Source organism: Xanthomonas sp. 3058 (genome assembly GCF_014199765.1).
GTDB classification, from domain to species: domain Bacteria; phylum Pseudomonadota; class Gammaproteobacteria; order Xanthomonadales; family Xanthomonadaceae; genus Xanthomonas; species Xanthomonas campestris_B.
In genome coordinates this window covers 230,685-286,512 of sequence record NZ_JACHOF010000004.1, presented here as the reverse complement: position 1 = coordinate 286,512, position 55,828 = coordinate 230,685, and the positions used below count along the sequence as shown (strand labels likewise).

At 65.2% G+C, this 55,828-nt stretch carries 56 protein-coding genes and 1 other RNA gene (2 of these 57 only partly in view); 40 read left to right on the top strand and 17 right to left on the bottom strand.

The genetic code is table 11. The features are described 5' to 3' along the window. The 14 genes from sufB to GGR61_RS08300 form a co-directional block, all read left to right on the top strand. Window positions 1-1,029, top strand: partial view of a Fe-S cluster assembly protein SufB gene (gene sufB / locus GGR61_RS08365; RefSeq protein WP_184621105.1) — the 3' portion only. 429 nt of this gene lie to the left of the window's left edge; only the last 1,029 of its 1,458 coding nucleotides appear in the window; its start codon lies beyond the left edge, outside the window; the stop codon is at window positions 1,027-1,029. A 111-nt stretch (window positions 1,030-1,140) separates the two neighbouring features. Beyond that, on the top strand, window positions 1,141-1,905 hold the full coding sequence (gene sufC / locus GGR61_RS08360) for a Fe-S cluster assembly ATPase SufC (RefSeq protein WP_184621104.1): 765 nt from the start codon (window positions 1,141-1,143) through the stop codon (window positions 1,903-1,905). Beyond that, on the top strand, window positions 1,905-3,167 hold the full coding sequence (gene sufD / locus GGR61_RS08355) for a Fe-S cluster assembly protein SufD (RefSeq protein WP_184621103.1): 1,263 nt from the start codon (window positions 1,905-1,907) through the stop codon (window positions 3,165-3,167). The genes sufC and sufD overlap by 1 nt, the downstream gene beginning before the upstream one ends. Next, window positions 3,164-4,408 carry a cysteine desulfurase gene (locus tag GGR61_RS08350; RefSeq protein ID WP_184621102.1) on the top strand — a complete coding sequence of 415 codons (1,245 nt, stop codon included), beginning with the start codon at window positions 3,164-3,166 and terminating at the stop codon, window positions 4,406-4,408. The genes sufD and GGR61_RS08350 overlap by 4 nt, the downstream gene beginning before the upstream one ends. 201 nt (window positions 4,409-4,609) lie before the next feature. Next, entirely contained in the window at window positions 4,610-5,149 is a 540-nt protein-coding gene (locus GGR61_RS08345; protein WP_184621101.1) for a GNAT family N-acetyltransferase, read from the top strand. Beyond that, window positions 5,146-5,475: a non-heme iron oxygenase ferredoxin subunit gene (locus GGR61_RS08340; RefSeq protein WP_184408899.1), complete on the top strand. Its 330-nt coding sequence runs from the start codon at window positions 5,146-5,148 to the stop codon at window positions 5,473-5,475. Before GGR61_RS08345 ends, GGR61_RS08340 begins: the two co-directional genes overlap by 4 nt. 605 nt (window positions 5,476-6,080) lie before the next feature. Next, window positions 6,081-8,399, top strand: a complete 2,319-nt coding sequence (locus GGR61_RS08335) for a TonB-dependent siderophore receptor (protein WP_184621100.1) — start codon at window positions 6,081-6,083, stop codon at window positions 8,397-8,399. 48 nt (window positions 8,400-8,447) lie between these two features. Continuing rightward, a complete protein-coding gene (locus GGR61_RS08330) occupies window positions 8,448-9,134 on the top strand; it encodes a Fe2+-dependent dioxygenase (protein ID WP_184621099.1) in 687 nt (228 codons plus the stop codon). Beyond that, on the top strand, window positions 9,127-9,885 hold the full coding sequence (locus GGR61_RS08325) for a tetratricopeptide repeat protein (RefSeq protein ID WP_184621098.1): 759 nt from the start codon (window positions 9,127-9,129) through the stop codon (window positions 9,883-9,885). The genes GGR61_RS08330 and GGR61_RS08325 overlap by 8 nt, the downstream gene beginning before the upstream one ends. A gap of 7 nt (window positions 9,886-9,892) precedes the next feature. Next, the gene (locus GGR61_RS08320) at window positions 9,893-10,531 is read left to right on the top strand and encodes a PepSY-associated TM helix domain-containing protein (protein ID WP_184621097.1); all 639 of its coding nucleotides are present in this window, start codon (window positions 9,893-9,895) and stop codon (window positions 10,529-10,531) included. Window positions 10,532-10,552: 21 nt separating this feature from the next. Then, window positions 10,553-11,068 carry a DUF2271 domain-containing protein gene (locus tag GGR61_RS08315; RefSeq protein WP_184621096.1) on the top strand — a complete coding sequence of 172 codons (516 nt, stop codon included), beginning with the start codon at window positions 10,553-10,555 and terminating at the stop codon, window positions 11,066-11,068. A 172-nt stretch (window positions 11,069-11,240) separates the two neighbouring features. After that, complete coding sequence (locus GGR61_RS08310; protein ID WP_184621095.1) at window positions 11,241-12,044, top strand: DUF4198 domain-containing protein; 804 nt, start codon at window positions 11,241-11,243, stop codon at window positions 12,042-12,044. 67 nt (window positions 12,045-12,111) lie between these two features. After that, window positions 12,112-13,086, top strand: coding sequence for an FAD:protein FMN transferase (locus tag GGR61_RS08305; protein WP_184621094.1), 975 nt, complete (start codon window positions 12,112-12,114; stop codon window positions 13,084-13,086). Continuing rightward, a complete protein-coding gene (locus tag GGR61_RS08300) occupies window positions 13,083-14,807 on the top strand; it encodes a sulfite reductase subunit alpha (RefSeq protein ID WP_184621093.1) in 1,725 nt (574 codons plus the stop codon). Before GGR61_RS08305 ends, GGR61_RS08300 begins: the two co-directional genes overlap by 4 nt. Before the next feature lie 559 nt (window positions 14,808-15,366). On the opposite strand, the gene GGR61_RS08295 is transcribed toward GGR61_RS08300, so the two are convergent. The 3 genes from GGR61_RS08295 to GGR61_RS08285 all read right to left on the bottom strand — a co-directional run bounded on the left by GGR61_RS08295 (window position 15,367) and on the right by GGR61_RS08285 (window position 16,925). Further along, a non-coding RNA gene (locus GGR61_RS08295) (sX9 sRNA) lies at window positions 15,367-15,443 on the bottom strand. Between the two features lie 60 nt (window positions 15,444-15,503). Continuing rightward, window positions 15,504-16,250, bottom strand: a complete 747-nt coding sequence (locus GGR61_RS08290) for a HutD family protein (RefSeq protein ID WP_184621092.1) — start codon at window positions 16,248-16,250, stop codon at window positions 15,504-15,506. A gap of 300 nt (window positions 16,251-16,550) precedes the next feature. Beyond that, window positions 16,551-16,925, bottom strand: a complete 375-nt coding sequence (locus GGR61_RS08285) for a helix-hairpin-helix domain-containing protein (protein ID WP_006452365.1) — start codon at window positions 16,923-16,925, stop codon at window positions 16,551-16,553. A 157-nt stretch (window positions 16,926-17,082) separates the two neighbouring features. Here GGR61_RS08285 and GGR61_RS08280 point away from each other — a divergent pair, with 157 nt between their 5' ends. The 4 genes from GGR61_RS08280 to murU all read left to right on the top strand — a co-directional run bounded on the left by GGR61_RS08280 (window position 17,083) and on the right by murU (window position 20,811). Beyond that, the gene (locus GGR61_RS08280) at window positions 17,083-18,576 is read left to right on the top strand and encodes a M20 family metallopeptidase (protein ID WP_184408889.1); all 1,494 of its coding nucleotides are present in this window, start codon (window positions 17,083-17,085) and stop codon (window positions 18,574-18,576) included. A 178-nt stretch (window positions 18,577-18,754) separates the two neighbouring features. After that, on the top strand, window positions 18,755-19,027 hold the full coding sequence (locus GGR61_RS08275; protein WP_184621091.1) for a GlsB/YeaQ/YmgE family stress response membrane protein: 273 nt from the start codon (window positions 18,755-18,757) through the stop codon (window positions 19,025-19,027). A 54-nt stretch (window positions 19,028-19,081) separates the two neighbouring features. Next, on the top strand, window positions 19,082-20,104 hold the full coding sequence (locus GGR61_RS08270) for a phosphotransferase (RefSeq protein ID WP_184621090.1): 1,023 nt from the start codon (window positions 19,082-19,084) through the stop codon (window positions 20,102-20,104). Continuing rightward, a complete protein-coding gene (murU, locus tag GGR61_RS08265; protein ID WP_184621089.1) occupies window positions 20,101-20,811 on the top strand; it encodes an N-acetylmuramate alpha-1-phosphate uridylyltransferase MurU in 711 nt (236 codons plus the stop codon). The genes GGR61_RS08270 and murU overlap by 4 nt, the downstream gene beginning before the upstream one ends. 304 nt (window positions 20,812-21,115) lie before the next feature. On the opposite strand, the gene hda is transcribed toward murU, so the two are convergent. The 3 genes from hda to GGR61_RS08250 are packed head-to-tail and all read right to left on the bottom strand — an operon-like array spanning window position 21,116 to window position 24,101. Further along, complete coding sequence (gene hda / locus GGR61_RS08260) at window positions 21,116-21,826, bottom strand: DnaA regulatory inactivator Hda (protein ID WP_184408885.1); 711 nt, start codon at window positions 21,824-21,826, stop codon at window positions 21,116-21,118. Further along, entirely contained in the window at window positions 21,823-22,992 is a 1,170-nt protein-coding gene (locus GGR61_RS08255; RefSeq protein ID WP_184408884.1) for an AI-2E family transporter, read from the bottom strand. The genes hda and GGR61_RS08255 overlap by 4 nt, the downstream gene beginning before the upstream one ends. Further along, the gene (locus GGR61_RS08250; RefSeq protein ID WP_184621088.1) at window positions 22,989-24,101 is read right to left on the bottom strand and encodes a DUF2066 domain-containing protein; all 1,113 of its coding nucleotides are present in this window, start codon (window positions 24,099-24,101) and stop codon (window positions 22,989-22,991) included. The genes GGR61_RS08255 and GGR61_RS08250 overlap by 4 nt, the downstream gene beginning before the upstream one ends. A gap of 128 nt (window positions 24,102-24,229) precedes the next feature. Between GGR61_RS08250 and purM the strand changes: the two genes are divergently transcribed. From purM to GGR61_RS08225, 5 genes are all read left to right on the top strand, one after another. Then, on the top strand, window positions 24,230-25,255 hold the full coding sequence (purM, locus tag GGR61_RS08245) for a phosphoribosylformylglycinamidine cyclo-ligase (RefSeq protein ID WP_184621087.1): 1,026 nt from the start codon (window positions 24,230-24,232) through the stop codon (window positions 25,253-25,255). Window positions 25,256-25,277: 22 nt separating this feature from the next. After that, complete coding sequence (locus GGR61_RS08240) at window positions 25,278-25,736, top strand: hypothetical protein (RefSeq protein WP_184621086.1); 459 nt, start codon at window positions 25,278-25,280, stop codon at window positions 25,734-25,736. A gap of 36 nt (window positions 25,737-25,772) precedes the next feature. Next, the gene (gene purN / locus GGR61_RS08235; protein WP_184621085.1) at window positions 25,773-26,426 is read left to right on the top strand and encodes a phosphoribosylglycinamide formyltransferase; all 654 of its coding nucleotides are present in this window, start codon (window positions 25,773-25,775) and stop codon (window positions 26,424-26,426) included. A gap of 66 nt (window positions 26,427-26,492) precedes the next feature. Further along, a complete protein-coding gene (locus tag GGR61_RS08230; protein ID WP_184621084.1) occupies window positions 26,493-27,326 on the top strand; it encodes a DUF3108 domain-containing protein in 834 nt (277 codons plus the stop codon). Between the two features lie 3 nt (window positions 27,327-27,329). Next, a complete protein-coding gene (locus GGR61_RS08225; protein ID WP_184621083.1) occupies window positions 27,330-28,013 on the top strand; it encodes a DUF3108 domain-containing protein in 684 nt (227 codons plus the stop codon). A gap of 568 nt (window positions 28,014-28,581) precedes the next feature. Here the strand turns inward: GGR61_RS08225 and GGR61_RS08220 are convergent. From GGR61_RS08220 to GGR61_RS08210, 3 genes are all read right to left on the bottom strand, one after another. Then, a complete protein-coding gene (locus GGR61_RS08220) occupies window positions 28,582-28,905 on the bottom strand; it encodes an EF-hand domain-containing protein (RefSeq protein ID WP_184407042.1) in 324 nt (107 codons plus the stop codon). Beyond that, on the bottom strand, window positions 28,902-30,176 hold the full coding sequence (murA, locus tag GGR61_RS08215) for a UDP-N-acetylglucosamine 1-carboxyvinyltransferase (RefSeq protein WP_184407043.1): 1,275 nt from the start codon (window positions 30,174-30,176) through the stop codon (window positions 28,902-28,904). The genes GGR61_RS08220 and murA overlap by 4 nt, the downstream gene beginning before the upstream one ends. Before the next feature lie 119 nt (window positions 30,177-30,295). After that, a complete protein-coding gene (locus GGR61_RS08210; protein WP_104614516.1) occupies window positions 30,296-30,523 on the bottom strand; it encodes a BolA family protein in 228 nt (75 codons plus the stop codon). Window positions 30,524-30,576: 53 nt separating this feature from the next. On the opposite strand from GGR61_RS08210, the gene GGR61_RS08205 reads away from it, so the two are divergent. From GGR61_RS08205 to GGR61_RS08135, 15 genes are all read left to right on the top strand, one after another. Beyond that, window positions 30,577-31,578, top strand: coding sequence for a KpsF/GutQ family sugar-phosphate isomerase (locus tag GGR61_RS08205; protein ID WP_184621082.1), 1,002 nt, complete (start codon window positions 30,577-30,579; stop codon window positions 31,576-31,578). A gap of 49 nt (window positions 31,579-31,627) precedes the next feature. Further along, window positions 31,628-32,176 (top strand): HAD hydrolase family protein, encoded by a 549-nt coding sequence (locus GGR61_RS08200; protein WP_184621081.1) that lies wholly within the window; start codon window positions 31,628-31,630, stop codon window positions 32,174-32,176. Then, on the top strand, window positions 32,173-32,748 hold the full coding sequence (gene lptC / locus GGR61_RS08195) for an LPS export ABC transporter periplasmic protein LptC (RefSeq protein WP_184407046.1): 576 nt from the start codon (window positions 32,173-32,175) through the stop codon (window positions 32,746-32,748). Before GGR61_RS08200 ends, lptC begins: the two co-directional genes overlap by 4 nt. Next, window positions 32,726-33,307: a lipopolysaccharide transport periplasmic protein LptA gene (gene lptA, locus GGR61_RS08190; RefSeq protein WP_184621080.1), complete on the top strand. Its 582-nt coding sequence runs from the start codon at window positions 32,726-32,728 to the stop codon at window positions 33,305-33,307. The genes lptC and lptA overlap by 23 nt, the downstream gene beginning before the upstream one ends. Then, complete coding sequence (lptB, locus tag GGR61_RS08185) at window positions 33,307-34,026, top strand: LPS export ABC transporter ATP-binding protein (protein ID WP_184621079.1); 720 nt, start codon at window positions 33,307-33,309, stop codon at window positions 34,024-34,026. Before lptA ends, lptB begins: the two co-directional genes overlap by 1 nt. 40 nt (window positions 34,027-34,066) lie before the next feature. Next, a complete protein-coding gene (locus GGR61_RS08180) occupies window positions 34,067-35,506 on the top strand; it encodes an RNA polymerase factor sigma-54 (protein WP_184621078.1) in 1,440 nt (479 codons plus the stop codon). An 87-nt stretch (window positions 35,507-35,593) separates the two neighbouring features. Beyond that, window positions 35,594-35,911 (top strand): ribosome-associated translation inhibitor RaiA, encoded by a 318-nt coding sequence (gene raiA, locus GGR61_RS08175; RefSeq protein WP_006451270.1) that lies wholly within the window; start codon window positions 35,594-35,596, stop codon window positions 35,909-35,911. 21 nt (window positions 35,912-35,932) lie between these two features. Continuing rightward, on the top strand, window positions 35,933-36,391 hold the full coding sequence (locus GGR61_RS08170) for a PTS sugar transporter subunit IIA (protein ID WP_184621077.1): 459 nt from the start codon (window positions 35,933-35,935) through the stop codon (window positions 36,389-36,391). Further along, window positions 36,388-37,338 carry an HPr(Ser) kinase/phosphatase gene (hprK, locus tag GGR61_RS08165; RefSeq protein WP_016904610.1) on the top strand — a complete coding sequence of 317 codons (951 nt, stop codon included), beginning with the start codon at window positions 36,388-36,390 and terminating at the stop codon, window positions 37,336-37,338. Before GGR61_RS08170 ends, hprK begins: the two co-directional genes overlap by 4 nt. Next, entirely contained in the window at window positions 37,335-38,207 is an 873-nt protein-coding gene (rapZ, locus tag GGR61_RS08160) for an RNase adapter RapZ (protein WP_184407051.1), read from the top strand. The genes hprK and rapZ overlap by 4 nt, the downstream gene beginning before the upstream one ends. A gap of 500 nt (window positions 38,208-38,707) precedes the next feature. Continuing rightward, window positions 38,708-39,100, top strand: a complete 393-nt coding sequence (locus GGR61_RS08155) for a PTS fructose IIA subunit family protein (protein WP_184407052.1) — start codon at window positions 38,708-38,710, stop codon at window positions 39,098-39,100. Beyond that, on the top strand, window positions 39,093-39,362 hold the full coding sequence (locus GGR61_RS08150; RefSeq protein WP_184407053.1) for an HPr family phosphocarrier protein: 270 nt from the start codon (window positions 39,093-39,095) through the stop codon (window positions 39,360-39,362). The genes GGR61_RS08155 and GGR61_RS08150 overlap by 8 nt, the downstream gene beginning before the upstream one ends. 58 nt (window positions 39,363-39,420) lie before the next feature. Continuing rightward, window positions 39,421-41,142, top strand: a complete 1,722-nt coding sequence (gene ptsP, locus GGR61_RS08145) for a phosphoenolpyruvate--protein phosphotransferase (RefSeq protein ID WP_184407054.1) — start codon at window positions 39,421-39,423, stop codon at window positions 41,140-41,142. A gap of 142 nt (window positions 41,143-41,284) precedes the next feature. After that, complete coding sequence (mgtE, locus tag GGR61_RS08140; protein ID WP_184407055.1) at window positions 41,285-42,646, top strand: magnesium transporter; 1,362 nt, start codon at window positions 41,285-41,287, stop codon at window positions 42,644-42,646. 183 nt (window positions 42,647-42,829) lie between these two features. After that, window positions 42,830-43,567 carry a prolyl oligopeptidase family serine peptidase gene (locus tag GGR61_RS08135; RefSeq protein WP_221237324.1) on the top strand — a complete coding sequence of 246 codons (738 nt, stop codon included), beginning with the start codon at window positions 42,830-42,832 and terminating at the stop codon, window positions 43,565-43,567. Window positions 43,568-43,735: 168 nt separating this feature from the next. On the opposite strand, the gene cydB is transcribed toward GGR61_RS08135, so the two are convergent. The 8 genes from cydB to GGR61_RS08095 all read right to left on the bottom strand — a co-directional run bounded on the left by cydB (window position 43,736) and on the right by GGR61_RS08095 (window position 53,443). Next, window positions 43,736-44,752, bottom strand: a complete 1,017-nt coding sequence (gene cydB / locus GGR61_RS08130; RefSeq protein WP_184621075.1) for a cytochrome d ubiquinol oxidase subunit II — start codon at window positions 44,750-44,752, stop codon at window positions 43,736-43,738. Next, window positions 44,752-46,149 carry a cytochrome ubiquinol oxidase subunit I gene (locus GGR61_RS08125; RefSeq protein WP_184407058.1) on the bottom strand — a complete coding sequence of 466 codons (1,398 nt, stop codon included), beginning with the start codon at window positions 46,147-46,149 and terminating at the stop codon, window positions 44,752-44,754. Before GGR61_RS08125 ends, cydB begins: the two co-directional genes overlap by 1 nt. Before the next feature lie 245 nt (window positions 46,150-46,394). Beyond that, window positions 46,395-47,624 carry a dipeptidase gene (locus tag GGR61_RS08120; RefSeq protein ID WP_184407059.1) on the bottom strand — a complete coding sequence of 410 codons (1,230 nt, stop codon included), beginning with the start codon at window positions 47,622-47,624 and terminating at the stop codon, window positions 46,395-46,397. Window positions 47,625-48,013: 389 nt separating this feature from the next. Next, window positions 48,014-49,405, bottom strand: coding sequence for an amino acid permease (locus GGR61_RS08115; RefSeq protein WP_184407060.1), 1,392 nt, complete (start codon window positions 49,403-49,405; stop codon window positions 48,014-48,016). 267 nt (window positions 49,406-49,672) lie between these two features. Further along, complete coding sequence (locus GGR61_RS08110; RefSeq protein WP_184621074.1) at window positions 49,673-50,734, bottom strand: pectate lyase; 1,062 nt, start codon at window positions 50,732-50,734, stop codon at window positions 49,673-49,675. A 393-nt stretch (window positions 50,735-51,127) separates the two neighbouring features. Further along, window positions 51,128-51,292, bottom strand: coding sequence for a hypothetical protein (locus GGR61_RS08105; protein ID WP_184621073.1), 165 nt, complete (start codon window positions 51,290-51,292; stop codon window positions 51,128-51,130). Between the two features lie 199 nt (window positions 51,293-51,491). Further along, window positions 51,492-52,433, bottom strand: a complete 942-nt coding sequence (locus GGR61_RS08100) for a proline iminopeptidase-family hydrolase (protein WP_184407063.1) — start codon at window positions 52,431-52,433, stop codon at window positions 51,492-51,494. A gap of 245 nt (window positions 52,434-52,678) precedes the next feature. Then, the gene (locus GGR61_RS08095; RefSeq protein WP_184621072.1) at window positions 52,679-53,443 is read right to left on the bottom strand and encodes a LuxR family transcriptional regulator; all 765 of its coding nucleotides are present in this window, start codon (window positions 53,441-53,443) and stop codon (window positions 52,679-52,681) included. 191 nt (window positions 53,444-53,634) lie between these two features. Between GGR61_RS08095 and GGR61_RS08090 the strand changes: the two genes are divergently transcribed. Continuing rightward, window positions 53,635-55,017 carry an APC family permease gene (locus tag GGR61_RS08090; protein ID WP_184407065.1) on the top strand — a complete coding sequence of 461 codons (1,383 nt, stop codon included), beginning with the start codon at window positions 53,635-53,637 and terminating at the stop codon, window positions 55,015-55,017. A 380-nt stretch (window positions 55,018-55,397) separates the two neighbouring features. Beyond that, window positions 55,398-55,828: the start of a trypsin-like peptidase domain-containing protein gene (locus GGR61_RS08085; protein WP_184407066.1), read on the top strand. 967 nt of this gene lie beyond the right edge of the window; 431 of the gene's 1,398 nt are visible here — the first part of the coding sequence; the start codon lies at window positions 55,398-55,400; its stop codon lies off the right edge, out of view.

Sequence of the window (55,828 nt, the reverse complement as noted above, 5' to 3'; positions counted from 1 at the left end):
TTCCGCAAGGAACTGGCCGAAAAGGGCGTGATCTTCTGCTCGATGTCCGAGGCGATCAAGGAACATCCGGAGATCGTCAAGCAGTACCTGGGCAGCGTAGTGCCGGTCGGCGACAACTATTTTGCCGCGCTCAACTCGGCGGTGTTCTCCGATGGCAGCTTCGTGTTCATCCCGGCGGGCGTGCGTTGCCCGATGGAGCTGAGCACCTATTTCCGCATCAATGCCGGCCACACCGGCCAGTTCGAGCGCACCCTGATCGTGTGCGAGGACAAGGCCTATGTGTCGTATCTGGAAGGCTGCACCGCGCCGATGCGCGACGAAAACCAGCTGCACGCGGCGGTGGTCGAGCTGGTGACGCTGGACGATGCCGAGATCAAGTATTCGACCGTGCAGAACTGGTACCCCGGCGACGAAGAAGGCCGTGGCGGCATCTACAACTTCGTCACCAAGCGTGCCGAATGCCGTGGCGACCGCAGCAAGGTGACCTGGACCCAGGTCGAAACCGGCTCGGCGATCACCTGGAAGTATCCGTCCTGCGTGCTGCTCGGCGACGATTCGGTGGGCGAGTTCCACTCGGTGGCACTGACCCACCATCGTCAGCAGGCCGATACCGGCACCAAGATGATCCACATCGGCAAGCGCACCAAGAGCAAGATCGTCAGCAAGGGCATCAGCGCCGGGCGTGGGCAGAACACCTATCGCGGCCTGGTCAAGGTCGATCGCACCGCCGATGGCGCGCGCAACTACACCCAGTGCGACTCCTTGTTGATCGGCAAGCAGTGCGGCGCCCACACCTTCCCCTATATCGAGGTGAAGAATCCCGGCGCCACCGTCGAGCACGAGGCCACCACCTCCAAGATCAGCGACGACCAGCTGTTCTACTGCCGCGCACGCGGCATCAGCCAGGAAGACGCGGTTTCGCTGATCGTCGACGGCTTCTGCAAGCAGGTGTTCCGCGAACTGCCGATGGAATTTGCAGTGGAAGCCAAGAAGCTGCTGGAAGTCTCGCTGGAAGGCTCGGTCGGCTGACGCCGCCGAATCGGGAGTGGGGAATGGAGAATCGGTCTCGGTTCTCTTCCCTGCTCCTTGCCGCGCCAACATCTCGCATTACCCATTCCCTATTCTCGATTCCCTATTCCCATGCTCAAGATCGAAAATCTCCACGCCAGCATCGCCGGCAAAGACATCCTCAAAGGCCTGTCGCTGGATATCAGGCCGGGCCAGGTGCACGCCATCATGGGCCCCAATGGCGCCGGCAAATCCACGCTGGGCAATGTGCTGGCCGGGCGCGACGGCTATGACGTCAGCGCCGGCACGGTGCAGTTCGAAGGCGCAGACCTGCTCGATCTGGAGCCGGAAGCGCGCGCCGCTGCCGGCCTGTTCCTGGCCTTCCAGTACCCGGTAGAAATCCCCGGCGTCAACAACACCTATTTCCTGCGCGCCGCACTCAATGCGCAGCGCAAGGCGCGTGGTGAAGACGAATTGGATTCGATGCAGTTCCTCAAGCTGGTGCGGCAGAAGTTGGCCGTGCTGCATCTGAAGGACGAGCTATTGCATCGTGGCGTCAACGAAGGCTTCTCCGGTGGCGAAAAGAAGCGTAACGAGATCTTCCAGCTGGCGGTGCTCGAACCCAAGCTCGCCATCCTGGATGAAACCGATTCGGGCCTGGATATCGATGCGCTCAAGAGCGTGGCCGACGGCGTCAACGCACTGCGCTCGCCGGAGCGTTCGTTCCTGGTGATCACCCACTATCAGCGTCTGCTCGACTACATCACTCCCGACGTGGTGCATGTGCTGTCCGAAGGCCGCATCGTGCAGAGCGGCGGCCCGGAGCTGGCGCTGGAGCTGGAAAAGCACGGCTACCACTTCCTCAAGGATCGCGTGGTGCCCGAGGCGGTTGCCTGATGAGCGCCTTGCTGGAATCTCTCGCCCGCAGTTTCTGCGGCAACGACGCGCGCCGGGCCGAACTCGATGCCGCCCTGCAGACCGGCCTGCCGGGCCCGCGCGCGGAAGCCTGGAAATACACCTCGTTGCGCCAGCTGGAACGACGCAGCTTCCAGCCCGCGCCGCTGGTGCCGACGCTGATCGACGCGGCCGTGCTGGACGCCATTCCGTCGCCGCGCCTGGTGTTCGTCAACGGGCGCCCGTCCGAAGCGCTGAGCGATGTCTCCACGCTGCCCGAGGGCGTACAGCTGGAAACCTTGTCCGCCTCGCTCGCGGCCAGCGACGACGCGCAGCACCTGCTCGGCCGCCGTTTCGAAGGCAGCGATGAAATCTTCGCGCGCCTCAATGCCGCGCTTGCCGACGAAGGCGTGCTGGTGCGTGTGCAGGACGGTGCGCAGATCGATACTCCGCTGCATCTGGTCTTCGTCAGCGTGGCCGGCGAGCACGACCTGTCCTGGCATCACCGGCATCTGATCGAGCTGCGCGCCGGCGCGGCGCTGAACGTGGTCGAGCATCACCTGCACGTTGGCGATGCCGCGCACCTGAACAATAGCCTGATGCACGTTCATCTGGCCCAGGACACGGTGTTGTCGCATGCGCGGGTGCAGGCCGACAGTGCGCACGCAACGGCGCTGCTGCGCACCGATGCGGTGCTGGCGCGCAATGCGCGCTATCAGCGCGTGGATCTGGAACTGGGCGCCGGCCTGTCGCGCCACGAACTCAACGTGCGCCTGGAAGGCAACAACGCCCAGCTGACCGCCAATGGCGTGCTGCTCGGCAACGGCCGCCGCCATGTCGATACGCGTCTGGGCATCCAGCACATCGCACGCGACACCACCTGCGAACTGGTCTGGCGCGGTGTCGGCGCCGATCGCAGCCGGGTGGTGTTCCATGGCGGCATCAACATCCGTCAGGGCGCCGATGGCACCGATGCACGGTTGTCGAACAAGAACCTGCTGCTTTCGGCCAATGCCGAGATCGACACCCAGCCGGTGCTGGTGATCGATGCCGAAGAAGTGCAGGCCGCGCATGGCGCCACCGTCGGTCAGCTCGACGACAATGCCCTGTTCTATCTGCGCTCGCGCGGTCTGCGGCAAGCCGATGCGCAGCGCTTGCTCAGTGCCGCCTTCTGTCACGAGCCGCTACGCGTGCTGCCCACCGCGCTGACTGCAGTGCTGGCATTGCAGCTGGACCGCGCACTGACCTCGGCAGGCGTGGCATGAACGCACCTGCCGTCCCGCTGACCCAGACACCGGATTGGGCGCGCGTGCGCTCGGATTTCCCCTTGCTGATGCGGCAGGTGCATGGCAAGCCGCTGATCTATTTCGACAATGCCAACACCGGGCAGAAGCCGCTGCAGGTGATTGCCGCCACTGACGAGTTCTACCGTCGTCAGAACGCCAATGTCAGCCGTGCGGTGCATGCGCTGGGCACCGAAGCCACCGATGCCTTCGAAGGCGCACGCAGCAAGCTCGCGCGCTTTCTCAACGTGCGCGCCGACGAATTGGTGTTGTGCAGCGGCACGACCTTTGCGATCAATCTGGTCGCTTATTCCTGGGCGCTGCCGCGCCTGGGCGCCGGCGATGTGATCCTGATCTCGCGCATGGAGCATCACGCCAACATCGTGCCGTGGCAGCTGGTGGCGCAACGCACCGGCGCCACCATTCGCGTTGCGGAGATCACGCCGGACGGCGCGCTGGATCTGGACGCGCTGCGCAAGGCGATGACGCCGGAGGTCAAGCTGCTGGCGGTCACGCACGTGTCCAATGTGCTGGGCACGGTCAACCCGGTACGCGAGATCTGCCGCGAGGCACGCAAGCGCGGCATCGTCACCGTGGTCGATGGCTCGCAGGCGGCGCCGCATCGGCGTATCGACGTGGCCGGCATCGGCTGCGATTTCTACGCCATCACCGGCCACAAGATGTGCGGGCCGACCGGCACCGGCGCACTGTGGGCGCGGCGCGAACATCTGCAGGCGATGCCGCCGTTTCTGGGCGGCGGCGAGATGATCAAGGAAGTCAGTTTCGACGGCACCGTGTTCAACGACGCCCCGCACAAGTTCGAAGCCGGCACGCCGAATATCGCCGGGTTCATCGGCCTGGGCGCGGCGGTGGATTACCTGGAATCGGTCGGCCTGGCAAACGTGGAAGCACGCGAAGCCGAGCTGCTGGCGCACTTCACCGAAGAGCTGCAGCGCATCGATGGCCTGCGCATCTTCGGCACCACGCCGGACAAGGCAGCGGTGGTGTCGTTCCTGATCGAAGGCGCGCATGCGCACGATCTGGCCACCCTGCTCGACCTGGAAGGCGTCGCCATCCGCTCGGGCCAGCATTGCGCGCACCCCCTGCTGCAGTACTACGGCGTGGCCGCGACCTGCCGCGCTTCGCTGGCGTTCTACAACACGCACGAGGAAATCGAGCGTTTCGTCGCCGCATTGAACAAGGTACGCGTGCTGCTTGGCTGATCGCGAGGCTGGATCGGCGATTCGAGATTCGGGACTCGCAAAGGCATGGTGCCGGCCAATCGTTCGCCTGGGGTGTGCGCGCCGGCGCTTTGCTCTACTCTAAAAAATCGCTGGCTAACGCCTGGATAACGCCCACGACCACGGGGCAAAATGGGCTTCTGCGCTTTTACGAATCCCCCCACTTCCGATCAACCGCCCCTCATGCAGACCACCACCTTCCGTACCGCCACCGTCGACGATATCGATGCGATCGTTTCGCTGGTGACTTCCGCGTATCGCGGCGATGTCAGCCGTACTGGCTGGACCACCGAAGCCGATCTGCTCGATGGCGTGCGGGTCGAACCGGCCGTACTGCGCGAGGATTTGTTGCGCAACCGCAGCCTGGTGCTGCTGGTCGAACAGGATGGGCGGATGCTCGCCTGCGCGCACGTGGCCGACGACCACGGCGCCGGCTATTTCGGCATGTTTGCGGTCGACCCATCGCTGCAGGGCAGCGGGCTCGGCAAGACACTGCTGGCCGAAGCCGAGCGCATCGCCTTTACCGAATGGCAGCTGCCGGTGATGCGCATGACCGTGATTGATGTCCGCGCGGAGCTGATCGCGTTCTACGAACGCCGCGGCTATCGCCGCACCGGCATCACCAAACCGTTTCCGTATGGCGACGAACGCTTCGGGGTCCCGCTGCGCCAGGACCTGCGCTTTGAAGTGCTGGAAAAACCGCTGGGCGGCGCAACACCATGAGCGAGAACTGGACGTTCGTCTGCGCCAGCGAGGCACTGTTGCCGGGTGAATTGCAGACTGTCTGGGACGAGGTCACCGACGCCCCGATCGTGGTCTTCAACCTCGACGGCGAGCTGTACGCGCTGGAAGACCGCTGTAGTCACGAGGACTACGAGTTATCGCCAGGCACCTTCGACCCGGCCACCGGCACCATCGAATGCCTGCTGCATAGCGCGCGCTTCGATATCCGCGACGGTCGTCCGTTGTGCGCGCCGGCCTATACCGCCGTACCCAAGTTCCCCGTCAAGCGCGAACACGGCGGTATCTGGACACGCGACGACCGCTGAACGCGGTGGGCTCAACGCACGCAATCGTCACGATGCGCTCTGGCTTCACCCAAAGCGCCAAGGCTTTGGACGCACGATCGCGCCCGGGATGCCAGCGCGCCATGCCCAACGATCGAAGCAATCGATACGACCTAACGCACATGATGGCCGACGCGAGTGAGCGGATTGCTCGCCGCGACCAGCATCGATAGCGACACAACGACCCGCAAACAGCCGCGAATATCCGCGTTCGCCTGAGCATCGCTCAATGGATCGTCACGGCCGCCTCTGCTTGGGGTCGCGCAGCCGTCTCAGCACGCGGCAGCCGCCGACGATGATTGCAAAGAAGAATGATTTGTATTTAATATTACAGTTCTTCAGGCCTTTTTAAAAAATTGGCCTGCTGTGCGATCCCGTGCGCCCAGCTCCGCCCAACACCTTCTCATGCCCCTACCCCGCAGGCGCCTTGCAGTGCAGCGCCTGCGCATGCCTGGAGCGTGGTCGAGGCCAAGGGCTGCCTTGCGCGAACGGGCGCGCATTGTCTGCTCCACATTTCGAGTCGCAACTTCCTCTCCGCCGAGCCACCGCCAGGCCAAAGCCTTGCTTCTTCATCTTTGAGACCTTCCATGACTCCCAGGATTTCCCCGCTCACCTCGGCCGTGTTGTTGACGCTGTCCGCTCCTGCCCTCGCTCAGCCTGGTGATGCGCCAGCGCCTCCGGGCGCAGTCGATCTGGACGCCATCCGGGTGCAGCAGGAGCGCGCGCAGAAGCCGTCCTCGTCCAAGTACACCGAGGTCTTGCGCGACACGCCACAGACGATCACCGTGGTCAGCAAGCAGACCATGGACCAGCAGAACCTGCTGTCGCTGCGCGATGTGCTCAGCACGCTGCCGGGCATCACCTTCGGCGCGGGCGAAGGCGGCGGCGGTTATGGCGACAGCATCAACCTGCGCGGCTTCACCGCCAGCAGCGACATCACCACCGATGGCGTGCGCGACAGCGCGCAGTACAGCCGCAGCGACACCTTCAACCTGGAAGCGGTGGAGCTGATCAACGGCGCCAACTCGGCCATGTCCGGCGCCGGTTCGGTCGGCGGCAACATCAATCTGGTCACCAAGACCGCCGGCCAGGGCGACTTCACCAACGTCGTGGTCGGTGGCGGCAGCGACCGCTATGGCCGGCTGACCGCCGACAGCAATTACGATTTCGAAAACGGCACCGCCGTGCGCCTGAACGCGATGGGCCACACCCAGGACGTGCCGGGCCGCGATGAGGAATTCCGTCATCGCTGGGGCTTCGCGCCGTCGGTGGCGTTCGGGCTGGGCTCGGAGACGCGCTTTACGCTGAGCTACCTGCATCAGCACGACAACAACCTGCCACAGTTCGGAGTGCCGTTCGCGCTCGGTCCGTTCAACGATGGCCCGCTGCCTGGCGTGGACCCGCAGACCTTCTTCGGCTACCGCAACACCTCGCGTCAGGAAATCGACGTGGACATGCTCACCGGCGTGCTGGAAATGGACTTCGCCGACACCGTCAAACTGCGCAGCCTGGCGCGCGTGCAGCGGGTGGACCAGACCACCGACACCACCGCGCTGCAGGGCAGCTGGTGCCTGCCCAACGGCACCGACCCGTATACCGGGCGCGCCTGCGCCGGCCAGCCGCCGGCTACCTGGAATCCCAACAGCGGCCCGCGCGGGCTGGTGCGCGAAACCGAAAACTTCATCGCGCATAGCCAGACCGACCTGACCGCCACCCTGCACACCGGCGCCGTCGAGCACCGCGTGGTGGCCGGCGTGGCCTTCAGCAAGGAAGACTTCGAACTCAATAGCGGCACCGCCTTCCGCAATGCCGATGGTTCCAGCACCGGCATCACCTACCCGCTGCAGTCCTTCGACAATCCGTACAACATCTGGGCCGGCCCGCAGAACTATTTCCGTACCGCCCGCAGCAAGGGCAGCCTGACCAATCAGGCGGTGTATCTGTTCGATACGCTGCAGTTCAACGAGCAGTGGATGCTCAACCTGGGCGGCCGCTACGAGCACAACGAAGGCGACAGCACCACCTATACCGTCAATGCCGCCGGCAATGTCACCGGCGTTGCCGCAGGCTTTCCGGCCGGCAACGAAGAAGACCTGTTTTCCTACCGCGCCGGCCTGGTGTTCAAACCGGTGGAAAATGCCAGCCTGTATCTGTCCTACGCCAACAGCAAGACGCCGTCCAAAGCATCGGTCAACGGCTCGTGCACACCGATCGCCACCGCGACCGCAGGCGCCAATTGCAATGTGGCACCGGAAACCGCAGTCAACATCGAGCTGGGCGGCAAGTGGGACGTGCTGGACCAGCGTCTGGCGCTGACCGCCGCGCTGTTCCGCAACGAACGCGAAAACTACAAGGTCAACAGCGGCGATCCGCTGATTCCCGAGCAGGTGCTGGACGGCAAGGCGCGCGTGGACGGCATCGCGCTCGGTGCAGCCGGTTACCTGACCGAACGCTGGTCGATCTTTGCCAACTACACCTTCCTGGACAGCGAGGTGCTGCAGAGCGTGGCCAACCGCACCGAACGTCTCAGCGGCGACCCGGTGGCCGGACGCGACCTGGTGCAGACCCCACGCAACGCCGGCAATCTCTGGACCACCTACACGCTCAACCAGTGGACCTTCGGCTACGGCGTCACCTACCAGGGTGGCTTCTATGCCAATAACGCCTCGGCAGCCGCGTATATCAAGACCGACGACTACTGGGTCCACCGCGCGATGGTCGGCCTGCGCGTCAACGACCGGCTCAGCCTGCAGTTGAACGTCAACAACCTGTTCGACGAGGAGTACTACACCAGTATCCGCAACAACCTCACCGTCAACGCGGCCGGCACTGTCACCGCCGGCAACGGTTGGGCGATTCCGGGCGAAGGGCGCTCGGCGGTGCTGAGCGCCACGTTGAGTTTCTGATCTGCTGACAGGCCGTCCGCACACTGCGGGCGGCGCGGAGACCTCGCCATGTTGCTGCCCATTCCCGATGTTCTTGACCCCACACAGCTCATCGAGCTGCGCGCGCGGCTGGACGCGGCCGACTGGGCGGACGGCCGCATCACCGCCGGCCATCAATCCGCGCAGGCCAAGGACAACGCACAACTGCCCGAAGACAGCACCACTGCACGCGAGGCCAGCGCCCTGGTGCTGGAAGCGCTGTCGCGCAGCAGCACGTTCTTTTCGGCGGTGTTGCCGCGGCGTATCTATCCGCCGCTATTCAATCGTTACAGCGGCGGGCAATCGTTCGGGTATCACGTCGACAATGCGATTCGCTACGACCGCAGTCGCGGCGGCGCAGATCCGGTGCGCACCGACGTCTCGGCCACGCTGTTTCTCAGCGACCCGGACAGCTACGACGGCGGCGAGCTGGTGATCGAGGACACCTACGGCACGCAGTCGGTGAAACTGCCGGCCGGGCATCTGGTGATCTACCCTGGCACCAGCCTGCATCGGGTACTGCCGGTGACGCGTGGCGCCCGCGTGGCGTGTTTTTTCTGGACCCAAAGCATGCTGCGCGACGCCGCGCAGCGTCGCCTGTTGTTCGAGCTGGATGTGTCCATCCAACGGCTTACCCAGGACACCCCCGGCCATCCGTCGCTGATCCAGCTCACCGGCGTGTATCACAACCTGTTGCGGCAATGGGCCGATGTCTGAGCCCGCACTGGACACTGCGCAACTGATCGATCTGCTGCGCACGCAACCCGAGCAAGCGGTCGTGCTGCTGCGCAAGGCCGCTGCCCGCCAGGAGGTGGCTGCGCAGCTGCTGCTCGCGCAGATATACGCCGAAGGTCGCGGCGTCGCCGCCGATCCGGCCCTGGCGATGCTGTGGTACGAAGTCGCCGCCAATGCCGGGCATCCGGGCGCGATGAATCAGCTGGGCCGTTGCCACGAACTGGGCTTCGGCACCGCATGCAACACCGTATTGGCGGCGCTGTGGTATCGCCGCGCCGTCGCACATGGCCTGGATTGGGGGATGTACAACCTTGCGCATCTCTACGGCTCCGGGCGCGGCGTGGCGCAGGACCACGCGCAGGCGTTGGCGCTGTATCGCATGGCTGCCGAGTGCGGGCACGCCAAATCGATGAACTTTCTGGCGCGCTATCTCGATCAGGGCCTGGCCTGCGAGGCCGATCCGATCGCTGCACGCCACTGGTATCGCCGCTCTGCCGAAGCAGGCGATTTTCGCGGCCAGGCCAGTTACGCCACCTTGCTGGCAGATACGGGCGAGCTCGATGACGCCGAGCGATGGATGCGGCGCGCGATCGCAGGCGGACATGCCGGCTTTCTGCAACAGCTCACGTCACTGCTGGCCAGTGCGACGCAGCCACGCCTGCGTGCATTGCTGCGCGAGGTCGCCGAACGACAATCGCAACTGCAGCGATCCACCGCAGCGCATGCGGCCTGAGCGCGCCATGTCGACCTCCAACGACGCCATCGCCACCTCCCGGCAACGTCGCGGTTTCTGGCTGCGCATGCTGCATCAATGGCATTGGATCAGTTCGGCACTGTGCCTGATCGGCATGCTGCTGTTTACGGTCACCGGGCTGACCTTGAATCACGCCGCACGCATCGAAGCCAGCCCCTCGACCGAACACCGCACGCTGACGCTGCCGCCGGCACTGCTCAAGTCCCTGGGCACCCGCCAAGACGGCGATGCTCCGCTGCCGCCACGCGTGGCGCAGTGGCTGGGACGCGAGCTGGATATCAGCATCGGCATGCGCGCGGGCGAATGGTCCCCCGATGAGGTCTACGTTGCGCTGCCGCGCCCTGGCGGCGATGCCTGGTTGAGCCTGGACCGCAGCACCGGCGCGATCGAGTACGAACGTACCGGGCGCGGCGCCATCGCCTATCTCAACGATCTGCACAAGGGACGCAACGCCGGGCCGGCCTGGGGCTGGTTCATCGACGTGTTCGCCGTCGCCTGCCTGGTGTTCTGCATCACCGGGCTGTTCCTGCTGCACCTGCATGCGCGCCAGCGCCGCATGACCTGGCCGCTGGTCGGCCTGGGTCTGTTGATTCCATTGCTGCTTGCCCTGCTGTTGATCCACTGACTTTCCCTACCGGAGACGATCATGCGCGCCACCCTGACCATCGCCCTGAGCGGCCTGCTCGCCGTGCCGGCGTATGCGGCCACGCTCGACATCAACGTCGAAATCCCCAAGCTCAACGTCGCCGAATATCACCGCCCGTATGTGGCGATCTGGCTGGAAGGTGCGGACCAGAAGGTGGCCGCCAATCTGGCGGTCTGGTACCAATCCAGGGACACCGCCGAAGGCCACGGCACCAAGTGGTTGCCCGACCTGCGTCAGTGGTGGCGCAAGAGCGGGCGCACGCTGGAGGTGCCGGTCGACGGCGTCACCGGCCCCACCCGCCCGGCGGGCGCGCATGCGCTGGCGTTCTCCGATACCAAGGGTGCGTTGAAGTCGCTGCCGGCCGGCCAGTACACGCTGGTGGTGGAGGCTGCCCGCGAAGTCGGGGGCCGCGAGTTGGTCAAGCTGCCTTTCACCTGGCCGACAACGGCTGCGCAAACCGCCAAGGCCAGCGGCAGCAGCGAACTCGGTGCTGTCAGCCTGGTTGCCAAACCCTGAGCGTTGCGCTGTTGTTGGAAACCGCACATCGCGTGCACTGCAAGTCACCGCGCACGCACGCATTTCATCGCGTTGGCAAAGACCTATCGCCTCCCACGCATCCACGCAGCGCTACACCCTGCGCTGATCAGACACGTGACCCACCGTCCTCATCGTCCTTCAAGGAGTTGCCATGAAACGTTCGCTCGTCCTGATCGCCATGCTCGCCGCCCTGCCGGTCAGCGCCCTCGCCCACAAGGCGTGGCTGCTGCCCTCGCAGACCGTCATCGCCGGTGAAGCGCCGTGGATCACCGTGGATGCGGCAGTGTCCAACGACCTGTTCTATTTCAATCATGTGCCGCTGCGCCTGGACAACCTGAGCATCACCGCGCCCGATGGCAGCGCGCTCAAGCCGGAAAATTCGGCCACCGGCAAGTACCGCAGCGTCTTCGACCTGCAACTCAGCCAGCCCGGCACCTACAAGCTCAGCATCGTCAACGCCGGCCTGTTCGCCAGCTGGAAGGAAGACGGCAAGCCCAAGCGCTGGCGCGGCGACGCAACCGGTTTTGCCACCGAAGTGCCGAAGAACGCGCAGGACTTGCAGGTCTCGCAGTCCTTCAATCGCGTGGAAACCTTCATCACCCGCGGTGCGCCGACCACCACCGTCTTCAAGCCCAACGGCAAGGGCATCGAGTTGATTCCGGTGACCCATCCCAACGATCTGGTCGCCGGCGAAGCGGCGCAGTTCACGCTGCAGCTGGATGGCAAGCCAGCAGCCGGCCTGGAGATCGAGATCGTACGCGGCAGCACCCGCTATCGCTATGCGCAGAACGAGATCAAGCTCACCACCGACGCCAAGGGTGGCTTCAGCGTGACCTGGCCGGAGCCGGGCATGTACTGGCTGGAAACCACCACCGAAGACAAGAAAACCTCGCTGCCGCAGGCCAAGCAGCGCCGTCTGGGCTATGTCGCCACGCTGGAAGTGCTGCCGCAATAATCTGCCTATATAGGGCAGGCATGCGCATATCGTGCATCCTGCTGCCCCGCTTTTATAAGATCCATCCATGCCTGCATCGTTCTCCGCCGACCACGCCATCGCCACTCTCGGCGGCCGCAGCATGGGCACCACCTGGAGCGTGAAGTTGGTGGCTCCACGCGCACGCGACCTGCATCCCTTGCATGCCTGCATCCAGACCGCATTGGATCGCGTGGTCGCGCAGATGAGCACCTGGGAAGCGGCATCTGACATCAGCCGCTACAACCGTGCGCCGGCCGGTAGCTGGCACACCCTGGCGGAAGACTTCCACGCGGTGCTGAGCGCCGCACTGGACATCGCACGGGCCAGCAATGGCGCCTTCGATCCCACCGTCGGCCCGATGGTCGAGCTGTGGGGTTTCGGCGCCGCAGGCGGTCCGCAGCGGGTACCGTCGCCCGAGCAGATCGCGCTGGCCAGCCTGCGCTGCGGGTGGCAGCGCCTGGTTCTGGAGGGCATGCGCGTGCTGCAGCCGGGCGCCGTGGCATTGGATCTATCCGGCATTGCAAAAGGGTTCGGTGTGGACTGCGTCCATCGCGCGCTCGTGCAGGCCGATATCCACAGCGCATTGATCGAGGTCGGCGGGGAACTGTTGGGGTATGGGCGCAAGCCCGATGGCAGCGCATGGCGCGTACTGGTCGAATCCGCGCCCGACGAAGACGCCGGTGCCGAGCTGCCGGCGCGCGTCCTTGCCTTGGACGGGTTGGCGGTCGCCACCTCCGGCGACCGCTGGCACCGCTTCGATGCCAACGCTACGCGGTATGCGCACACCGTCGATCCTCGCACTGGTGCGCCGGTACCGCACGCACCCGCAGCAGTCACCGTACTCGCACGCCAAGCCATGCATGCCGATGCCTGGGCCACCGCGATGACCGTGCTCGGCATCGACGCCGGGCTTGCCTATGCACGCGATGCAGCGCTAGCGGTGCGATTTCTGCTGCGCAAGGACGGCGCCTTGCACGAATCCATGAGCCCTGCATTCGAGCACCATCTGGCGACGCCGTGAGCACCGGCACGCCCCGCGTATGGCTTGGCAACGGCTTGATACTGCTTGCGCTGGCAGCGCTTGCCGGATGGCTGGGCGGCCTGCATGACGGCACTTGGTGGAGTGCGCCGACGCCGCATCGCTGGCAGTTTGCTGCGCTCGGCGTGACGCTCTACGCAGCGTTATGCGTGGCTGTCGTGTGGCGCACGCACGAGCGCTTCAGCGCGCAACGCGCAGACCGTCGCGGCGTACTGATTGCCTGGGCAAGCCAGACCGGGTTTGCGCGCGAACTGGCCGAACGCAGCGTGGTCGCGCTGCAATCGGCGGGTATCGGCGCGCACGCACTGCCACTGGAGGCCGTCGATACCGATCAACTCACACATGTGCCGCGGCTGCTGTGCATCGTCAGCACCACCGGCGAAGGCGATGCACCCGATCATGCGCAAGCGATCGAGCGTGACTGGCTTGCCGGCGACACCCAGGATCTTGCCGCTGTGCAGTACGCAGTGCTGGCGTTGGGAGACCGTCGCTACGCCCAATTTTGCGCCTTCGGGCGCCGCATCGACGCTCGTCTGCACGCATGTGGCGCCACCCGCCTGTTCGCGCGTATCGAGGTCGATAACGCAGACCCGGACGCCCTGCAGCAATGGCAACGCAGGCTGACAGAGCTGGCGCCTGCGCTTGCGATGCAATCCGACTGGAGCCTCCCGACCTACACCGCCTGGCAACTGCGCGAACGTATCCACGTCAACCCCGGCAGCGCAGGTGCGCCGATTTATCGACTGCGCCTGGCACCGTGCGATGCCCCATTGCCGCAGTGGAGTGCTGGCGATATCGCCGAGATCGCACCGCAAAATGCACCGCACGCGGTGGAGTCCTGGCTGCAGCGCACCCAACGCGATGGCGCACAGCGCATCGACGGCCGCACGCTGCGCGAATGGCTAAGCTGCGCGCAACTGCCCGCCGATGCCCAGGTCGATATCGCGGTGAGTCCCAATCCCAGTCACGACACCGTCAACGATGCCGAAGTGCACATCGGCCAAGCCACCGGGCCAGTCACAGGCATTGAAACAGCGACAGCTACAGGCAAAACATCGCCACTGGACGCAGACGCATGGGTCCGACGCCTGGTCACCCTCCCCCATCGCGACTACTCGCTTGCATCCACTCCCGACGAAGGCCACGCCGAACTGCTGGTGCGCGAGCACCGGCATGCCGACGGCAGTCTTGGCTTGGGCAGTGGCTGGCTCTGCGTCCATGCACCCATCGGTACGCCCATCGCGCTGCGACTGCGCAGCAACCCCGGCTTCCATCCCCCCAGCCCTCACCGGCCGATGCTGCTGATCGGCAACGGCACCGGCATCGCCGGCCTGCGCGCGCATCTACGCGCACGCGTCGCGGCCGGTGCGCGTCGCAACTGGCTACTATTCGGCGAACGCAATGCCGCCCACGACGCGCTCTACGCCGACGAGCTGCGGCAGTGGCAACGCGATGGATGGATCGAACGCCTGGATCTGGTGTACTCGCGCGATCAACAACAGTCGCCGCGCTACGTTCAACACGCACTGGCTGCAGCCGCCGACCACTTGCGACTGTGGGTCGATCAAGGCGCCTGCATCTACGTCTGCGGCAGCCTGCGCGGCATGGCACCCGAAGTCGACCAGACGCTGGATTCCATTCTCGGCGCCGATCTCAGACAAGCGCTGTTGCGCACAGGACGCTATCGCCGCGACGTGTATTGAAGGTGGCGAGCACTGCCCATCAACCGAGTATCCCTAGATGTCCTGATGTCCTGGATGAACGCTGCCCTGGACCACAAGTAGCGTTGGTTGACGCTTGGAGTGGCTAATAAAACGTCAAAAGCCTGGTTGATCGAATGCGCGGCGCCCTCACCGCTCGCGGGACACGCCGTGAACCCTTCCCTGGAGGCTCGGTGGCGGCATCCATGCCGCCACACGGTCCCGCAATCGGTGAGGACACCGCATCAGTCAGTTGATCGGTTGCTTTATTGAAGACCATGCACACCAACCATCTCAACTGGTCCTTGCCCGCCCACCATCGCGGGACCTTACGCGGCATGGATGCCGCGTAAGAGCTGACAAGGACGTACTTGCAGCGTGTCCTGCGATGGTGGGCGGGCAAGGGCCCTGCAGCCAAGCCACAGATCAACGACCTTGCTGCCAAACCGCAACTCAGACGCTCCGCAATAGACCGGCGTAAAGTAGTTTGGTAAGCCGCTCTTAAACCAGAATTCGATCAATACGCGGACGCTGCGTGATCGCGCGACCGGCAAATAATAGCGGCTAACAACACGTAACAAGCAGTCGTCAGATGGGTGTGGACGACGCGCTCAGAACCGCAGCGTACGAGTGGCACATGCAGATTCCGAGCACCGGCCGCGCCCGCCTGGCGGCTGCGTAGTAGTTTTGTTCGCCGCTCTAAACCGGACTCACCCGGATCGCCAACAACTCGCCACCGCCATCGAGCACATAGCGCGTGCGCGTGGAGGCGCTCAGCCAGGCCGTATCTCCGGCTGCCAACGGTGGCAAGCCGCTATCGCGCCCGAAACTGGCCTGACCGGCGAGCAGATGCAGCGCCCAGGCGCTGCCGGGATCTGCGAAGAACAGCATGGTGCCGACCAGCGGCCGATGCAGCAGCTCAGCCTGCAGGACATCGCGTCGCCACATCAGGTTGAAGTCCTGGGTGGGCCCATCCAGCAGTGTGGCGCTCACCGTTTCTTCGCCGGCAAATCGAACTCGCTGGTAGGGCGGCAGCAGATCGCAGCTGCGATCACTGATGCCGGGAGCAGCGATACCGCCATCGGCGCTGGCGTCATGGCCGCCGCGGTCGGCACCGCGGTCGTTACTACTGACGCCATCGTTTTTACTGCCACTGCCACTGCCACTGCCACCGCCACCGCCACCGCCACCGCCACCGCCACCGCCAGCATCGCCAAACTGCAGCCGCATGCCATTGCCATGCAACAGCACCAGCTCGCGATCGATGCCCGGGAATGCAGAAAATGCCGCGTCCTGTTCAATCTCGGCGATCGACAAGCGCAACGCCCATGCATCGGCATCGCCGAGACGCAGGATCTCGCGCGTCCAGCCCAATTGATTGCGCCATCGCTCGCGCCGGTAGTCGGTGGCCGGAATCACCCGGCTGCTCATGTCTGTCAGCTGCATTGGCGCATTGTGCCCCACGCCTTGCGCTCGGACCGTCATGTTGCGCCTCACCTTTGGAGCCGGAACTGACGCTTCAGGATGATCGACGCCTCATGCGAATGGCGCTTTCCCGCAGTCGCCTCCGCTGTCGTGCGCTCGCAACGCACGCGCGTCCAAACGAAAAACGCCCGGCTGCACATCCAAGTGCAACACCGGGCGATTCCACATCCTTGTCGGCTTCCAGCCATCCCCCAGACGTCCTGTCCAGTTAGGTTGCGGCCACGCATCCTCGCGTCGAACCGTATCTCGGATCCCTTCCCGTTAACGCCGCCCCACCGGTTTCACCGCCGCCCCCTTGGCAGCCTTCTTGGCAGGAGCCATCGTGGCTCCCACTTCGATCAGGTCACGATTCCGTTCGACCGTCTTGAGTCCGATGCCCTTGACCAGTGCCAGTTCCTCGGCACTTTTGAAGGGACCGTTCGCCTGACGGTGCTCGACGATTGCCTCGGCTTTTGATCGCCCGACATTCGTCAGCACCTTGTCCAATTCCTCAGCAGACGCGGTGTTGATATCGACCTTGTCGAGCGCATACGCGTTCGAGGACAACAGCAACGCCAGTAGCAGGGACTTCAGGACTACGGTAAATGACTTCATTGCAACGCTCCTTGTGGCTTGGGTGATGGTCCTAGCCAGCATTCCTGCCGGCGGAGCCAGTGTCCCGCGCCACATGCAGCAATCCTATCGCCAGCAAACTTTTCACACAGCAGGTGAACTGCGCGCCGCTCTGTAGGGAAATGCCTACCCCCTGGGGCGGGCGTAGAATGTTTCATTACGTCACGCATTCGGAGCCTTCATGGACAGCGTCAAGATCGACCAATTCATCAGCGATACCTGGGACCGCGAGATCGTCCCCCAGCTGGTCGATTACATCCGTATCCCCAACAAGTCGCCGATGTTCGACGCCGATTGGGTGGCCCATGGCTATATGGAGCAGGCCGTCACCCTGATGGAAACCTGGGCGCGCGCCCAGGCCATCGAGGGGATGCAGGTCGAGGTGGTGCGCCTGGACGGCCGCACGCCGCTGATCTTCATCGAGATCCCGGCCACCGGCGCGGAGTCGGGCGACGACACCGTGCTGCTGTACGGCCACCTGGACAAACAGCCGGAGATGACCGGCTGGGACGCCGATCTGGGCCCCTGGGAGCCGGTGCTGCGCGACGACAAGCTCTACGGTCGCGGCGGTGCGGACGACGGCTATGCGATTTTCGGCTCGCTGGCGGCGGTGATGGCGCTGCGCACCCAGAATCTGCCGCATGCGCGCTGCGTGGTGCTGATCGAAGCCTGCGAAGAATCCGGTAGCTACGACCTGCCCGCCTATGTGGACCATCTGGCCGAACGCATCGGCAAGCCATCGCTGGTGGTGTGCCTGGATTCGGGCTGCGGCAACTATGAGCAGTTGTGGTGCACCACCTCGCTGCGCGGGCTGACCGGTGGCAACCTGAGCGTGAAGGTGCTGGAGGAAGGCGTGCATTCTGGCGATGCCTCCGGTGTGGTGCCGTCCAGCTTCCGGCTGCTGCGGCAATTGTTGTCTCGGATCGAAGACGAGGCCACGGGCCGCATCCTGCTGGAAGGCCTGCATGTGAACGTGCCGGCCGAGCGGCTGATCCAGGCCAAGGCAGCAGCGGCGACGCTGGATACCGCCATCTTCGACAAATTCCCGATGGTCGATGGCCTGGTGCCGATGCATGACGACCTCACCGAGCTGGTGTTGAACCGCACTTGGCGCCCGGCGCTGTCGATCACCGGCGTGGACGGCATGCCGCCGCTGGCCTCGGCCGGCAATGTGCTGCGTCCGCAGACCGCAGTGAAGCTGTCGCTGCGGCTGCCGCCCACTGCCGACGGCAAGGCCTGCGGCGAGCTGCTGAAAGACGCCTTGCTGCGCGACCCGCCCAACGGCGCGCAGGTGACGCTGGAGCTGGAAAAGGCCTCCTCCGGCTGGAATGCGCCGGCGATGGCGCCGTGGCTGGAAAAAGCCATCGACGATGCCAGCCTGGCGTTCTTCGACAAACCGGCGATGTATATGGGCGAAGGCGGCTCGATTCCGTTCATGGGCATGCTGGGCGAGAAGTTCCCCGGCGCGCAGTTCATGATTACCGGCGTGCTAGGCCCGCATTCCAATGCGCACGGCCCCAACGAGTTCCTGCACATCCCGATGGGCAAGCGGGTGACCGCCTGCGTGTCCAAGGTGCTCGCCGAGCATCACGCTGCCTGTCTGCGTGGCGAGACCAGCGGCTCGCCGGTGGCCGCCGACAGCGGTACCCGACATGGCGGGCATGGTTGCTGCTGAGTCGCGCTGATGTCGATAGGCCGTTCGGTGCATGCCGGGCGGCCCACACCGGCACTGCGATCAGACTGCAGCGCAAGCTAGCTGTATCCCGAACGCCAGTGTGGCCAACACCGCTGCACATAGGGGTGCAGCAGCCGCGAGTGCTAGTCTGCCGATCCCATTTGCCTCAGTGCCTGCGATGAACAATCTCTTCGGTAGCGAAAGCTGGCTTTACATCATCCTGGTCGGTTTCGTGGTCGGGCTGTTGGCCCGCTTCATCACGCCCGGCACGCAACGCCTGGGCTGCCTGTTGACCATCGTGCTGGGCATCGCCGGTGCAGTGGTCGCCAGCTGGTTCGGCCGCTACATGGGCTGGTACCACGCCGGGCAACCGGCCGGTTTCCTGGGCGCGCTGCTTGGCGCAATTGCCATCCTCGCGCTGCTGCGGCTGTTCAGCGGCAGCAAGCGTTGATCGCCTGCTCGCCGTTCTGATACTGCACCCCATCTCCCTACGCACCGTCGACCGATGACCTCATCGTTGCCTTCCGATACCACGCGCGAAGCGCTGCGCCTGCAGTGGGCGCAGCACGCCCTCAACGATGCGCAGGCAACACTGCAACGCGCGTCTGTCGATGCAGGGTTTCGCAGTTATTGGCGCACCCATGGGTGCGGTGTGGATCGCATCCTGATGGATGCGCCACCGGACCTGGAGAACGTTGCGCCGTGGTTGCGTATGCACGCGCTGCTGAGCGAGCACGGCGTGCGGGTGCCGCAGGTGCTTGCACAGGACCTGGAAACGGGTTTTCTGCTGTTGGAAGACCTCGGCGTGCCGACGCTGGCGCAGGTCCTGACCGACGCCAATGCCGACGCGTTGCTGGACGGTGCGATCGGCCAGTTGCTGTTGCTGCAGCGCATTCCACCGCCTGCCGATAGCGGCATGTTCGGCGAGGCGCTGTTGCAGCGCGATGCCGGCCTGTTCGAAGAATGGTTTCTCGGTCGCCATCTTGGCCTGCAACTGGACTGCGCGCACGCCGAACAACTGCAACTGGTGCAGCGCCGTTTGATGGACAACGCACTGGCGCAGCCGCGCGTGTTCACCCATCGCGATTTCATGCCACGCAACCTGATGCCTGTGCGCGATGGGCCGGCGATTTTGGATTTCCAGGACTGCGTGATCGGCCCGATCGGCTACGACCCGGTCAGTCTGTTCAAGGACACCTCGGTGAGCTGGCCGCTGGCACGGGTGGATGCTTGGCTGGAGCGCTATCACGCCCGTGCCGCAGCAGCCGGATTGCCGGTACCGCCGCTGGCGCAGTTTCTACGCGATGCGGACTGGATGGGCGTGCAGCGGCACCTGAAGAATCTCGGCATTTTCTCGCGGCTGAGCCATCGCGATGGCAAGCATTGGTATCTGGATAACGTGCCACGCTTCATTGCCTATCTGGATGAGGTGTTGCCACGCTATGCCGAACTGGCACCGTTGACCCACTTGCTGGATGACCTGGTCAAACCTGCCTTGACGGCGCGCGCCATGCAGGCCGGTGCATGAAGGCGCTGATCTTCGCGGCCGGGTTTGGCGAGCGCATGCGTCCGTTGACCGAACGCACGCCCAAGCCATTGTTGTCGGTCGGCGGCACGCCGCTGATCGTCTGGCATCTGCGCAAGCTGGCCGCACTGGGTGTGGACGAGGTGGTCATCAACACCTCGTGGTTGGCCGAGCAGTTTCCGCAGGTGCTGGGCGATGGCAATGCGTTCGGGCTGCGGCTGACCTATTCCTTCGAGGGCGCCACGCCGCTGGAAACCGGCGGCGGCATGCTGCATGCGCTGCCGTTGCTGGGCGATGCGCCGTTCTTGCTGGTCAACGGCGATATCTGGACCGATTTTGACTTCGCGCGTCTTTGCGGCGCGCCATCAGGTCTGGCGCAGCTGGTGCTGGTCGATCCACCTGCGTATGCGGCGCGTGCGGATTTTGTATTGGAGGCAGATGGCAAGGTGCGCGCCGATCTGCCCGCAACCCACACTTACGCCGGCATCGGCATGTATCGGCCTGCGCTGCTGCGCGATTGGCAATCGGTGATAGGCCAGCTGCCAGAGCAGCACCGCACGCCGCCGCGATTTGCGCTGGCGCCGATCCTGCGCGCGCAGATGGCCGCCGGCCTGATCGATGGTGTCCACCACCCAGGGCGCTGGACCGATGTCGGCACGCCGCAGCGGTTGGCGGAGCTGGATGCACAATTGCTGCGCGACCGCGATTGATCGCAACCATGCTGCTGCAACGCCCGCAATCAAGAGTGGTCAACAAGACCTCTCGAAGTCTGTCTCGATGACAGCGAAGTGTTGGCCACTCGCCTTCGTTGACGAGTCGCGCGATGTCGGGAATGACAGTGAGATCGCTCGGATCGAAAAGAGCTGATCACCGTGGTTCATCGGACCACCGCGCGGAATGGAGGCCGCCAGCGGTCCCGCAAACTGCCAGGACATCGCACCTAGCAACCTGGTCGCGCTGATGCAAACCACAACCCCGGCCGCGCCCGCCTAGCGGGTGAGCACCGTCATGCTGTTAGCCGCTGCAAGCCCCGCGATCCTCCAGCACCCGCCGCAAGAACGGCACTGTGATGCGGCGCTTGGCGGCCAGCGATTCGCGATCCAGCCGATCCAGCAACGACACCAGTCCGGCCAGTTCGCGCTCGCTATGGATCAGCAGCCAATCGATTGCGGCTTCGTCCAACGCCAGTCCGCGCCGTTGCGCACGGTCACGCAGCACCGCAGCGCGCGCGGCGTCGTCGAGCACCGGCAGGCTGATGCGGATGCACTGCGACAGCCGCGAACGCAGGTCTGGCAGCACCAATGCCAGCCCATCGGGCATCTGGCGCGCGGTATACAGCAGCGTGGTACCGGCAGCGCGTGCGCGGTTATGGAAATCGAACAGCGCCACCTCGTCCTCGCGCTGTCCGGCGATGCTGTCCACACCGTCCAGGGCAACCAGGCTGCGCCCTTCCAATGCTTCGAGCGCATCGCGCAGCCGGCCGGCGGCGGCCTGCAGCGGCAGATACGCCGGGGCGCGTCCGGCCTGCTCGGCCATCGCGCACAACGACAAGGCCAGATGCGTCTTGCCGGTACCGGCCGGGCCGGACAGATACAACCAGTCGCTCACCTGCCCGGCGGCCAGCGCCTGCAGTTGTGCAATCAGGCCGTCGGGGGCGGCGATGTAGCTATCGAAACGCTGATCGGGAGGCGAACGCAACGCCAGCGGCAACTGCGGAACGCTCACGACCGCTCTGCGTCCTTGCCGGCATCGACGATCGCCGCGCTGCGCTCATCATTGGACTGCAACACGATGCCGGAACGTTCGCCCGCATACAGATCGCTGCGGGTGTACTGCTCATGCGCGTAGCGCAGCAGCACGTTGGCCACCGCCGCCACCGGCAACGCCAGCAACATGCCCAGAAAGCCGAACAACTGCCCACCGGCCATCACTGCGAAGATCACCGCCACCGGATGCAGACCGATCTTGTCGCCGACGATGCGCGGGGTCAGCACGTAGCTTTCCAGCAACTGGCCGACCGTGAACACCACCCCGACGCCGATCAGCAGCTTCAGATCCAGGCCCTGTGCCTGGACGACCGCCGCCAGCAAGGCGAGCACGATGCCGGTGGTCGCCCCCAGATACGGAATGAAGCTGATGAGGCCGGCAATGATCCCGATCAACAAGCCCAGATTGAGCCCGATGATGGACAGGCCGGTGGCATAGATCGCCCCCAACGCCAGCATCACCAGGAACTGACCGCGGATGAAGCCGCCGAGCACGTCGTTGGATTCCTGCGCCAGCCGGCTCACGGTGCCGATGTAGGCGCGCGGGATCACCGCCGCCACCCGCTCGACCAGGCGGTCCCAATCGCGCAGGAAATAGAACGCCAGGATCGGCAGCAGCGCCAGGTTGATGACCCAGGTGACCATCGCAAAGCCCGAGCGCTGCACGTACCCGAAGAAGGTCTTGGCGGCGCCGCCGGCCTGTTCCCAATGGCTGCGGATCCAGTCGATCAGCCGCTCCGGGTCCAGCCAGCCCATCAGCTCCACACCGGTCTTGGCTTCCAGCCACGGGATGGCGGTACTGATCGCCCAGGTCCGCATCTGCGGCAACGCCTCGATCAAGGTCATGATCTGGCGTTCGATCATCGGCACCAGGATCATCAGCGCCAGCACGAACAGCAGCAGCGCCAGCACGAAGACCAGCGTCACCGCCATGTTGCGCGAACGCCCGGCACGCTCGATGCGATCCACCAGCGGGTCGCCCAGCCAGGCCAGCAACAGTGCCAGCACGAACGGCGTCAGGATCGGGGACAGCAGCGATACCACCCACAACACGCCGATAATCACCGCCACCCATTTCAGGCGGCGCAGGAACTGGGCAATCTCGGCTTCGGGAGTCAAAGTCATTTCAGGCGGTACTCGGCGTGCTCGTTATCGAGAATGATCGGGCCCTCGGTCGGTACCGACACCGGCACCAACGGGCTGTTGTCGCCGAGCATACGGTTGAGCCCGGAAATGCCCGTGAGCAGTTCCAGATCCATTTCCATGCGGTCGCCATTGGCGCTGACCGGGCGGATGCTGCGCACCACCGACACGCCCTGCAGCGCAGCCGACACCCGCAGGTAATCGTCGGCGCTGGCGAGTCCGGTAATCACCACGCGATAGACACCGGGCACACCCGAGTCCACCCGCTTGGCGTAACGCTTGACCAGCGCATCGGCCGCACCGTCGGCGCCGGCAGCCATCGCGCGGCGCGCGTCGCCGTCGCTGCTGGTCCAGCTGGACAGCACATTGCCGTTGTCGACGAACACCCAATCGGCGGTCCAGCCGGCCTCGTTACGGTAGAGCTTGCCGATCAACTGCATCGGCGGGCTGTACTTGGCCGACGCGCGCGACACCGCAGCGGTGTCCTTGCGCCAGATCGCGCCAGCCAGCGCCTGCTCGGCGGCCGCACCGCCCGGCAGACCGAGCCGGTAGCCGCGCTCGATGGCCCGGTCCAGGACGCTGCGCGCGGCATTGGCCTGCGCCACCCCGACCAGGCGCGGGCCGCTGCCATCGTCGATGGCCAGCCACAACACCGGCTTGGGACGCGGCAGCGGCCACACCGGCAGGCCCAATGCGGCGATCAGGCCGTCCACATCCGATTGCCGGAAGCGCGCGACCAGCGTGGTGCGGAAGGTCGGCGCACCCGTACGCGAGGTGCCTTGATCCTGGCGGTAATCGTAGTTTTCGACGTAGCTGGGCGCATTGCGCAGCGCCTGCGACACCCCCGGACGGCTCATCACGCTGCGATCGCCGGAGACCTTGCCCAGCACCGCACCCAGCGCGCGCGCCAGGGCCCCGGGGCGATCGGACTCGCCCTGGCTGTTGACCGGCACCTCGGCATCGTAGGCACTTTGCGCCTTGGCGACATCGCCTTCGGTGCGCAGATCGGCCTGCGCGAAGGCCGGCAGGACAGGCACGGCGACCACCAGGGCGAGAAAGAAAGCGAGACTGCAGCGCATCGACGGTTCCATGACTTAAGCGTATCCGGGTGAATTGTTGCCCGAATGGGGCGCCAGCGCCAACGTGGCTGCTAAAATCGCCGCCTTTACTGCCGAGCCCCCCGCCCGTGACCAGCCCAACGCCTTCCACCCCCTCGCCCATGACCTACCGTGAGGCAGGTGTCGACATCGATGCCGGCAATGCATTGGTCGAACGCATCAAGCCGCTGGTCAAGCGCAGCTTCCGGCCGGAGGTAATGGGCGGCCTGGGCGGTTTTGGCGCCCTGTTCGATCTGTCGGGCAAGTACAAGGAGCCGGTGCTGGTGTCCGGCACCGACGGCGTAGGCACCAAGCTCAAGCTGGCGCAGCAGCTGGGCCGGCACGACACCATCGGCATCGACCTGGTCGGCATGTGTGTCAACGACGTCCTGGTGCAGGGCGCCGAGCCGCTGTTCTTTCTCGACTACTTCGCCACCGGCAAGCTGGATGTGGACACCGCTGCAGCGGTGGTCGGCGGCATCGCGCGCGGCTGCGAACTGTCCGGTTGCGCCCTGATCGGCGGCGAAACCGCCGAGATGCCCGACATGTATCCGCCGGGCGAATACGACCTGGCCGGCTTCACCGTCGGCGCAGTGGAAAAATCGCAGCTGCTGGATGGCGCGCAGGTGCGCGCAGGCGACGTGCTGATCGGCATCGCCTCGTCCGGACCGCATTCCAACGGCTACTCGCTGATCCGCAAGATCTACGAACGTGCCGGGGCCCCGGCGGAATTGGTGCTGGAGGACGGCGTCAAGCTGATCGACGCGCTGATGGCGCCGACCGCGCTGTACGTCAAGCCGATCCTGGCGCTGCTCAAATCGCATGGCGACACCATCCACGCCATGGCGCACATCACTGGCGGCGGCCTGACCGAAAACATCATCCGCGTGATTCCCGACGGCCTGGGTCTGGACATCGACGCCAAGGCCTGGACGTTGCCGCCGGTGTTTGCCTGGCTACAGCGCGAAGGCGCGGTGGCCGATGTGGAAATGTGGCGCACCTTCAACTGCGGCATCGGCTTCGTGCTGATCGCCGCACCCGAGCAGGCTGCCGCGCTGGAACAGGCACTGGATGCCCAGTCGCTGGCGCATTGGCGCATCGGCCAGGTGGTGCCGGCGCCGGGCGACGAGCGCGTGCGGATCGGTTGACCAGTCCGCCAAGGAGACCTGCATGGACGCTTCCCCACTCGCTACAACCGCTGCGGCCAGTGCCGAAGACATGCAGCAGCTCAAGCTGCTGTCGATCTTCCATTACGTGCTGGCCGGCATCACCGCGCTCTTTTCCCTGTTTCCGCTGGTGCATCTGTTCCTGGGCATCGCCATGGTCACCGGCCACATGCCGACCCAAGCCAGCGGTTCCGGGACGTCGCAGATGGACGAGCGGCTGTTCGGCTGGTTCTTCGTGGTGTTCGCAGGCGTGTTCATTGTCTGCGGCATGACGCTGGCAGGCTTCATGGTCTATGCCGGCCGCTGTATCGCCCAACGCAGGCGGCATCTGCTGTGCCTGATCGTGGCTGGCATTTCCTGCTCCTTCATGCCGTTCGGCACCGTCGTCGGCGTCTTTACGCTGGTGGTGCTGCTGCGCCCGCAGGTCAAGGCGTTGTTCGCTCCCACCGCCACCGCAGCATGACCTCGATTGCCCCATGACAGCAGCGAATCCCACCGAATGAGTCTGCGCCTGGCCGTCCTGGCCTCCGGTCGCGGCAGCAACCTGCAGGCCATTCTCGATGCCATTGCCAGCGGCCGGCTGCAGGCCGAGGTGGTCGGGGTGTTTTCCGATCGCCCGCAGGCGTCAGCCTTGCAGAAGGTGGACCAGGCGCGGCGCTGGAGCGCCAGCCCGCGCGCGTTCGCCGACCGCGCAGCCTTCGATGCCGCGCTGGGCGATGCGATCGCCGCCGCGCAGCCGGACTGGGTGGTCTGCGCCGGCTACATGCGCATCCTGGGCGAGCCGCTGGTGCGACGCTTTGCCGGGCGCATGCTCAATATTCATCCTTCGCTGCTACCCAAGTACCGTGGCCTGCATACCCATGTCCGCGCACTGGACGCCGGCGATACCGAACATGGCGCCAGCGTGCATCTGGTGGTGCCGGAGCTGGACGCCGGCACGGTGATCGCGCAGGCGCGCGTGCCGGTGCTGCCCAACGACACGGCCGACCAGCTGGCCGCACGCGTCCTGGCACGCGAGCATCCGCTGCTGCTGGCCACGCTGGAGCTGCTCTGCAGTGGACGCCTCGCGGTGCAGGGCGACACGGTCCACCTCGACGGTCAGTGCCTGTTTACGCCACTGCGTCTAGAGTCCGCTGACACCGCACTCGCCTGAATGCGGATACGCCTCCCTCATCCTGCCTCGGACATCCTTGCGGCCCCCGTGCCTCGATCTCAGCGCATGAACGTCATCCCGATCGCCACCGCGCTATTGACCACTGCCCTACTCGCTCAAGCAGGTACCGGCCGTGCGCAACAGGCTCCTGTCGTGCCTGCGCCAGCGGCTTCGGCTCCTGCTCCGGTTGCAGCGCCGCCGGCGGCGCCGGCATCTGCAGCTGCCCTGCCTGCAAGTACCTGGACGCCACCGCCGCTGCAGCCCTTCGTGGCGACTTATCAGGCGTTCTATCGCGGCAAGGAAGCGGGCGATGCCACCATGCAGGTCAGTCAGGGCGACGGCACTCAATGGCGCATCGACATGTCGGTCCGCGGCCGCAAAGGGTTTGCCAGCATCCTGGGCCTGAACCTGGAACAGAGCACGGTATTCCGCGTCGATGGCGACACCTACGTGCCATTGAGCCAGAGCACCGTGCGCAAGGCGATGTTCTTCGGCAAGAAGGTCACCGGCGTCTACAACTGGCAGGCCGGCACTGCGCAGTGGGACGGCGATCTGAAGAAGGAACGCCAGCAACCGATTCCGCTGCAGCGTGGCGACCAGAGCGCGCTGTCGCTGAATCTGTCGCTGATGCGCGACGCGCAACCCGGACGCAGCCTGAGCTATCGCTACGTCGATGTCGGCCGGGTGCGCCAATACGATTACCGCACCGCAGACGCCACCGAGGTGGTGCAGGTGGGCGACCTGAGCTACGACGCGCTGCGCGTGTATCGGGTCAACAGCGGCGACAACGAAACCATCCTGTGGATTGCCAACGGCGTTCCCACGCCGGTGCGCATCCTGCAACGTGACAAAGGTGAGGATCAGGTCGATCTGCGCCTGGTCGAATACCAAGGAGCCTGAGCCATGAACACCGTTTCCCGTACGTTTTCGCTGATTGCCGCCGCCGCATTGACGGCGGCCAGCCTGCCTGCCTTTGCCATGCAGCCGTTCCAGGCCGACTATTCGGCCAACTACATGGGCATGCAGGCCAACGGCACCATGACCCTGGCCGCGGCCGGCGCCAATGAATGGCGTTACACGCTGACCATCCAGAACCAGCTGGCCAACCTGACCCAGAGCACCGTGTTCGAGGAGAACAACGGCCGTCTGCGTCCGGTCAGCAGCAACGACACCTCGTCGATGATGGTCAAGCGCCGCAACGTCACCGCCAATTACGACTGGAAAACCAACCAGGCGACCTGGGGTGGCGACATCAAGCCGGACCGCCGTGGCCCGGTGACGTTGCAGCCGGGCGACATGGATGCGCTGCTGATCAACCTGGCGATCACCCGCGACCTGGCCGCCGGCAAGCCGCTGAACTACCGCATGGTCGACGAAGGCCGCGTCAAGCCGATGACCTACAAGGTGGTCGGCAAGGAAACCATCACCCTCAACGGCAAGCAGGAACAGGCGACCAAGGTGTCGCGCGTGGACGGCGACAAGGAACTGATCGCCTGGGTGGTCAAGGACCTGCCGGTGCCAGCGCGTCTGCTGCAGAAAGAAAAGGGCCAGGACACGCTGGACCTGACCATCAAGGCGCTGCGCTGAGCGCGCCGAACCTTCGACCAACGGCTTGATTGCCACCGTAGTTCCGGTCGTGAAGTTGTTTAGTGCAGTCAAACGCTTACTGAGTCGAGGGCGCGGTGCCCTCACCGCTCGCGGGACACGCCGTGAACCCGTCCCTGGGGGCTCGGTGGCGGCATCCATGCCGCCACACGATCCCGCACTCGGTGAGGACACCGCACCAGAGAGTTAATCGGTTGCTTTCTTACAAGCAGAGTTAACCGGTTGCTTTATTACAAGCTTGGCCGTTGATCGGCCTGCGTTGGAAAGATGACAAAAAGCGCCGTTATCCGAACGCGGATCTCGTGCCCTGCTTGCACCATGCAAAACGACCATCTCCACTGGTCCTTGCCCGCCCACCGTCGCGGGACCTTACGCGGCATGGATGCCGCGTAAGAGCCTACAAGGACGTACTTGCGGCGTGTCCCGCGATGGAGGGCGGGCACAAGGGCCCTGCAGCCAAGCAACAGATCAGCCGCTCCACAGGTAACCTGTCCGCACAGACCTATCACTTGCTGCAAAAGTGATCCATCCGCGCCGATCTATTCACTCCTCAGGGCTTGGCCGCAGCCTTGTCATCGCCGGTAGCGAACACCGTGCGGCAATCCACGCGAATCTGCGCCCCGGTGCTGCGCCAATAGAACAGGTCGCAGTGGCGCTTGCCTTCCACGGTTTTCTTCACCGCCACCGCGTAGAACGACTGCGCGATCTCGTTGCGGCTGGCGGTGCCGTCGTTGTTCCAGTCCATGTCCTTGAATTCGACACCCTGGGTGATCGCCATGCCCACCGACCACGCATAGGCCAGCCACGCCAGGATCAGCACGATCACGCCGAGCAGGATCTTGCGACGGGTAGTGAAGCGGCCGCGCAGGATCATGCGGTGCGCCGGATGGTCGCGCCCAGCGCCCCCAGCTTCTCCTCGATGTTTTCGTAACCACGGTCCAGATGGTAGATGCGGTCGATGGTGGTGTCGCCGTCGGCGACCAGACCGGCCAGGATCAACGACGCCGAGGCGCGCAGATCGGTCGCCATCACCGGCGCACCGCTGAGGCGTTCGGCGCCGCGCACGATCGCGGTGTGGCCTTCGACCTGGATGTCCGCACCCAGGCGCAGCAGTTCGTTGACGTGCATGAAGCGGTTTTCGAAGATCGTTTCGTTGATCACGCCCACGCCGTCGGCCACGCAGTTGAGCGCCATGAATTGCGCCTGCATGTCGGTCGGAAACGCCGGATACGGCGCGGTGGTCAGGCTGACAGCACGCGGACGCTTGCCCTGCATGTCCAGGGTGATGCTGTCGGCGGTGGTGGTGATGGTGGCGCCGGCTTCGGTCAACTTGTCCAGCACCGCATCCAGGGTTTCCGGACGCGCGCGGCGCACGGTGACGCTGCCGCCGGTCATCGCCGCAGCGACCAGGAAGGTACCGGTCTCGATACGATCCGGCAGCACCGCATGGTGCCCGCCGCCCAGCCGCTCGACGCCCTGCACCACGATGCGCGGCGTGCCGGCGCCTTCGATCTGCGCGCCCAATGCGATCAGGCAGTCGGCCAGGTCGGTGACTTCCGGCTCCATCGCCGCGTTTTCCAGCACCGTGGTGCCCTCGGCCAGCACGGCGGCCATCAGCACGTTTTCGGTGCCGGTGACGCTGACCATGTCGAACACGTAGCGGGCGCCCTTCAGACGTCCGTTGCTGGTGGCCTTGATGTAGCCGTTTTCCACGCTGATATCGGCGCCCAGGGCCTGCAGACCCTTGATGTGCTGGTCCACCGGGCGCGAGCCGATCGCGCAGCCGCCAGGCAGCGACACTTCGGCGGTACCGTAGCGCGCCAGCAGCGGGCCCAGCACCAGGATCGAGGCGCGCATGGTCTTGACCAGCTCATACGGCGCGACCTGATGGGTGACCGAGCGCGGGTCGACCAGGATCGAGCGGCCCTTGGCCAACGTGCCTTCGTCGATGGTGACCTCGGCGCCCAGCTCGCTGAGCAGCTTCACCGTGGTGATCACGTCGTGCAGGTGCGGCACGTTGCTGATCTCCACCGGCGCATCGGCCAGCAGGGTGGCGCACAGGATCGGCAGCACCGCGTTCTTGGCGCCGGAAATATTGACTTCACCGTGCAGCGCTTGGCCGCCGGTCACTACGATTTTTGCCATGGGATCTTCAGGGAATCCGAAAGAGTGGGATCGGGGGAATGCGTGAGTGGCCGGGCGCTTGTCGGCGCTTGTGGTCGAGGCGGATGGACCGCCCCGGCCAGTCAAGCGCCGATCACTGCTCAGCCCTCGTCGGGGGTCAGCGTCTTGAGCTGCAGCGCGTGGATCGCCCCGCCCATCAGCTCGCCCAGGGTCGCGTAGACCATGCGGTGGCGCGCCAGCGGGGCTTTGCCGGCAAATGCGGGGCTGACCACGGTCGCCTCGAAGTGCACGCCGTCGTCGCCGTGCACGTCGACGCGGGCTTCGGGCAAGCCGGATTCGATGAGTTTACGGATGGTTTCGGCGTCCACAGGGCGTTTCCTCATAAAATGAGCGCACATTCTACTCTTCACCCGAGTCCCGCATGGCCGTCTCGCACCTGCCTTCCGCCCCCCTCAGCGACGCCAGCCTGGTCGCCAGCGGCCAGCGCGTGCTCGAGATCGAGCGCGAGGCGCTGGCCAGCGTGGGCGCCCGCATCGGCGCCGAGTTCGCTGCAGCGTGCCGGCTGGTGCTGGCCTCGCGCGGGCGCGTGGTGGCCACCGGCATGGGCAAATCCGGGCATATCGCGCGCAAGATCGCCGCCACCCTGGCCTCGACCGGCACGCCCGCGTTCTTCGTGCATCCCGGCGAAGCCGGCCACGGCGACCTGGGCATGATCACCGAGGCCGATATCGTGCTGGCGCTGTCGTATTCGGGCGAATCGGACGAAGTGCGCATGCTGCTGCCGGTGCTCAAGCGCCAGGGCAACCCGATCATCGCCATGACCGGGCGCCCGGCCTCGTCGCTTGCCCAGGCCGCCGATGTGCACCTGGACATCAGCGTGTCGGCCGAAGCCTGCCCGCTGCATCTGGCACCCACCTCCAGCACCACCGCCTCGCTGGCGATGGGCGATGCGCTGGCGGTGGCACTGCTCGATGCGCGCGGCTTCACCGCCGACGACTTCGCCCGTTCGCATCCGGCCGGCAGCCTGGGCCGGCGCCTGCTGCTGCACATCACCGACGTGATGCATGGCGGCGATGACCTGCCGCGCGTGCGCGAAGACGCCAGCCTGAGCGAGGCGCTGATGGAAATGAGCCGCAAACGGCTGGGCATGACTGCGGTGGTCGATCACGACGGCCGGCTGATCGGGCTGTTCACCGACGGCGACCTGCGCCGCGCGCTGGACAGCGACATCGACGTACGCAGCGCCGGCATTGCCGAGGTGATGACGCGCAATCCCAGGACCATCGGCGCCGACCAGCTGGCTGCCGAGGCCGCGCGGCTGATGGAGGATTACAAGATCAACGGGTTGATCGTGGTCGATGCGCAGCAGCGCGCGGTCGGCGCATTGAACATTCACGACCTGTTGCGCGCCAAGGTGGTTTAACAGGTTCAGTTTTCCACCGCCGGAACCCCGTTCTCACTGATTCGTGCCGATGCCCTATTCCCCTTTGCAGCACCTGCCCACCGACCTGATCGACCGCGCCGCACGCGTGCGCCTGGCCTGTTTCGATGTCGATGGCACCCTGACCGACGGCCGCCTGTATTACGACCACGCCGGTAACGAGAGCAAATCCTTCAATGTGCTCGACGGCCAGGGGCTCAAGCAGCTCGATCAGGCCGGCATCCATGTCGCGCTGATTACCGCGCGCGCCAGCCTGTCGGCGGAAAAACGCGGCCAGGACCTGGGCCTGCACGTGCAGATCGGGGTCAAGAACAAGCGCCTGGCGGTGCTGGCGCTGTGCCAGGAGCACGGCCTGTCGCTGGACCAGGTGTTGTTCATGGGCGACGACCTGCCCGACCTGCCGGCCCTGCTGGCGGTCGGACTGCCGGTCGCGCCCGCCAACGCCCATCCCTGGATCGCAGAGCGCGTGCAGTGGCATACCCGCGCACGCGGCGGCGAAGGTGCCGCGCGTGAGGTCTGCGATGCGGTGCTTGCCGCGCAGGGCCAGGTCGAGGGCATCATCGAAAGGTTTTCCGCATGAGCTGGAACTGGCGCACCACCCTGGGCGTGGTGCTGTTCGTAGTGGCAGCGGTGTCCGGCTGGTCGGCGTGGCAGCAACGCGCACGCCCGGCCGCCGCCGCAGTCGACGACTCGCGCGTCGATTACGTGCTGCGCGATTTCGAATTGATCGCGCTCGATAAACAGAGCGGCAAGGAATCGATGACGCTGCGGGCGCCGGAAATGCACCGCAACCGCGCCGACCAGACCTCGGAGATCACCACCCCGGTGTTCTTCATGCCCGACAACGCCAATCAGCCGTGGACGCTGCGTTCCAAGACCGGCTGGATCAGTCCCAAGGGCGACGAGTTGCGCTTGCGCGGCGATGTGTCCGGCGACAGCCCGACCACCGGCGATACCCCGCCGACGACGTTCCGCACCCAGAGCCTGGACGTCTTCCCGCAGCAGAACCTCGCCAAGACCGCCGCCCCGGTGAGCATGACCCGCCCGGGTATCATGCAGAGCGGCGTCGGCTTCGAAGCCGATCTCAAATCACGCCAGTACAAGCTCCTTTCTCAGGTCAAGACCCGCTATGAACCGAATGCTGCCCGCTAAACTGGCGTTTGCCGCGCTGCTGTTGCCTGCCATGGCGATGGCCAAGACCAGCGACCGCAATCAGCCGATGGCGATCGACTCCAATGCCAACGATTGCAACATGCTCGACGACAGCGGCAAGTGCCGCTTCAGCGGCAATGTGGTGATCACCCAGGGCACGCTGGAAATCCACGCCGATACCGCCGACATCTTCCAGAAGAACGGCCAGACCGACCGTGTGATCCTCAACGGCAAGCAGGCTACGCTCAAGCAGCAGATGGACGATGGCGCGATGATGAACGGCAAGGCCGACAACATCGAATACAAGGTCGCCGACGAGATCATCATCCTGACCGGCAACTACAAGGTCGACTCGCCCAAGGGCACCAACGCCGGCCAGCGCATGGTCTACAACACCAAGACCGGCAACATGCAAAGTGGCGGCGATGGCAGCCGCGTGCGCACGATCATCCAGCCCAAGACTGCAGCCCCGGGGACAGCGACGCCTGCTGCCGCGCCGGCGACCACCCCGGCACCGGCAGCAGCCAAGCCCGCTGCCAAGCCGCAGGGGAAGAAGTAATGCTGGTCGCCACCGGTCTGCGCAAGAAGTACAAGCAACGCGAAGTGGTCAAGGAATTCGGCCTCACCCTGGAGGCCGGCGAAGTGGTCGGCCTGCTCGGCCCCAACGGCGCCGGCAAGACCACCTGCTTCTACATGATCGTCGGCCTGGTCGAGGCCGATGCCGGGCGTATCGAGCTGGACGGCCGCGACCTCACCGCCGAGCCGATGTACGCGCGCGCCAAACTCGGTGTCGGCTATCTGCCGCAGGAACCGTCGATCTTCCGCAAGCTGACCGTGGCCGACAACATCCGGCTGGTACTGGAATTACGGGAGGACCTGGACGATGCAGGCCGCGAGAAGGAATTGTCCTCGCTGCTGGAAGAACTGCAGATCACCCATGTGGCCGATCAGTTGGGCGCCAGCCTGTCCGGTGGCGAACGGCGTCGCTGCGAGATCGCCCGCGCACTCGCGGCCAAGCCGCGCATGATGCTGCTCGACGAACCCTTCGCTGGCGTGGACCCGATTTCGGTCGGCGAGATCCAACGCATCATCATCCACCTCAAGGAACGCGGCATCGGCGTGTTGATTACCGATCACAACGTGCGCGAAACCTTGGGGATCTGCGACCGCGCGTATATTCTCGCCGAGGGAGGCGTGCTGGCGCAGGGAGCACCAGACGCATTGCTGTCCAATCCCGACGTCCGCCGCGTCTATCTGGGGGAAACCTTCCGCCTTTGAGCGCGTCGCCGCGCCATCGCTTCTTCCAGTCATTGCCCGCATGAAAGCCCGGCTCCAGACATCGCTAGGACAGCAGTTGGTCATGACGCCGCAATTGCGTCAGGCGATCAAGCTATTGCAGATGTCCACCACCGAGCTGGAACTGGAAATCGCCGAAGCGGTGGAAACCAATCCGCTGCTCGAATGGGCCGACGAGGCGGCGCATGCGGCCAGCGCCTCGCAGGTGGAAGCGTCGTCGGCCGCCTCCACCGACGACACCCCGCGCGAAGAGCCCACGCCTGCCGAGCGCGATGACGACTGGTCGCAGGACGAGTTGCAGTGGACCGGTACCGGCAGCGGCGGCAGCTTCGACGACGACGAGTCCGGCGACGCCGCCGACCGGGTGGCCGAATCCGAGACGCTGGCCGACCATCTGCTGTGGCAGTTGCATCTGTCGCCGCTGTCGCCACGCGACCGCCAGATCGGTGCGCTGCTGATCGATGCGCTGGACGAAGACGGTTATCTGCGCGAGCCGCTGTCGGCCATTCTCGAAACCCTGGCGCTCGGCGCAGCGGTGGACGAAGCCGAAGTACTGACCGTGCTGCACCAGATCCAGCGCTTCGACCCGGTCGGCGTGGGCGCGCGCACGCTGGGCGAATGTCTGGCACTGCAGCTGGCCGTGCTCGACCCTGCCATCCCGGGGCGCGAACTTGCGCTGCAGATCGTCGCCGGCCCGCTGGAACGCCTGCCGCGCGCCGGTGTGGCCGGGCTGGCGCACGAACTCAAGCGCTCCGCCGCCGATGTCGAACAGGCCGTGCAGCTGGTGCGCTCGCTGGACCCGCGCCCGGGCAAGCAGATCGGCGACCTGGCGCAGGACACCTACGTGGTGCCGGACTGCGTGATCTGGCGCCAGCATGGCGTCTGGCGCGCCTCGCTGGCCGGCCGCTCGCAGCCCAAGGTCACCATCCACCGTGGGTACGAGAACCTGATCCGCAGCTGTGGCGAATCCGACGCCGGCTATCTGCGCGGGCAGTTGCAGGAGGCGCGCTGGCTGCTCAAGAGCCTGGAAGCGCGCGGCGAAACCCTGCTGCGGGTGGTGCGCTGCCTGCTGCGGCATCAGGCCGGGTTCCTGGAATTCGGCGCGCAGGCCTTGCGCCCGCTGACGCTACGCGAGATCGCAGGCGAGCTCGGCCTGCACGAATCCACCATTTCCCGCGCGATCGCCCGCAAATACGTGCGCACCCCGCGCGGCACCATCGCACTGCGCTCGTTCTTCGCCTCCGGCATCGACACCGACAGCGGCGGCGAGGCCTCCAGCACCGCCATCCAGGCCATGATCCGGCGGCTGATCGAGGCGGAAAACCCGCGCAAGCCGCTGTCCGACGCCAAGTTGGCAGATCTGCTGAAAACCTCCGGCGTACCAGTGGCGCGGCGCACCGTTGCGAAGTATCGTGAGGCCATGAACATTTCCGCCTCCCACGAACGCGTCCGTATCGCCTGACGTTGCAACCACCGCAACGCCGGCCTGCGCCGGGTAAGTCGGATCACCGGAAAGGTTCATTGGCCCACCGACCAATGGAGGTATCCGATGCGTATCGAGACGTATGGCCACCAGCTTGAAGTGACCCCCGCGCTGCGGGAGTACGTGGCAAGCAAGCTGCAGCGACTGCAGCGCCATTTCGACCAGCACTGTGAAGTCCGAACGCAGCTGGCCGTTCGCAAGCCAGACCACCACGTGGTCGCCACCGTCAACCTTCCCGGTCGTACCCTTCACGCCGATGCCAGCGGCTCCACCATGTATGCGGCCATCGACCTGCTGGTCGACAAGCTCGACCGCCTGGTGCTCAAGCACAAGGAAAAGAAATGTAACCACCATGCACGCGAGGTGCGCGACAATCTCGCATGACGCTTCCCGCTTGATGCCCTCATGCCTTTAACCGATCTGATGGCGGCCGTGCGCACCGTGGTGTCGCCGGCCGCCGATCGCGACACCGTCCTGCATACCGCCGCCGACCTGCTGTCCTGTCGCCAGGCCGGCGCCGACGAGCTCTACGCCAATCTGTGCGAACGCGAAGCGCTGGGCAGCACGGCCATCGGCCACGGCATCGCCATTCCACATGGGCGTTGCCCCAATCTCACCGAACCACGCGGGGCACTGCTGCGGCTGGACACGCCCGTGCCTTTCGGCAGCGACGAGCCGGTGGATCTGATCTTCGCCATGGCGGTGCCTGCGCACTACACCCATCAGCATCTGATGCTGTTGTCGGAACTGGCCGAACGGTTTTCCGATGCGGACTTTCGTCAGCAGTTGCGCGCCGCCCCCAATGCGGACGCCCTGATGGCGCTGCTCACCGAGGCGCCACCACCACAGGCCAGCGCCGCATGAATACCAGCATCACCGCACGCGAACTGTTCGACCAGCAGCGCGACAAGCTGGCGCTGCGCTGGGTGGCCGGCCAGAAGGGCGAGCACCGCGAGATCGAGGCCGGCAGCAACAATGCACGACGTCCGTCGCTGGCCGGCTATCTCAACGTGATCTATCCCAACAAGGTGCAGATCCTGGGCACCGAAGAGCTGGCCTGGCTGGACTCGCTGGACGCACGGCAACGCTGGGAAACGATCGAAAAGATCATCCAGGTGCAACCGCTGGCGCTGGCGATCAGCAAGAACCAGTCGTGCCCGGAGGATTTGCGCGCGGCCGCCGACGAATCCAATACGCCGCTGTGGATCTCGCCCAAGCGCGGCCACGAACTGCTCAATCACCTGTCCTACCACCTGGCACGCACGCTGGCGCCACGGGTCACGCTGCACGGCGTGTTCATGGAAATCTATTCGATCGGCGTGCTGATCACCGGCGAAGCCGGTTCGGGCAAGAGCGAACTGGCGCTGGAACTGCTTAGCCGCGGTCATCGGCTTGTCGCAGACGATGCGCCAGAATTCACCCAGATCGCGCCCGACGTGCTCGACGGCACCTGCCCCGAGCTGCTGCAGGATCTGCTGGAAGTGCGCGGCCTGGGGGTCTTGAACGTGCGCGACATGTTTGGCGACACCGCCGTGAAGAAGAACAAGTACCTGCGCCTGATCGTGCACCTGACCCGCCCGATGACCGAGCCCACCCCATCCGGCTACGAACGCCTCACCGGCGATTCCGGCAGCCGCCACGTGCTGGACCTGGACGTGCCGCTGATCACCCTGCCGGTGATGCCCGGACGCAACCTGGCCGTGCTCACCGAGGCCGCCACCCGGCTGCATATCCTGCGCACCAAGGGCATCGACCCGGCGGCGATGTTCATCGCCCGCCACAGCAACCTGCTGGAGAGACGCACGCCATGAGTACCGCGCCCTCCACGTTGATGATCGTGAGCGGGCTGTCCGGCTCGGGCAAATCGGTTGCGTTGAAGACCTTCGAAGACCTGGACTACTACTGCTCGGACAACCTGCCGGTCGAACTGCTGCCGGACTTCGTCAAGAGCCGCCTGCGGGGCAACCCGATCGGCGACCAGCGCCTGGCGGTGGGCATCGATGTGCGCAGCCGCAGCGACCTCACGCAGCTGGCGCAGTGGCGCCAGGCCGCGCAGGAATACGGCATCGAGGCACGCCTGCTGTTCTTCGAGGCCAGCGACGAGGCCTTGATCAAACGCTACGCGGACACGCGCCGCCGCCATCCGCTCAGCCATCTCGGGCTGGCCTTGCCCGAAGCGATCACCCGCGAGCGCGAGCTGACCGAACCGCTGCGAACGCAAGCCGATGCCATCATCGACACCAGCACGCTCAATGTGCACCAGTTGCGCCGCCGCGTGGTCACCGAATTTGCGCTCGGCAGCAACGATCGCTTGTCGCTGTTGTTCGAGTCGTTCGCCTACAAGCGCGGGGTGCCGGCCGAGGCCGACTTCGTGTTCGATGCACGCGTATTGCCCAATCCGCACTGGGACCCGGAGCTGCGCCCGCTCACCGGCCGCGATGCCGGCGTGCGCGAGTACCTGGACGGGCAACCGGATGTGGTGCGCTACAGCGCGCAGATCGTGGACCTGCTCGACACCTGGCTGCCGCGGCTACGCAACGACACCCGCAGCTACGTGACCATCGCCTTCGGCTGCACCGGCGGCAAGCATCGTTCGGTGTATCTGGCCGAACGCATGGCCCGGCATGCGCGCGAACAGGGCTGGCCGGAAGTGGCGACGTTTCATCGCGAGCAGGACTGAAGGGCTGGGATTGGGGAATCGGGATTCGGAAATCGTCAAAGCGGTGTCATGCGGCTTGGAATGTGCGAACGGCCGATGACATCTGTGCTTTGACGCTTGGCCTTGCGAGTTGGCTTCGGCATCGGGTCCCTGCCCCGCGCTTGCTGTGGATGTTTTGGTCTTGATGGCTGATTTGGGCGATGCAGGTCGCCTCTTTGCCACGGCTGCTTTCTTTTTTGCTGCGGTCGCAGATCGATCGGCCTGACGCAGGCATTGGGTCTGCGAGAAAAAGCTTCTGATCGGTGCATTTCGTCGGCGCGTTCTGATCGCGCGCTGCAGCGTTCGCTTGTGATGCGGTTCGCATCGGCAGACTCTGGACTCACGACCATCGCCATGCCGGCAGCGGCGCACTTGCTGCTTACGCTGCACGCTGCAGCGGTCCTAAACGGCTATTCAGTTCGCAACGCATCGGTGCGGGCAAACGCTATCGCGCGGTCATGCCGACCTGTTAACGTTTCGGCATGGCCTGTGGCATTCTCCTCATTACTCATCCCGGCATCGGCGCGGCGTTGTTGAACGTGGCGACGGGGCTGTTGCGGCAGTTGCCGCTGAAGACCGAAGCCTTCGAAGTTCCGTTCGATGCAGACCTGGACGCGTTACTGCCCCAGGCATCGGCGGCGATGCGTCGGGTCGACAGCGGCGACGGCGTGCTGGTCATCACCGACCTGTATGGCGCCAGCCCCAGCAATCTCGCCAGCCGGTTGGCCAAGCTGGGCACGCCGGTTCGCCGGGTGTCCGCGCTCAGCCTGCCGATGCTGTTGCGGGTGATGAACTACCCCGAACAAGGATTGCAGGAGCTACCCGCCACTGCGGCGGCAGGCACCCGCAACGGAGCGATCATCGACGATGCTTGAACGCGAACTCATAGTTTCCAACCGACTCGGACTGCATGCGCGGGCAACCGCCAAGCTGGTGCAGACGCTGTCGTCCTATCGCGCCAATGCGACGCTGGCGGCCAAGGGCCGCGAGGTGAATGCCAAGAGCATCATGGGCGTGATGTTGCTGGCCGCCGGCCAGGGCACCAGCGTGGTGGTGCGGCTGGATGGCGAAGACGAAGCCGAGGCCCTGCAGGCGCTGGTGGACCTGTTCGAGCGTCGCTTCGACGAGGACAGCTGAGCATGCGTGGCGTCGGTGCCGTTTCGACCGACACGGCGCCGCCGCGCCAGGCACACGCATGAGCCTGCGCCTGCGCGGACACGGCGCCTCGCGCGGCAACGCACTCGGGCGTGCGCGCGTGCGCCAGAGCCACACCCTGGAAGTGGCCGAGCAACGCGTGCCCGCCAGCCAGGTGGAAACGCAGCTGCAACGCCTGCATGTGGCGATCGAGGCAGCGCGCACCGAGATGCAGCAATTGCGCGATCGCCTGCATGGCGCGCTTGCGCGCGAGGTCGGCGAATTCCTCGAACTGCATGCGCTGCTGCTGGACGACCCGGAGCTGCTGCAAGGGCTGGACGAGCTGATCCGCACCCACCGTTACAGCGCCGATTACGCCCTGCGCGTGCAGCGCGACCGGCTGGCGGCGGTGTTCGACGGCATGGAGGATGCGTACCTCAAGAGCCGCATGGACGATCTGGACCACGTCATCGGCCGCATCCATGCGTTCCTGCACAAGCGCGCGCCCGACCTCAAGGGCGTGGCCGGCGAGATCCTGGTCTGCGACAACGTGGCGCCGTCCGAGCTGGCGCAGCTGCAGGCGCAAGGGGTGGTCGGCATCGTCACCACCGCCGGCAGTGCGCTGTCGCATAGCGCCATCCTGGCGCGCAGCCTGCACCTGCCGTTGGTGGTCGGCGTGGCCGATGCGCTGCAACGGATCGACGATGGCGATGTGCTGATCGTCGATGCCGGCTCGGGCCAGGTGATCGTCGATCCCAAGCCCGAACATCTGCGCGACTACCGCGAACGCCTGCGCGCGCTGGCCAAGGAGCAGCGCGAGCTGGGCCGGCTGCGTTCCAAGCCCACCCGCACCCGCGACAACGTCGATATCACCCTGCTGGCCAATGCCGAGTCGCTGGAAGACGTGGCGCGTGCGCATGCACTGGGCGCCAGCGGCCTGGGTTTGTATCGCACCGAATTCCTGTTCCTGCAGCGCAACGAGTTGCCGGACGAAGACGAGCAGTTCCACACCTATCGTGCCACCGTGCTGGGCATGAGCGGGCGCCCGGTCACCATCCGCACGCTGGATCTGGGCGCCGACAAGGCCGACCGTACCGGGCTGACCTTGAGCGACGAAGACAACCCGGCGCTGGGCCTGCGCGGTGTGCGCCTGTCGCTGGCCCGCCCGGCGGTGGCGCAGACGCAACTGCGCGCGATCCTGCGCGCGTCCGGCTACGGCCCGGTGCGCATCCTGGTGCCGATGGTCAGCGGCCGCGAGGAAATCCAGCTGCTGCGTCGGCAGATCAAGAAGCTGGCGGTGCAATTGCGCGAGCAAGGCCACGAGATCGCCGAGCACATTCCGTTGGGCGCGATGATCGAAGTGCCTGCCGCCGCCCTGGCGCTGGATTGCTTCATCGACGATATCGATTTCCTGTCGATCGGCACCAACGATCTGGTGCAGTACCTGCTGGCGGTGGATCGCAACAACGAGGCCCTGGGCGAGTTGTATTCGCCGCTGCATCCAGCCGTGTTGCGCTTGATCGCGCAGGTGATCGCCACCGGCCGCAGCTACGGCAAGCCGGTGGCGGTGTGCGGCGAGATCGCGGGCGACCCGCGTTTCGTGCCGATGTTGCTGGCGTTGGGGCTCACCGAGTTCAGCCTGCATCCGGCCACGCTGCTGGAAGTGCGCCGTGCGGTGCGCGACATCCACCTGGGCGAGCTGCGCGTGCAAGGCGACAAACTGCTGCGCGCACGCGACCGCAAGGGCATCGAGAAGTGGCTGGCCGGCAACGCGTCGGGTTAGCCGCATCTGGCTGGCTGTGTCATCGCAGCGCGCGCAGTGGCACAGCACTGTATGTTTCGTCACCATGCGCAAGCGATAATGCCGGGCTGATCCAGCACCGCGTCCTCCATCAAGACGCGTCCACTCTTCCAGGGAGCTGCGCATGGCCGAAGCCGTCCGCCACGACAAGACCGCGCGTCAGCTTCGATTGCTGTCCGATGCGCTGGATAGCGGACGCCTAGGACCGGTACGCCGGCTGGTCAATACGCTGGCGCCGGCGGAGATCGGCAACCTGCTCGAATCGCTGCCGCCCGGCAAGCGCGAGGTGGTGTGGGGGCTGGTCGATCCGGAAGACGACGGCGAAGTGCTGCTGCATGTCGGCGAGGAAGTGCGCGAAAGCCTGCTGGCCGACATGGACACCGACGAGATCGTGGCCGCGGTCGAAGACCTCGACATCGACGATCTGGCCAATCTGGTCGAAGACCTGCCCGACACCGTCATCGACGAAGTGCTCAAGTCGATGGACCGCGAGAACCGCGAGCGGCTCGAGCAGGTGTTGTCGTACCCGGAAGACACCGCCGGCCGCCTGATGAATCCGGACGTGGTGACGGTGCGCGCCGACGTCAATGTCGATGTGGTGCTGCGCTATCTGCGCCTGCGCGGCGAACTGCCCGATCACACCGATCACCTGTATGTGGTGAGCCGACGCCATCAGTACCTGGGCCGGGTGTCGCTGGCCGCGCTGGTCACCCATGAAGACAACACGCCGGTCAATCGCCTGATCGACGACGAACAACCGGCGATCGATGTCGGCGATGGCTCGGACGAAGTGGCGCGGCGCTTCTCCGACCATGACTGGATCTCCGCCCCGGTGGTGGACGACAACAACATCCTGCTCGGCCGCATCACCATCGATGACGTGGTCGACATCATCCGCGAGCAGGCCGAGCACCAGGCGTTGAGCGCCGCCGGCCTGGACGAGGACGAAGACATGTTCAGCCCGGCACGGCGCGCGTTCCGCCGCCGCCTGATCTGGCTGGGTATCAATCTGTGCACCGCGTTTCTGGCCTCCAGCGTGGTCAGCCAGTTCGAAGGCACCATCGAAAAGCTGGTCGCCCTGGCCGCGCTGATGCCGATCGTGGCCGGCATGGGCGGCAACGCCGGCACCCAGGTGCTGGCACTGATGGTGCGCGGCTTGGCGCTGGGCCAGATCGGCTCGTCCAACGTGATGACCCTGATGAAGAAGGAGCTCACCGTCGCCTTGATCAACGGCATGGTGCTGGGCATCGGGCTGGGCCTGATCGTCCTGGTCTGGTTCCGCCAGCCGATGCTGTCGCTGGTGATCGGTACCGCACTGACCTTGAACATGCTCACTGCGGCGTTCGGCGGCGTACTGGTGCCGGTGACCTTGAAACGGCTCGGCTTCGATCCTGCGCTGGCCGGTGGCGTGATCCTGACCACGTTGACCGATGTCATGGGCTTCCTGAGCTTCCTCGGCCTGGCCACGCTGATCCTGCTGCCGTGAACGCGCGCAACGGGCAGCAGAGGACCGCGCCGCATGATCCGTGGCACGCCTCGCCGCAGCGCGGCATGCCAGTACATCTGAATGCGGTAATACTGCAGTCCTGTAATTGTTGGGGAGTGGTGCGTGATTCGTCGTTTCCTTGTACTTGCCGCCCTTGCGCTGGTGCTTGCCGGCTGTTCCAGCATGGCTGATCGCCATCACGACGGACGGCGCGGCCATTTCGTCAGCCGCACGCTGGAAATGGAAGGGCGTCTGTACCGCTATCAAGTGTTCGTGCCGGCCTCCAAGGTGCCGCAGCCGCGCCCGATCGTGTTGTTCCTGCACGGATCGGGCGAGCGCGGCGACAACGGACGCGACCAGGCCGAGGTCGGCGTTGGCCCGTACCTGAGCGAACACACCGCCGAGTTTCCTGCGTTGGTGGTGCTGCCGCAGGTGCCTGACGACGAAGAATGGATGGGCGTGAACGCACGCATGGCGCTGGCCGCGCTGGATGCGGCCAGCACCGAGTTCCAAGCCGACCCACAACGCACCTATCTCACCGGCATTTCGATGGGCGGCTACGGCGCGTGGGAGATCGGGCTGATGCAGCCGCAGCGTTTCGCAGCGATCGTGCCGATCTGCGGCGCACTCAAGGCGCCGCGCGATGAGCGCCGCACGCTCTACGTCAGCCTGGTCGCGCAGGAAGCCGACCCGTACACCGCAGCGGTCACCCGCTTGAAGCACGTGCCGATCTGGATGTTCCATGGCGCCAAGGACGACGCGGTGCCACCGCACGACGACCGCGCGTTGTACCGCGCCGCCAAAGGCATCGGCGCCAATGTGCGCTACAGCGAGTATCCCGACGGCAACCACAACGCCTGGGACGCGACCTACGCGGATCCGGCGATGTGGGCGTGGATGTTCAAGCAGCGCCTACGCTGAGCGGGGCGGGCATCCAGCGGACCGCAGCGTGGGGACCAGACCCGCTTGGTGCAGCCGTGCGCATGCTGGCTGGAACTTACCGCAGGTTTCCAACGCGATTACCGCATCGCCTGTCACCGCACCGCACATTCAATCGCACCCTGTAGCGCGGTGACGCCGCAGACCCCCTCAATGGTGATAGCCGGTTTCTGCAGTGACCTTGCCGCGAAACACCCGATACGACCACACCGTATAGCCCAGGATCAGCGGCAACAACACCACCAGGCCGATCAAGGCGAACACCTGCGAAGACGGCGGCGCGGCGGCCTGCCAGATGGTGTAGACCGGCGGCACCAGGTAAGGCCACATGCCCAGCACCAGGCCGAGAAAGCCGAGCACGAACAGGCCCATCGCCAGCAAGAACGGCGGCATATCCGGCCGCCCCGCTTCCGTGGCACGCCACAGCGCAACGCCGACGATGGCGACCAACACCGGCACCGGCATCAGCCACAGGTAATGCGCGCCGGTGAACCAACGCTCCATCACATGCGATTGCAGCGACGGCAGCCAGGCGCTGACCAGGCCGATGAAGAGCAACACGGCGATGGTCAGCGGCCGACTCAATCGACGCGCAAGCTGCTGCACGTGGCCTTCGGTCTTGAGGATCAACCAGGTGCTGCCGAGCAAGGCATAGCCGAACACCAGCGCGGCCCCGGTAAGCATGGCGAAGGGACTGAACCAGCCCCAGATGCCGCCGACATAGCGGTCGTTCTCGATCGGCAGGCCCTGCACCAGCGCGCCCAGGATCACGCCCTGCGCAAACGTCGCCAGGATCGAGCCGGCGGCGAAGGCGTTGCTCCACAGCCGCCGCGAACGCTGCGCCTTGAAGCGGAACTCGAACGCCACTCCGCGGAACACCAGCGCCATCACCATCAACAACACCGGCAGGTACAGCGCCGACAGAATCACCGCATATGCCTTGGGAAACGCCGCCAGCAGCCCTGCCCCGCCCAGCACCAGCCAGGTTTCGTTGCCGTCCCAGATCGGCGCGGCGGTGTTCATCATCAGATCCAGTTGCACCTCATCCTTGCGGAACGGCGCCAGGATGCCGATGCCGAGCACGAAGCCGTCCAGCACTACGTACATCAGCACTCCGAAGCCGATCACCGCGAACCACGCCACCGGCAATACGCTGCTCATGTCCATCATGCGGCTCCGTCGATCGGTTCGTCGGCCGCCGACAGCGGCCGTGCGGGCGTATGTTCGCCGTGGTCCAGCTGCGGCGCGTCATGCGGGGTCGGCCCGATCTTGCCGATCTTGACCAGGTACCAGATGCCCCAGCCGAATACGAATGCGTAACCGGCCACGTACACCGCCAGCGAGATCGCGGTCATCAGCGTCGATTGCGGGCCCACTGCATCGGCGGTGCGCAACAGCCCATAGACCACGTACGGTTGCCGCCCCATCTCGGTGACGAACCAACCCGAGACCAGCGCGATGAAGCCGCTCGGCAACATCCAGCGCCAGGTCGCCAGCAACCAGCGCCACTGCAGCAACTTGCCGCGCCACCAGGCGAACGCCGATACCCAGGCCACCAGCAACATCAACGAGCCGATCCCCACCATGATGCGGAAGGCGAAGAACACCGGCGTCACCGGCGGACGATCGGCCGCCGGCACCGAGGTCAATGGCGCGATGCTGCCATCCAGGCTATGGGTCAGGATCAGGCTACCCACGCGCGGAATCGCCACCTCGTAATCGTTGCGCTCGGCCTTCTCGTTGGGCAACGCGAACACCACCAGCGGGACGCCCTTGCCCTGCCCGTCGTCGTGCCAGTGCGCTTCCATTGCCGCGATCTTCATCGGCTGGTGCTTGAGCGTGTTCAGGCCATGCATGTCGCCGACGAAGATCTGCAGTGGCACGGTAATCGCCGCGAAGGCCACCGCCAGCTTGAGCATGCGCAGCCCGGCCTCGCGGTGTACGCCGCGATGCAGATACCACGCCCCCACCGCACCGACCACGAAACAGGTGGTGATGAACGAGCCCAGCGCCATATGCGCAAGCCGGTACGGAAACGAGGGATTGAAGATGATCTTCAGCCACGCCACCGGATGCACGATGCCGTCGACCACCTCATAGCCGGCCGGGGTCTGCAACCAGCTGTTGGACGACAGGATCCAGAACGTGGAGAACAGCGTGCCCAGCGCCACCATGCAGGTGGCCAGGAAATGAAGACGCTCGGAGATGCGCCCCCAGCCGAACATCATCACGCCCAGGAAACTGGCTTCCAGAAAGAACGCGGTGAGCACTTCATAGCTGAGCAGCGGGCCGATCACGCTGCCGGCGATGCGGCTCAGCTCCGGCCAGTTGGCGCCGAACTGGAACGCCATCACGATGCCGCTGACCACGCCCATGCCGAAGGACACGGCGAAGATCTTCTGCCAGAAGAAATACAGCTCGCGCCATACCGGCTGGCGGGTGCGCAGCCAGCGCCATTCGAGAAAGGCCAGCAGGCTGGACAGCCCGATGGTGAATGCGGGAAACAGCACGTGGAATGCGATGACGAACCCGAACTGGATCCGCGATAACAGCAAGGCATCCATGGAGAATCCTCCAGGAGAGATGGGGCAGCATCAGCGCACAGGTTGCGGGTCGACGAACGAAGTAACAGTGTGCTCGATCGCGACGTCTGCGCTACAGGAGCATCATAGAGAAGGTCGTGCTCGTTCCCGATGCGACACGGCGTCGCATCTGCGGCAAATTGCCGCGCTTGTGCTGCAACGCGATGCTACACCCTATGTGCAAAGCCCACCACGCCGCCGGTCCGCACGCAGGTCGCCGCAAAGCGCTACGGCCGCACTCGCTCCCAGACCCGCAGGAAATTGCCGCTATACACATCGACGATGCGTTGCGCAGGCCATCCGGCGTCCATCATCGCCTGCGTGAACCTGGGCAGATCCGCGCCGCTGCGCATGCCGGTCGGCAGGCTGGAGATGCCGCCATCGAAATCGCTGCCAAAACTCAGGTGTTTCCATGGATCTTCGACGATCCCCATGTCGGCGATCTGTCGGGCGAAGGCTTCGTAATAGCCAATGACAAACGCGAGATCGGCATCCATATTCGGCTTGCCATCGGCCAGATAGGAATGCTGCAGGAAGTACGGCGCCAGGATGACGCTGATGCAGCCACCGGTCTGAACGATGGCGCGGATCGCCGCGTCGTCCAGCCCCCGGTCGAGATGACGCGACGGCCGCGTCTCGGCGCCACGGGTGACGCTGCGCGATGCGGCATGCGAGGCGAAGGCCGGCACGTTGCGACGGGCGCAGATGGCGCAGGCGTCGAGTATCCCCTGGCTCGACGTATGCGAAAGATCCACCAGCAGCCCAACATCGATGCAGCGCTCCACGACCGTGCTGCCGAACTCCGAGAGCCCCGCGCCCTCGATCCCACGCCACGGATTGAGCGGCGCATAGCCGGCCTGCGAGATGTCGGTATGGCTGAAATGGTTGAGCGTCACATAGGCGGCGCCGGCCTTGGCAGCGATCTCCAGACGCTGCAGGCGCAGCGCCTGGCTGCGGATCCCGCGTGGTCCAAGCATATGCGCCCCCTCCAACGACAGGATGGCGCAGCAAAGACCCTCGGCCCGAATCGCGCGTAACTCGGCAGCGCTGCGTGCCAGCCGCATCCGACCGTTGCTCGCCGTCACCATCTCCTCGACATAGCGCTGATGCTCCACCCAGTTCTTCCAAGGATCGAGAAAAGGCGCACCGATGAGGTTTTCCCACAACGCGTGGGCGCTGAAGCAGGCAGCTCCGTACCCGCCCGCGAGAAAGTCCGGGCCGCTCACGTGGTACATCAGCGGTTGATTGCGACCTCTCGGCGAGGTTTTGGACGTCAGCCAGAGGATCAGAGAGCGTCGATGCGCTTTCCAGTCGCCCTTCCAGAAATCGAAGCCGCCCAAGCGCGACAGATACAGGGAGTCCAGATGCGTATCGACCGGATAGGCCAGCGCATGCACTGCATCCAGCGTGGGCTTGGCAGGCAGGACGGCAGAGTTCTCAGATGAGACGGCATGCATGGAAGAACCCCGGCAGTGACTTGTGAAAGATCAAATGCCAAAACGACGCGTTCGATCGTTATGGAATACCAGGCCGATCTTCTCAAGGCGCCTTGACGGGGCGAACAGGTTCGCCCAAATGACGGTAACTGAACTGGATCAGCAGATCCAGAAAGCCGTCGCTCGGCCGAGCAGGAAAACGCAAGACTGCTGGCGTGTTTCTCATTTCGACCGTGCGAAGGAGATCCCTGCCGCCTGTCTCCACCGCTGGATGACCATTCGCATGCGGCTCCAGTCACCCTGCCCTGGCCGTTCGGGCGACGCAGCGGCCAAGCCATGCCGACACGATGCGGCAAGCCGCGATGGGAACCGCAAACGACCCGTCAGCGCTCACACCAGGACTCGCAGTCTCACGTCCGCGCACGGACACGTCGCGCCACTTCGCTGACCATCGCAATGAAGGCAGTCAAACCGACCATCGACAGGAACTGCGCACGGGTATCGTCCGACCACGCGAGCAATACGAAGATCACCGCCAGGATCGCCAAGGCCAGCACGGTCAGAAACGGATACCCCCGCATACGGAACGGCAGCGCGATGCCGGCGCGGTCGGCGCGCGCGCGCAGGATCAGTTGCGACAGCAGCGAGATCGTCCACACCAGCAGACAGGTGGCGCCGACGATGTTGAGCAGCATCGGCAACACCTTGTTGGGGTACAGCAACTCCAGCGCCGCCGCTGCAAAACCGAACAGCACGCTGGCGATCACCGCCGCCAGCGGCACCTGCTCGCCGCTGGTCTTGCCAAGCAGCTGCGGCGCCTCGCCGCGCTGGGCCAGCGAAAAGATCATCCGCGAGGCGCCATACAGGTTGGCGTTGAGCGCCGACAGCAAGGCCACCACGGCGACCAGCGTGATGGCGGTGGCCGCGCCGGGAATGCGCGCCACCTCCAGCACGGAGGCGAACGGCGAGCGGAGCGCCACCCTGTCGGTCCACGGCACCACCGCCACGATCACGCTGATCGAGCCGATGTAGAACACCAGGATGCGCCAGGCCACGGTGCGAATGGTGCGTGCCAGGCTGCGGCCCGGGTCGGCGGTTTCCGCAGCGGCCACGGCCACGATTTCGGTGCCGCCGAAGGCGAACACCACCACCAGCAACGCCGCGCCGATGCCGGCCAGCCCCGTCGGCGCGAATCCGCCGTTCCGGGTGAAGTTGGACATCCCCGGCGACGCCACGCCGGGCAACCAACCGGCCAGCAAGGCCACGCCGATCAGCAGGAACACGATGATCGCGACGACCTTGAGGATGGCGAACCAGAATTCGAACTCGCCGAAATTGCGCACGCCGAGCAGATTGATCGCCGTGAAGGTGGCCATGAACACCACCGCCAGCAACGGCACCGGCAACGCCGGCCACACCGAGGCGAGCAGGCCTGCGGCGCCGACCGCCTCGGCCGCGATCACCACCACGATCTGCAACCACCACAACCAGCCCACCGTCGCACCGGCGGTCGGCCCCATCGCGTCGGCTGCATACACAGAGAACGCACCGCTGGCCGGCTTGGAGGCGGCCATTTCGCCCAGCGCATTCATCACGATGATCACCAAGGCGCCGGCGATCAGATACGACACCAGCACCGCCGGCCCCGCCGCGTGGATACCCACGCCGGAGCCGAGAAACAGCCCGGCACCGATCGCCGTGCCCAGGCCCATCATCATCAATTGCCGCGGTTTCAGCGCATGGCGCAACGCGGGCGCGGTGGACGGAGCGGTCTCAGCAACGGGATCGGTCGGAAGCGGCATGGACGGGCTTGGCTGGATGGAATCGCGACACGATACCGCGTCGCGGCGCCCGCCGCGCCCCTTGATGCCTGCCTGGAAGAACCTCACCAAGCCTGGCAACCCGCGCCCTGCCATTCGCCCCCATCGGGGGTCCATCTCGCCGTGCCCGCACGCTGCCGTAGATCCACTGCAGGCGCGATGGAAGAATCCGCAGCGAACTGTGCGGCGCCGATAAAAAAATCCCCGGACATGCCGGGGATCGGTGTTGCCGCTACGCCTTGCCAGCGATCACTCGGCCAGGTTGGTGCCCGCCCCTGCGGTGGCGATCACCTTGGCCTTGACCTGCGCGGCCGGCGTGACGGTGTAGATGTAGCCAAGCGATTCCGGGAACACCTTGGTGCTGACCCAGTTGGTGGCGTTGGCATACGGCTTGCTGCCATCCGGGGTGCCCCAGGTGATGCCGCTGCCGACGTAGTTGTTGATCAGGTCCCAGTAGCCGATCTCGCTGCTGTCGCGCGAGGTCACCGGGTTCTTGATGTTCTCGAAGTAGTTGGACTCGATCTTGGCCACGCCGCCCATGCGCACGTTGATGCCGGAGGTGCTGACGTTGTTGAAGTAGTTGTTGTAGATGTGGCTCAGCCCGCGACGCTGCAACGGCACGCGCGCATCCACGTTCTCGAAGCGGTTGTGGTGGTAGGTGGTGCGGGCGGCCGCGTTCTTGGTGTCGCTATCGCTGTAGCCGTTGAGCGCGACCTTTTGATAGTTGTAGACGTAGTTGTAGGACACGGTGACGTGGTGCACGCCCTTCTTCATGTCGATGCCGCCATCGAACGAGGCATCGCCAGCGCCCGAGCACTTGGTCAACGACGCGAATATGGTGTTGTGATCGATCCAGATCTTTGACGGCTCGCCACTGGAATTGCCTTCCAGGGAAATCGAATCTGCATCTTCGCCACCCTGCAACAGACCGATGGTCATGTTCTGGACGATCACATTGTGCGCGTTGCCGACCACGCGGATGCCGAAGTTGGCCGAGGATCCATTTGCGCCCTTGATGGTGACATCGCTCTTGTTCTTGATCTGCACGGTCTTGGCCGGCAGTTTCCACTGCGCGCACACGTCCTTGATGGTGCCGAAGTCGAACTTGCCGGTGTAGTTGAGCACCAGCCCGCCACTGCCGGAATAACTGTCGATGGCCGACTGCATGGCCTCGAAGGTGGTCACGGTGACCGGCATCTTGTTGCCGCCGCCGGTGGTGGCAGCACCGTACCCGACCGGGCCGGCGATAGCGCTCGTGGCGCAGGCGGACAGTGCGAGCGCGAGTGCGCACTGAAATGTGGTGATACTCATGCAGTCTCTCCCAATGATGTCGAAAAGCCATGCGTGCTGTCGGCGCAATGGCGACGACGGCAGCAAAGCGGTGCGTGGGGGCCGCATTCTTCGCGCGATTCAAAACATAAAACAATTATCCAACGTTGAAACCTTGACGCACCACGGTGTTCTCCTTGCGGGACATGCAAAAGAGACAGCGAAAGACAGTGAGGACAGGACATCTCCACAGGCAGGCGACCGCTGCATTTGGATCGATGCAAGCAAGCGTTGGCGCGCATGCTTGGCGTGCGTCAGCCCTTGGCTGCTGGTGAAGCGATCACCACTGCATCGCATGCGCTTGCAAACGCGCAGCGGTGCGAAGAGACATGGCGTGGCTGCGCACGATTGCATGCAACCAAGAGTGCGTATGCGTCAGCGCAGATCGTGCGCGGCAATGCGATAACGCTGATGGAGCGTCGGCGTGCAGGAGCGCCGTGGTGATGGCGCACGCACCGTGTCGCCGCTGTGCGTCGGCGCGACCTTGGCGCTCGCTTGCCTGCTGTCGCGGGACGATCCGATCGCCATCTTGACGATCATCCACATCCGCACCAGCTGGCCGACTGGCAACTTGTCGCTAGGCGTGACAGAACCGTCCTCGGCCTGTGCGTAATGCATCAGGCAACCCGCAGGGTGCAGCACAGATGTACGCGTTGATCCAAGCGCCCTGCGTGAGCGGCCATGCGCTTTCCACCCGCAGCATCGGCCCGTACGCCGTGCGCCCTGGCAGGTCACCCGCTCAGACGGCGGGACTGGCCAACACCGACGGGCGTGCCAATTCTCCACCGAGCCAGGGCGTCTGGTCGTCGAGGAAGTTGCCGACCAGGCGCATGCAGGCAGCACGTTCTTCCACGTGCGGCATGTGACTGGAATTGGCGAACACATGCCAGCGCGCCTCCGCGATCAGGCGGGCGTAGGGCTCCACCGTCTCCGGCGTGGCTTCGTCGTACTTGCCGGACAGCACCAGCGTCGGGACGTTGATACGGTGCAGGCGCTCGATGATGCTCCAGTTACGCAGGCTCCCCACCACGTGGAATTCGGTGGGACCGTTCATGGCGTGGTACACGGTCGGATCGGCATCGATGGCGGCGAACGTGCGCGCCACCTCTGCCGGCCACGGCACGGTGCGGCACACGTGCTGCGCGTAGAACACCTGGCTTGCGGCGCGATAGGCCGGATCGTCCAGCGTGCCGGCGGCTTCGTGCGTGTCCAGCGCCGCCTGCACATCCTCGGGCAGGCGCGCACGCAGGCGCAGTGCCGCAGCGCGCCACAAGCCCATCGATGCCGGCGAATTGGCGATCACCAACGCACGCAGACCGGTCGGCCGACGCACCGCATGCTCGGCGGCCAGCATCCCGCCCCACGACTGGCCCAGCAACGCATAGCGCGACAAGCCCAGGTGCGTGATCAGGGTCTGCAGTTCATCCAGAAACAATCCCACCGTCCAGAAGCCCGGATCGGCATTGGGCAGATGGGTGGAGTGACCGTTACCGAGCTGGTCGTAATGGATCACCGCGCGGCCATTGGCCGCCAGATCCTTGAAACTGTCCACGTAGTCGTGGGTGCAACCAGGGCCGCCGTGCAGGACGATCAGCGGGCAATCGTCCGCGCGCAGGTCGCCGGTAATGCGGTACCAGGTGCGGTAGCCGCGGAATTCGACGTAACCCTCGGTGGACTGCATGACCTACGCCTGCCTACGGCAATGTGAGCGCCGAGCCTAGCGACCGTATGCGGCTGCGATAACTGGCAAATCTCCCAGGTTTTGGCGCGTCCGCGCCCACGCGGAGGTACCGGCGGCGCATCGGTTCAGCCAGATGCGCCTGGCCAGCGGCGGCCCGATCCAACCTGCCCTCCACTGCGAGTAGCGGTTCATCGGAGCGCCGGCTCTGCGCTGCGCCTCCATCGCAACGGCACGGAATCACCGGATCACGGTTCCAGCAGCCGATAGTGCATGCCGCGCACCACCGCCTCCACGCGATTGCGCGCACCCAGTTTGCGCGCGGCGGAGTTCAGATGCAGGTTCACCGTCGCGGTTGAGCGATTGAGCGCGGCCGCAATGCTTTTCGAGGTCAGGCCCTTGGCCGAATACTGCAGGCATTCGCGCTCGCGGCGGGTCAGCGCGATGTGGCAGCAGCGGCGTTCGTGCGGATCGAGCAACGTCTGCGCGCGGGCCTGGAAGGTATGCGCCAGCAACAGGAACAGCGACAACTGCGCTTCGGCCAATCCCGGCCCCTCGGCGGACACGGTGTCCACCGCCGCGGTAAATGTCGCGAACGCGCCGCCTGGCAGATGCAATGGCACGGTGACACCGGTGCCCATGCCGCTATCGCACAGATAGCGCGTGATCTGTGGATGCAGACCACCGACGTATTCCACTCCGGCCCTGTCGCCATCGGTGCGGTACGACCAGACGAAGGGGGTGGCGCGCTGCGTGGCACGCTGCTGAACGGGGTCGTTCTGGTAGTAGCCGTGTTCGCACCATACATGCTGCATATCGCGCGGCGCGTTGCGCTGCAGGAATACCGACGGGGTGATCAGCGTGCCCTCCATGCTCAGCGGTACGGGTGCGTAGTCGTACACCAGCGACTGGAAGCCCAGCCCGCAGACATCGCGGAACACCCGATCCAGGCAGGCGTCGAGCGTGTGCAGCGCCTGCAGATCGCGGCCCAGGCTGGCCAGAGTGTCGAACATGATGGGCCCTTCGGAATCGACGTTGTCGCTGGAGGACATCCAGCTTGGAAAACCTAGCACTTTTACCAATGAATGGGCTTGCCGGCCACTTTATCGTCACAATGCCAGTCAGGCAGCTGCACTGCGGCATCGACGTTCAGGTGCTGCGGCGCCTGCATCGAGATCCGGACCTTCTCTCAGCGGACAACTGCATGACCGACACCCCACGCCGCGACGATGCGGCCACGCTGGAACGCTTCGGCTACACCCAGGAGCTCAAGCGCCAGCTCACGCTCAAGGATCTGCTGATCTACGGGCTGGTGTTCATGGTGCCGACCGCACCGTTCTCCATCTTCGGCGGCGTGTTCGACATCAGCGCCGGCATGGTGCCGTTGACCTACCTGCTCGGCTTCGTGGCGATGCTGTTCACCGCGCTGAGCTACCAACAGATGTCGCAGGCGTTTCCGGTGGCAGGCTCGGTGTATGCGTACGTGGGGCGCGGTATGAGCAGCGGCATGGGCTTTCTGGCCGGCTGGGCGATCCTGCTCGATTACCTCCTGGTGCCGACCCTGCTCTACGTGGTCGGCGCCAATGCCATGCACAACGTGTTGCCGGCGGTGCCGCAGCCGGCGTGGATCGCCTTCTTCGTGGTGCTCAATACCGTGGTCAATCTGCGCGGCATCGAAACCACCGCGCGTGCGAATCGGTTCTTTCTGTATGCGCAACTGGTGGTGTTGGCAGTGTTCGTGGTGCTGGCGAGCCTGGCGATCCAACGCGGCGTCAATGGTGCGTCCTGGAATCTGCGCCCGTTCTACAACCCGCAGGCGTTTTCGCCACAATTGATCTTCAGCGCGTTGTCGGTGGCGGTGGTGTCGTTTCTGGGCTTCGATGCGATTTCCACGCTGTCGGAAGAAACCCGCGGCGGCAACCGCGTGGTCGGCCGGGCCACCTTGCTGGCGTTGCTGATCGTGGCGAGCTTGTTCATCGTGCAGACCTGGCTGGCCGCGCTGCTGCAACCGACCCTGCAACGCTACCCGAGCGCACAGGCCTCCAACGATGCATTCTTCGAGATCGGGCGTTTGATCGCCGGGCCGTGGATGCAGATCGTCATCGCGCTCACGGTGGCGATCAGCGCGGCCGTCGCCAATTCATTGGTGGCGCAGGCGGCCACCTCGCGCCTGTTGTTCGCCATGGCACGCGACCGCCAGCTGCCCGCGTTCTTGCGCTACATCCATCCGCGCACCGGCGTGCCGCAGCGCGCCATCCTGCTGGTGGCCGGCTTGAGCATGGTGTTGGGCGAAGTGTTCGTCGGGCAGATCGCACTGCTGTCCTCGTTATGCAATGTGGGCGCGCTCAGCGCGTTCATCCTGTTGCATCTCGCGGTGCTGTGGCACTTCCGCAAGCAAGCACGCAGGATGCTGCACGGCGGGGTGCCCATCGTCGGCATCGTGATCCTGGCCTATGTGCTGATCAGTTCCGACCGACATGCGCAGCTCGGCGGCACTGCATGGATGGTGCTCGGGCTGGCGGTGTTGGCCTTTCTTAAAGTCAGCGGCCGCTCCACCGAGTTCCGCGCCAGCGATGCGTTGGGATAGCGCCGGTTAGAACGCGTGCCTGGCCTTCCGCACTGCGTGTTGCCGATCTTCATGGCCGGCTGCGCTGCGTCAGCCAACGCAGTGCATCGGCCAGCGCCTGCCATCCATCACCAGCCTTCGGCATCGGTTACGAAGATGCCTGCATGTAGGCCCGCAGAGGTGACGCCCACGGTGTGCGCCGCTCAGCACGCGGCTTGCGTGAGGCGGTGAATCGATGTTTGCACACACGATTGCATCTTTCTTGATTGCCAACCTCTGAACGAGATTTTCCGCACATATTCAGCTATCAACATTCGCTAGTCTCGTCCGGCGCCAATGATGGCGCCCGCAGGCTGTGGCCCCCGCCGCAACCTGCCGCTCCCTGACGACAAGGACTACCCATGAATCGCAAGAATGCGTTGTATCTGGCCCTGTTTTCCGCAGTTTCCGGCTCTGCGCTGGCAGCACCGCCAACCGAAATGGACGCAGCGCCGGTCGGCACGGCGCCGCAAGCGGCCAAGCTCGGCGCGGCGACATTGCAGTCAGCAAGTTTGCGCGGCGGCATCCTGCCCACGCGCGTGGTGCAGCTGAGCGCGCCCACCAGGACCGACATCAGCCGCGTGCGCGAGCGCCGTATCGCGCAGATCAAGCATGGGCAGCCCTTGCAGATCGGCTTTTCGCGTAGCGTGGCCAAGCCGGCGATCAACCTATCAACCCTCGATTGGCAGATGGCCGGCGACGGTTCGCGGGTGGCGACCCTGCAGGTGAGCTCCGCACAGGCAGCGTCGCTGCGCGCAGCGTTGATCTTGCGTGGCGCCGGCGCAACGCCAGG

Coding starts and splice junctions, on each gene's coding strand:
- GGR61_RS08090 (WP_184407065.1), top strand. CDS start 53,635: ATGACCGACACCCCACGCCGCGACGATGCGGCCACGCTGGAACGCTTC.
- GGR61_RS08335 (WP_184621100.1), top strand. CDS start 6,081: ATGACTCCCAGGATTTCCCCGCTCACCTCGGCCGTGTTGTTGACGCTG.
- GGR61_RS08200 (WP_184621081.1), top strand. CDS start 31,628: ATGCCCTATTCCCCTTTGCAGCACCTGCCCACCGACCTGATCGACCGC.
- GGR61_RS08285 (WP_006452365.1), bottom strand. CDS start 16,925: ATGCTGGCTAGGACCATCACCCAAGCCACAAGGAGCGTTGCAATGAAG.
- GGR61_RS08275 (WP_184621091.1), top strand. CDS start 18,755: ATGAACAATCTCTTCGGTAGCGAAAGCTGGCTTTACATCATCCTGGTC.
- GGR61_RS08340 (WP_184408899.1), top strand. CDS start 5,146: ATGAGCGAGAACTGGACGTTCGTCTGCGCCAGCGAGGCACTGTTGCCG.
- GGR61_RS08230 (WP_184621084.1), top strand. CDS start 26,493: ATGAACGTCATCCCGATCGCCACCGCGCTATTGACCACTGCCCTACTC.
- hprK (WP_016904610.1), top strand. CDS start 36,388: ATGAATACCAGCATCACCGCACGCGAACTGTTCGACCAGCAGCGCGAC.
- GGR61_RS08170 (WP_184621077.1), top strand. CDS start 35,933: ATGCCTTTAACCGATCTGATGGCGGCCGTGCGCACCGTGGTGTCGCCG.
- GGR61_RS08320 (WP_184621097.1), top strand. CDS start 9,893: ATGTCGACCTCCAACGACGCCATCGCCACCTCCCGGCAACGTCGCGGT.
- GGR61_RS08220 (WP_184407042.1), bottom strand. CDS start 28,905: ATGATCCTGCGCGGCCGCTTCACTACCCGTCGCAAGATCCTGCTCGGC.
- GGR61_RS08290 (WP_184621092.1), bottom strand. CDS start 16,250: ATGCAGCTGACAGACATGAGCAGCCGGGTGATTCCGGCCACCGACTAC.
- GGR61_RS08270 (WP_184621090.1), top strand. CDS start 19,082: ATGACCTCATCGTTGCCTTCCGATACCACGCGCGAAGCGCTGCGCCTG.
- cydB (WP_184621075.1), bottom strand. CDS start 44,752: ATGGACATGAGCAGCGTATTGCCGGTGGCGTGGTTCGCGGTGATCGGC.
- GGR61_RS08135 (WP_221237324.1), top strand. CDS start 42,830: ATGGCTGATCGCCATCACGACGGACGGCGCGGCCATTTCGTCAGCCGC.
- murA (WP_184407043.1), bottom strand. CDS start 30,176: ATGGCAAAAATCGTAGTGACCGGCGGCCAAGCGCTGCACGGTGAAGTC.
- GGR61_RS08110 (WP_184621074.1), bottom strand. CDS start 50,734: ATGAGTATCACCACATTTCAGTGCGCACTCGCGCTCGCACTGTCCGCC.
- lptC (WP_184407046.1), top strand. CDS start 32,173: ATGAGCTGGAACTGGCGCACCACCCTGGGCGTGGTGCTGTTCGTAGTG.
- GGR61_RS08325 (WP_184621098.1), top strand. CDS start 9,127: ATGTCTGAGCCCGCACTGGACACTGCGCAACTGATCGATCTGCTGCGC.
- GGR61_RS08155 (WP_184407052.1), top strand. CDS start 38,708: ATGGCCTGTGGCATTCTCCTCATTACTCATCCCGGCATCGGCGCGGCG.
- GGR61_RS08350 (WP_184621102.1), top strand. CDS start 3,164: ATGAACGCACCTGCCGTCCCGCTGACCCAGACACCGGATTGGGCGCGC.
- ptsP (WP_184407054.1), top strand. CDS start 39,421: ATGAGCCTGCGCCTGCGCGGACACGGCGCCTCGCGCGGCAACGCACTC.
- lptA (WP_184621080.1), top strand. CDS start 32,726: ATGAACCGAATGCTGCCCGCTAAACTGGCGTTTGCCGCGCTGCTGTTG.
- sufD (WP_184621103.1), top strand. CDS start 1,905: ATGAGCGCCTTGCTGGAATCTCTCGCCCGCAGTTTCTGCGGCAACGAC.
- lptB (WP_184621079.1), top strand. CDS start 33,307: ATGCTGGTCGCCACCGGTCTGCGCAAGAAGTACAAGCAACGCGAAGTG.
- GGR61_RS08095 (WP_184621072.1), bottom strand. CDS start 53,443: ATGTTCGACACTCTGGCCAGCCTGGGCCGCGATCTGCAGGCGCTGCAC.
- GGR61_RS08115 (WP_184407060.1), bottom strand. CDS start 49,405: ATGCCGCTTCCGACCGATCCCGTTGCTGAGACCGCTCCGTCCACCGCG.
- GGR61_RS08280 (WP_184408889.1), top strand. CDS start 17,083: ATGGACAGCGTCAAGATCGACCAATTCATCAGCGATACCTGGGACCGC.
- GGR61_RS08305 (WP_184621094.1), top strand. CDS start 12,112: ATGCCTGCATCGTTCTCCGCCGACCACGCCATCGCCACTCTCGGCGGC.
- GGR61_RS08125 (WP_184407058.1), bottom strand. CDS start 46,149: ATGGATGCCTTGCTGTTATCGCGGATCCAGTTCGGGTTCGTCATCGCA.
- murU (WP_184621089.1), top strand. CDS start 20,101: ATGAAGGCGCTGATCTTCGCGGCCGGGTTTGGCGAGCGCATGCGTCCG.
- GGR61_RS08310 (WP_184621095.1), top strand. CDS start 11,241: ATGAAACGTTCGCTCGTCCTGATCGCCATGCTCGCCGCCCTGCCGGTC.
- GGR61_RS08180 (WP_184621078.1), top strand. CDS start 34,067: ATGAAAGCCCGGCTCCAGACATCGCTAGGACAGCAGTTGGTCATGACG.
- GGR61_RS08205 (WP_184621082.1), top strand. CDS start 30,577: ATGGCCGTCTCGCACCTGCCTTCCGCCCCCCTCAGCGACGCCAGCCTG.
- purN (WP_184621085.1), top strand. CDS start 25,773: ATGAGTCTGCGCCTGGCCGTCCTGGCCTCCGGTCGCGGCAGCAACCTG.
- GGR61_RS08250 (WP_184621088.1), bottom strand. CDS start 24,101: ATGGAACCGTCGATGCGCTGCAGTCTCGCTTTCTTTCTCGCCCTGGTG.
- rapZ (WP_184407051.1), top strand. CDS start 37,335: ATGAGTACCGCGCCCTCCACGTTGATGATCGTGAGCGGGCTGTCCGGC.
- GGR61_RS08100 (WP_184407063.1), bottom strand. CDS start 52,433: ATGCAGTCCACCGAGGGTTACGTCGAATTCCGCGGCTACCGCACCTGG.
- GGR61_RS08240 (WP_184621086.1), top strand. CDS start 25,278: ATGGACGCTTCCCCACTCGCTACAACCGCTGCGGCCAGTGCCGAAGAC.
- GGR61_RS08120 (WP_184407059.1), bottom strand. CDS start 47,624: ATGCATGCCGTCTCATCTGAGAACTCTGCCGTCCTGCCTGCCAAGCCC.
- GGR61_RS08330 (WP_184621099.1), top strand. CDS start 8,448: ATGTTGCTGCCCATTCCCGATGTTCTTGACCCCACACAGCTCATCGAG.
- GGR61_RS08345 (WP_184621101.1), top strand. CDS start 4,610: ATGCAGACCACCACCTTCCGTACCGCCACCGTCGACGATATCGATGCG.
- GGR61_RS08315 (WP_184621096.1), top strand. CDS start 10,553: ATGCGCGCCACCCTGACCATCGCCCTGAGCGGCCTGCTCGCCGTGCCG.
- GGR61_RS08150 (WP_184407053.1), top strand. CDS start 39,093: ATGCTTGAACGCGAACTCATAGTTTCCAACCGACTCGGACTGCATGCG.
- sufC (WP_184621104.1), top strand. CDS start 1,141: ATGCTCAAGATCGAAAATCTCCACGCCAGCATCGCCGGCAAAGACATC.
- GGR61_RS08255 (WP_184408884.1), bottom strand. CDS start 22,992: ATGACTTTGACTCCCGAAGCCGAGATTGCCCAGTTCCTGCGCCGCCTG.
- GGR61_RS08105 (WP_184621073.1), bottom strand. CDS start 51,292: ATGATCGTCAAGATGGCGATCGGATCGTCCCGCGACAGCAGGCAAGCG.
- GGR61_RS08225 (WP_184621083.1), top strand. CDS start 27,330: ATGAACACCGTTTCCCGTACGTTTTCGCTGATTGCCGCCGCCGCATTG.
- raiA (WP_006451270.1), top strand. CDS start 35,594: ATGCGTATCGAGACGTATGGCCACCAGCTTGAAGTGACCCCCGCGCTG.
- mgtE (WP_184407055.1), top strand. CDS start 41,285: ATGGCCGAAGCCGTCCGCCACGACAAGACCGCGCGTCAGCTTCGATTG.
- purM (WP_184621087.1), top strand. CDS start 24,230: ATGACCTACCGTGAGGCAGGTGTCGACATCGATGCCGGCAATGCATTG.